Consider the following 57,671-nt stretch of genomic DNA (forward strand, 5'->3'; position numbering starts at 1 on the left):
GAGCCCGGCCCGATGCCGAACTCGCCGGTGAACCAGTCGATGAACTGGGCGAAGGTGCGGTGGGTCTGCGGAATGCCCTTGGGGCTTCCGGTGGTACCGGACGTGTAGGCCACGTAGGCCCACCGGTGGGCCGAGCCCTCTCCGTCCGGTCTCCCCGGCGCCGACGGCAGCGTGCTGCCGCCCGCACCGGGGACCGCCCGGTCGGGGGATGCCGGGTAGGTGGGGACGTCACTCGGGACGTCCAGGTTCAGGACGTGACCGTCGAGAACGCCGAGGTACCAGTCGACGAGGCCGCGGTCGCCGGGATCGCCGGCCAGGATCAGACAGTGCGGGCGCAGGGCGTCCAGGACGTCCTTGCCGCGGTCCCCGGAGTCGCCGGTGCCCAGGACCACGGCGTGGGCGCCCGCGCCGAACGCGCCGAGCAGGCCGGCGGCCTGACGGGATCCGGCGGGGAGCATCAGCGCCACCGCCGAGCCCTCGTCGACGCCGATGCCGCGCAGGGTGTCCGTGATGCGCGAGGCCTCGGCGAGCAGTTCGCCGTAGGTGACGTCGCCGGTGGCCTCGGACAGCGCGATCGCGTCCGGCGCGCTCTGCGCCACCGCGCGGAAGCGCTCGTGGACCGAAGGCCCGCTCCACACTCCGGCCGCCACCGCGTCGGCGTCGGTGACCGCGCGGAGGATCTCCCCGGGCGTCTCCAGGGGCAGTTCGCGCGCCGGAGTCCCGGGATCGGCCAGGGCCGCCTCCAGGAGGGTGCGCAGCTGGCCGAGGAAGCCGGCGGCGGCGTCCGGGTCGTACGGAGTGGTGAGGTGGTTGAGGTGTCCCGTGACGGAGGGAGTGGTCTGGTGCACCGTCAGGGTGACGTCGGCTTCGGGCGAGTCGCCGCGGAACCAGCCCTCGTCCGAGCGGAGCCTGCGCACGCGGGCTCCGGCGAGCCGGAGCACCGGACCGAACGGGTCGGCCGACGCGAACACCGCGTCGTACGGAACCTCCTCGGCGGCGGCCGCGGCGGAACCCGCGGTCCGCTCCAGCGGGAGGCGCTGGTCGGCGGCGGCCGAGCGGCGCAGCGCGGCCGTGCGCAGCAGGAGTTCGCGGAAGGTGGGCTGTCCCGAGAAGTCGGCGCGGATCCGCCCGCCGCCGGTGACGGCGACCGTCAGGTCCTCGCCGCCGTGCCGGCCGAGCAGCCAGTGGTAGGCGGTCAGGAGGACGTCGTAGGGAGTGACCCCCTCCTTGGCGCTCACCTCGCCGAGCGACGCGGAGAACTCGGTTCCCCAGTCGAACTCGGCGCTGCCGAAGTCCCCGGTCCGTCCGGCGGTCTCGGACGCGTAGGCGGCCGAGAGGCCGTCCACCAGACCGGCCAGTGAACGGCCCGCCGCGAACGCCCGGTTGACCGCGATCAGGATCAGGTGGGCACCGTCGGCGAACCGGCCCACGGTCAGCCTGGCGGCGGGGCCGCGGCTCGCGGGGAAGGAGAGCGCCAGCGGGTCGCCCCACAGGCGCTCCGCCGCCTCCCACGGACCGTCGTCCGCCACGGTGCCCAGGTCGGTGAACCAGTGGGCGTCACCGCCCGGCCGCGCGGCGCCGCCCGGGATGTCCTGGCCGGCGGTGGCGTCCCGCCAGGCATTGCGCAGCGCCTGTGTGTCGAGGCCGCCGGTGACGGCGTACGCCCTGACGACATGAGCCGTCTCGGTCATGCCCACTCCCTTCGTTCTGATGTGACCGCTCGGGTCAGTGGCTGACGAGCTCGTCGGCCGACCGGGAGGGGGCCGCGGGCTCGGCGGCGGGAGCCGCCTGAGAGGTGCGGGCGGCGCCGGAGGACGAGCCCGTGAGATTTTCGACCGCCGAGCGCGCGACGTTCCACAGCACCCGGGCGATGAACGCGGGGCGCATCATCGCGTCGGGCTTGTCGACGAGGCCCGCGCCGCGCATGTAGGCGGCGGTGACCTTGCCGTCGCGGGTCGCGGCCGTCTGGACCAGCTTGAGGAAGGTCTGCGCGGCCTTGACCTGCGGGGTGCGCTCGCCCTTGACCCCGGGGAACGTGAGGTCGACGGTGTTGGTCATCTCCCACGGCGGGTCGATGACGTCGCGGGCCAGATCGCGGAAGTAGTCGGCCGGGATCGGGGCCGCGCCGCTGTGCAGGTGGTCGCGGATGGTCAGGGCGCCGAGCGCGGCGGCCGTCATGCCCTGGGCGTAGACCGGGTTGAAGGTCGTGACCGCGTCACCGGTGACCAGCAGGCCCTGCGGGAAGCGGGGCATGTCCTCGTAGCGGCGGCGCAGGGTGGTCGGGAAGCGGAACGCGATCGGCTCGTCGAGCGGTTCGGCGTGCTGCAGGGCGTCGTAGATGTCCGGCACGGCGAGGGACTTCACCCAGGCGTACAGGCCGTCCTGGTCGGTGGGCGGGTGGTCGCCGAGCAGACCGTACGTGGTGAGTTCCACGCGGCCGCCGTCGGTCTTGGTGAAGATGGCACCGCGGGGCAGCTCGGGGGAGGCCACCGGGTTGATGGACAGGTCGCCGTGGTACGGGTCTTCGAGCAGCTTGTAGTGCTGGGTGACGTAACCCAGGCCGATCTTCTTGCGCTCCTCGACGACGCGCGGGTAGCCGAGCTCCTCCAGCCACACGGGGGTGCGCGAGCCGCGGCCCGTCGCGTCGACGACGAGGTCGGCGTCGACGGTCTCCTCCGTGCCGCCGGCCGCCAGGCTCTGGACGCGGACGCCGGTGACCTTGCTGTGGTCCGCGGTGGTGACCAGGCCGAGGATGTCGTGCTCCTCGAAGAAGGCCACGTTCGACAGTGCGGCGGTGCGCTCGCGGATGTGCTTCTCCAGCATGGGGCGGCTCGCGGCGACGCAGGTCAGTCCGGCCACCTGCTGCTTGAGCGGCTTGCCGTTGAAGTACCAGCGCACGTGGCCGGCGAGGTCGCCGGTCGGCACGCCGTCGGCGAAGAGCTCCTCGGTGATGCCCGGGTACAGCTCCTCCATCACCAGCTGGCCGCGGGCCAGGAGTCCGTTGATGTGCCGGCTCTGGGGGCAGTTCTTGCGCGGGCCCTCCACCCCGACCAGCACGTCGCGGTCAACGATGAGTACTTCGTCGTAGGCATCTGCGAGCACTCTGGCCGCGAACAGGCCGGCGATGCTTCCGCCGAGTACCACCGCGCGAGTACCGGTCTTGTCACCCGACACGGGGACCTCCTCGAATTTCCCGTTATGGGATGGGAATCAGGGGTTGGGATGGGAATCAGATGAAACGGATTCGGTGTTGCCGATCGTCGCGCCCGGCCGAGCCGATGCGCATCTCCTGGTGTGCTGCCCCCACGGGCCGGTCGTGCGGCATCCCTGAAGACGGGGTCAGTGCGCACCGGGGCCGACGCCGAAGTGCGTGCGCGAGAGCTCGCGCGCGGCCGCGGTGAAGAGGAACAGGGCGATGCCCGCGTGGCTCTGCTGCATGGACATGTCGCGCCAGACGCGCTCCATGCGCTGGCCCTGGCGCACCGCACTGGAGCCGGCGGTGGGGAACAGGTACCCCTCGACGGCGCGCCAGCTCATCCGCACCGCCTCCCGGCAGATGGTCGCGATGCGGAGTTCGAGCTCCGGGGTGACGTGTTCGGCCCCCCGGGCGGCGGCCTCGTCCCACTGCCGGACCGCGCCGAGCAGACCCGCCTCGGCGGAGTGGACGAGCCCCGCGGCCTGGCCGTACCAGTACTGGAAGTCCGGGTCCTCGGTGCGCGGCACGATGGGCGGGAACATGGTGTGGCGTTCGAGCATCAGCTCCTCGTACGCGTCGAGGGCGTTCTTGGCCATGCCCACGGCGAGCGCCGCGTCCTCGAGGATCATGAAGCTCAGCGGTCCGCCGCCGTACGTCGGGTTGCCGTGCAGGACCCGGCCCGGAGTGCCGCCGCTGACGTCCACCTGGCTCATGTGGGTGTCCAGCGTCAGGTGGGCCGGGACGCGGCCGTTCTCGATCCGGATGCTGTGCGAACCGCTGCCGCGCAGGCCGAGCGTCCCGCTCCAGTCGTCGAGCCGGGTGAACTCGCTGCGAGGGGCCACGAACAGCATCGGGCGCGGCTCCCCGGCACCGTCGTCCACCAGGGTGTGGCCGATGAAGTGCGTGGCGTAGGGCGAACCCGAGCAGTACTTCCAGGTGCCGTTCAGCACCCACTGCCCGTCCGCCCCGAGCTCGGCGGTGCCGCTCGGCGCGACCGTCGCGGGGGCGATGAAGTCGCCGCCGGCGAAGACCTCCGCCTGGGCCCGCTCGTCGAACAGCGTCGCCACCGCGTGGGAGTGCGCCGCGCCCAGGCAGAACATCCACCCCGTGGACGGACACCCGCGGGTCAGGGCGACCACCACGCGCATGAACGTGTCGACGCCGAACTCGTAGCCGCCGTAACGCCGCGGCACCAGGATCCGGTAGAAGCCGGCCCGCCGGAACGCCTCGTGGGTGTCCTCGGCGTAGAAGCCGCGCTGCTCCGTCTCGGCCTGGCGGCCGATCAGGTCCCGGGCCAGCGCCTCGGCCCTGGCCACGACCTCGTCCGCGGTCAGTCCGGGCTCGGGAGGCAGGACGATGGTCCGTTCGGGAGCACTCGCGGTGACTGTCATTGCTGCGCGGATTCCTTTGCTTCGGATGATGCCGCTGCGCGGGGCCACACCACCCGCGCCGCCGGCGCGCTGCGGCCGCGGCCCAACGGCCGACGGTGGCAGAGTCGCACCGCCCCGGGGCCGGCGCATCTCCTGGTTTGCGGCACCGGGCCCGTGCCGCCGGCCCGTCCCGCAGGCCCGCGGCGACGGGGTTCGGCGAACAGCACACGGGAAGATGCCGGCCCGCGGCGGGGGATGCGATCGTCGGACCGCCTGGTCCGGTCCGCCGGCCGTACGGATCCTGCCAACCGACGCTCCTGGAGTTTCGTTGAGAACCGCGCACCGCACTTGCCCCATCTGTGACGCCGTCTGCGGCCTCAAGATCGAACTCGACGACGACGGGAAGGTGCTCGGCGTCCGCGGCGACGCGGACGACCCGCTGTCCAAGGGCTACATCTGCCCCAAGGGCGCGAGCCTGGGCCGCATCGACGAGGACCCCGACCGGCTGCGCGTACCGATGATCCGCACCGGCGACCAGTGGCGCGAGGCGAGCTGGGACGAGGCCTTCGAAGCCGTCGAGCAGGGCCTCATGGGCGTCATCGACCGGCACGGCCGCCAGTCCGTCGCCGCCTACTTCGGCAACCCGACCTTCCACACCATGGGCGGGATCTTCTACCGCGGGCCCCTCTCGCAGTCGCTGGGCACCACCAACCTCTACAGCGCCGGCACCATCGACCAGCTGCCCAAGCACGTGGCCGTCGGCCTCATGTTCGGCAGCGGCACGGCCATCTCGGTGCCGGACCTGGACCGCACCGAATACCTGCTCATCCTCGGCGCCAACCCGGCCGAGTCCCACGGCTCGCTCTGCGCCGCCCCCGACTTCCCCGGCCGCCTCAAGGCCCTGCGCGCCCGCGGCGGGAAGATCGTCGTGGTCGACCCGCGCCGCACCCGTACCGCGGACCTCGCCGACGAGCACCTGTTCGTGCGCCCCGGCACCGACTCCCTCCTGCTCTTCGCGATCGTGCACACCCTGCTCGCCGAGGACCTCGTCACCCTGCGCGTCGAGACCGAGGGCCTGGAGGAACTGCGGGAACACGCACGGCCCTTCACCCCCCAGGCCGTCGCCCCCGTGTGCGGCGTGCCCGCCGGGGACATCGTCCGCCTCGCCCGCGAACTGGCCGCCGCGCCCGCCGCCGCCGTCTACACCCGCATGGGCACCAGCACCGCGGACTTCGGCACCCTGACCCAGTGGCTCGTCGACGTCGTCAACACCCTCACCGGCAACCTCGACCGGCCCGGCGGCGTCATGTTCCCCAAGCCCGCCACCCTCGAAATGCCCTGGGGCCCCCGTCCCTTCACCTCCGGCCGCTGGCACAGCCGCGTGAAGAACTACCCCGAGGCCATGGGCGAGCTGCCCGTCGCCACGCTCGCCGACGAGATCGAGACCCCGGGGGAGGGCCAGGTGCGCGCCCTGATCTCCATCGCGGGGAACCTCGCCCTGTCCGCGCCGAACGGCCCCAGGCTCGCGAACGCCCTCGGCGACCTGGAGTTCATGGTCTGCGTCGACCCCTACCTGAACGAGACCACCAAGTACGCCGACGTCATCCTGCCGCCCCCGCGCATGATGCAGATGCCCCACTACGACCTGCTGCTCCTGACGGTCACGGTCCGCAACTACACCCGCTTCTCGCCGCCCGTGCTGCCCCTGGAACCCGGACAGCTCTCCGAGGCCGAGATCATGGCCCGCCTCAGCCTCATCGCCGCCGGCGCCGGCGCACAGGCGGACCCCGCCCAGCTCGACGAGGCGGTCATCGGCCAGCTGCTCGGCATCGGCGCGCAGATCCCCGGCTCGCCCTTCCACGGCATGGAGCCGGCCGAGGCCCGCGCGCTCCTCGACGGCGACAGCGGCCCCGAGCTGATGCTCGACGCGATGCTGCGGCTCGGCCCCTACGGGCTCTCCCTGCCGGAGCTGCGCCGCAACCCCAACGGCATCGACCTCGGCCCGCTGGAGCCCCGCCTGTCCGAGGTCATCGACACCGAATCCGGCGCGGTACGCCTCGCCCCCGTCGAGCTCCGCCCCGAGATCGAACGCCTCGGCGTCCGGCTGGCCGCACCCACCGCGCCGATGCTGCTCATCGGGCGCCGCCAGCTGCGCTCCAACAACAGCTGGCTGCACAACGTCCCGTCGCTGGTGGGCGGCAGCAACCGCTGCACCCTCCACGTCCACCCCGACGACGTGGCCCGGCTCGGCCTCGACACACACGCCCGCGTCACCTCGGCGACCGGCGAGCTCGTGGTCCCGATCGAGCCCAACGAGGCGATCATGCCGGGCGTCGTCAGCCTTCCCCACGGCTGGGGACACGCCGGCTCCGCACAGCGCACCGCCGCCGCCCACCCGGGCTTCAACGCCAACGCCCTGACCGACGACTCGACGATCGACGCCCTGTCCGGCAACGCCGTCTTCAACGGCGCCCCGGTCGTCGTCGTCCCGGCGCCCGCCCCCGAAGGCGGGGAGCCCCCCGTCCACGAGCCCGTCCTGCTGCCGGTCTTCGCGGCCTGAGCCGTCCCGGCCCTGCGAGAAGCAGCGCCGCCCGCACCACAGCCCGCCCCCCTACTGGAGGACCCATGAACCCCGGCGCCCCGGACGAAGTCGTCGTCATCGAGGCCTGGCTCTCCGAGTTCCCGTTCCCCGACTTCCTGGAGCCGATCCGGGAACGCGCCCGGGAGTTCGAGAAGGCCCACCCCGGGTACCGGATCGACATTCGCGGATATTCCTACGAGAAGCTCCCCGAGGCCGTCGCCGAGGCGGCGGCCAGGGGCGCCGCCCCGGCCATCGCCACCTACTACGCCGGCGCCTCGCAGCTGGCCCGGGACGCCCGCGCCCAGGACGGGTCGCCGCTGTTCGTCTCCGTGGAGAAGGCGGTCGCCGGCCGCACCGAGATCCTGGGCGAGCAGGTGGTCCTCGACGACTTCCTGCCGGGCGTGCGCGAGTACTACAACGTCGACGGCGACTTCGCGACCGTGCCGCTGACCCTCTCGACGATGCTGCTGTACGCCAACACCACCGTCCTGCGGCAGGCCGGCATCGACTCCCTGCCCCGCACCTGGCAGGAGACCACGGCCGCGTGCGAGGCCGTGGCCCGGCTGGAGGACGGACCCGGCCACGGCATCGCCTGGCCGGTCGACGGCAAGTTCATGCAGCACGCCCTCGCCCAGCAGGGCGCCCTCCTCGCCGACGCGGGCAACGGACGCTACGGCCGGGCCACGGAGATCGACCTGGACTCCGCGGCCCTCGCGGCCTACGTGGACTGGTGGCGCAGCCTGCACCAGAGCGGCCACTACCTGCACACCGGCGTACCGGAGGACTGGGCGGGCACCTTCAAGGCCCTGGTGAACCAGGAGGTGGCGCTGCGCTTCAGCTCCTCCTTCGACGCCAACTACATGGTGCGGGCCGCCGCGGAGGCCGGCTTCGACCTGGAGGTGGGCGTACTTCCCCGCAACGGCGACATGCCCTGCGCGGGAAACTGGATCGGCGGCGACTCCCTCTGGCTCACCGACGGCCTCGACGAGGCGGTCCGGGACGGCGCCCTCGCCTTCATGCAGTACCTGAACAGCCCGCGGGCCGCGGCCGCATGGCACAAGGCGAGCGGCTCGGCCCCGGCGACGTACGGCGTGATCGCCCTGCTGGAGGAGGAGGGCTGGTTCGACCAGCACCCCCACCACCGCGTGACCGGTGAGCAGCTCGAACTGCGCAGCGGACCGCCGGAGGCGCACGGGGCGGTCCTGGGCGGCTTCCACGCCATCCAGATCGTGATGATGGAGGCCATGGCGGACGTCCTGGACGGAGCGGACCCGCGCGAGCGATTCGCACGCGCCCAGACGCGGGCCCAGAAGCTGCTGGACGACTACAACGCCTACGCGCAGGGCACCGGCCCGCTGACACCCGACTGCCTGACCGTCCGCATCTGACGCTGCCGGGGGCTCCGCCCGGCGGGGCCCCCGGCAGCGAAGAGCACGGCGGGAGAAGACAGCCCGGCCCGTGCTCGTAGAGGCTGATGGCGGCTCAGCACCGACCAGGGCACGGCCGCCCCGAGGGGCGGTCCGCCCCTCCATGGAGGAACGACGTGACCGAGACGGACACCGCGGGCTTGGGACCCGCCACCATCACCGCCGACGACCCGCGCTATCCGAGCATGGTCCTCGGTACCAACCACAGGTACCCGGGCCGGCCCGACTACGTCCGCGTGGTGACCACGACCGAGCACGTGGTGGACGCGGTGACCGAGGCGGTGGCCGCGGGCAAGCGGATCTCCGTACGCAGCGGCGGACACGGCTTCGAGGACCTCACCGCCGCCGGCGTCGAGGTCCTCCTCGACATGTCCGAGATGACGGACGTCCGCTACGACGCCGGCCGGCGGGCCTTCGCCATCGAGGCGGGCGCCACCCTGGGCCACGTCTACCGGGTGCTGTTCAAGGGCTGGGGCGTGACCATACCGGCCGGTGAATGCCCCGAAGTCGGCGTCGGCGGCCACATCGTCGGCGGCGGCTACGGGCCGCTCTCGCGCAGCCTCGGCGCGGTGGTCGACTATCTGTACGCGGTGGAGGTCGTGGTGGTCGGCGAGGACGGCACCGCCCGCGCGGTGGTGGCCACCCGCGAGTCCGACGACCCGCACCGCGACCTGTGGTGGGCGCACACCGGCGGCGGCGGCGGCACCTTCGGCGTGGTGACGCGCTACTGGATGCGGGCCCCGGGCGCGGACTCGCACGACCCGGCCGAACTGCTGCCCAAGGCCCCCGGCCAGTGGCGCAGCGGCATGGTCGTCTGGTCCTGGGAGACGATGACCGAGGAGGCCTTCACCACCCTCCAGCGCAACTTCGGCTCCTGGTTCGAGCGCAACAGCGGCGCCGACTCGCCGTTCGCGCCCCTGGCGGGCTTCTTCCACGGCACGCACCGCTCCGGTTTCGGTCTGACGGTCGGCGCGCACATCGACGACGCGGTGCCGGACGCCGAGAAGCTGATGGACGCCTTCTTCGACGAGGTCACGGCCGGCGTGGACGCCGCCCCGCTGTTCCGGAACCAGCAGCTCAGGCCCTGGCTGTACGCCTCCGCGTACCCGGGCTGGGGCGACCCCGGCGACCCCTTCACCCGCCGGATCAAGATCAAGGCCGCGTACCTGCGCAAGGGCTACTCGGACCGGCAGGTGGCGGCCCTGTACCACCACCTGACCAAGACCGAGGACAACCCCGCCCAGCTCATCCTCATCGGCTACGGCGGCCGCGTGAACACCGTCGCCCCCGACGCCACGGCCGCCGCGCAGCGCGACTCGGTGCTGAAGGCGGCGTTCATGTCGGTGTGGCCCGGCGAGGACGCGGACGACACCAACATCAGGCTGCTGCGGGAGATGTACCGCGACGTCTACGCCGAGACCGGCGGGGTCCCCGTGCCGAACGAGGCCAACGACGGCTCGTACGTCAACTACGCGGACAAGGACCTGGCCGACCCCGAGTGGAACACCTCGGGCGTGCCCTGGCACGCGCTGTACTACAAGGACAACTACCCGCGCCTCCAGCGCGTCAAGGCCCAGTACGACCCGCGGGACGTCTTCCGTCACGCCCTGTCCGTCCGGCTGCCCTGACCCGAGCTCCGGAACACGCCGGTGCCCGGCCCCCGCATCAGGGGGGCCGGGCACCGGCGTTCGCGTGCGGGCCGTCAGGCGTCGGACACCGCCGCCAGCACCCGCTCGCCGATCAGGTCGACCTGGCGCGGCTGGTCCGAGCCCTCGAGAATGCCGATCACCCGCTGCACACCGAGGCCGCCGAGGCCGCGCAGGACCCCGGCCAGCTCGTCCGCCGACGCCGCGTCGGACACCGAGAACGGCATGATGCAGGTCTTCTCGACGGCGTCGTAGTCCCGGCCCTCCGTCTCGCAGTGCCGGCGCAGCACGTCGAGCTTCCCGGGCAGGTCGGGGCCCGGGTACAGGTTGCAGGCGTCCGCGTGGCGGGCGACCAGGCGCAGGGTCTTCTTCTCGCCGCCGCCACCGATCATGATCTTCGGGCGGGTCAGGTTCTGGGGCACGTTCAGCGGCCGGTCGAGGCGGTAGTGCTCACCGGTGAAGGGCTTCTCGTCGCCGCGCTCGCCGTCCCACATGCTCAGGCAGATGCGCACCGTCTCCTCGAGCCGCTCGAAGCGCTCGGCCAGGGGCGGGAAGTCGATGCCGAGGCCGCGCGCCTCGTCCTCGTACCAGCCGGCGCCGATGCCGAGGTCGGCACGCCCGCCGGAGAGGACGTTGAGGGTGGTCACCGACTTGGCCAGCAGACCGGGGGAGCGGAAGTGGGCCCCGGCCACCAGCGGCATGACGCGGATGGAGCGGGTCTGGGCCGCGATGGTCGCGAGCGTCGTGAAGCACTCCAGCATGGGCTGCTCGGGGCCGCCCATGTGGGGTCCCTGCCACACGTGGTCGGCGACGCCGATGACGTCGAATCCCGCGTCGTCGGCGGAGCGGGATATCGACGCGAGGGTCTCCGCCATGCGCGGCGCTCCGCCTTCCCATGCGAAGTCCGCGACGGCCAGGCCGATCTTCATGGCAGGTCTCCCAACAGGTGCTTGATGACAGGGACGGAGGAGGTGGTGATGGCCGGTCAGGCGGGGACGGAGCTGGTCAGGCCGCCGTCGATGACGAACTCCTGGCCGGTGATGTACGCGGAACGGGGCGACAGCAGGAACAGCACCGCCTCGGCGATGTCCTGCGGGGCGCCCAGCTTGCCGAGGGCGACCTGGCCGCGGAAGAACTCGCGGATCTGCTCGACCGGGGCGACGGCGTCGAACATCTCGGTGCGGATGTGGCCCGGGGTGACGGCGTTGACTCGGATGCCGTGCTCGGCCAGGTCCGGGGCGAGGGTGCGCGGAAGGTTGAGGACGGCGGCCTTGCTCGCCGCGTAGACCGAGCCCGCGCCCATGCCGCGGTGCACGAGCCAGGAGGCGTTCAGCACGATCGAGGAGCCCTCCGCCAGCAGCGGCAGAGCCTTCTGGACGGTGAAGAACGAACCCTTGAAGTTGGTGCCGACCACCTGGTCGAAGTCGGCCTCCGTGACGTCCGCCGTACGGGAGTTGAGGCCGATCCCGGCGTTCGCGAAGACGCCGTCCAGGCTGCCGAAGCGCACCCGGACCTGCTCGATGACCTCGTCGAGGTCGGTGGGACGCGCCACGTCGGCGGTCACGGCCAGCACCCGGTCGCCGCCGTCCAGCTCCTTGGCCGCCGTCTCGAGGCGGTCGGCGCTGCGGCCGACGATCACGACGTTCGCGCCCTCGTCGAGCAGGCGGCGGGCGGTGGCGAAACCGATGCCGCTGCCGCCACCGGTGATGAGGTAGGTCTTGTTCTCGAAGTCAGTCATGCGGTCAGGGTCGTGGCTGCGCTCGGCCCGGCGCATCTCCCGGATTGCGAAGTGGTCCGCCCCTTCCGCAGGGGGCGGACCGTCGGCCCGTCCACCGGCGCCCACTTCTGAGGTGCAGCAATCTGGAAGATGCGGCTCCGGGTCTCCGCGGTGAAGAGTGGTGGGGTGGACTCCACGCCGGCCCCGACCCGGCCGGCGTGGCAGTGCGCCGACGAAGCCTGACAGGACGATGGAAGGAGAGCCACCATGGCTCAGTACGCGGTATTCATTTACGAGGCTGAGATCCCCGGCGGCTGGGAGAACGCCCCCGCGGAGCTGCTCGCGGCCCACGAGGCCTTCCCGGGCAAGGTCGAGGAGCTCGGCGGCAAGATCCTCAACGGTCTCGCCCTCCAGCCGGCCGGTACGGCCAAGGCCCTGCGCGGCGGCGTCGTCACCGACGGCCCGTTCGGTGACAGCAAGGAGTCGCTCGGCGGCACCTTCGTCCTGGAGGCCAAGGACATCGACCACGCGCTGGAGATCGCCAAGGTCGTTCCGGTCAACGACGGTGGCGTCGAGGTCCGTCCGCTGTTCGAGATCCCCGAGGCCTGATCAGGCCCACAGCCTTACCGTCCCCGTGCCAGGGGGGAACGCCGCCGCGTCAGGGGCGCGCCGTTCGCCGGGGACCGTGCAGGGGGAAACGACGGGGGACCCGGGGTCACGGCCCGCCCGACGACGGACGCGTCGCGGGGCGGGGCGGTGCGGGCGCGTGCGGCGCCCGCCGCGGGCCGCGGGGTACGACGGGGAACGAGTACGACGGGGAGCGGGACGGGCCTGGAAAGGTCCCGTCCCGCTCCCGTCGTATGTCCGGACGGGCGCGTCCGGCAACACCGCAATCCGAGAGATGCAGCCGCCGAGCGGCCGCCACGAAGCTGATCACGTCTCTTCGCTGACAGGCCGGCACGTCCCGTTCGCGTCCCGCCCGGTTCGTGAGCCGGGCCGCCCCCGGGAACACCGCGGAGACCTCGCTTGCGGCCTCCGGGCAGCTCACGGGCGCCACGGAGCCGCACCGGCATCCGGTGCCCCTCCCTTCTGAAAGGACGCGCACATGACCCACCCGACGACTTCCCCGGCCGTCACCGACCTCCTGGACGTCTTCGCGAAGGCGCCGGCCGACCGGCTGGAGGCGGAGTTCCTCCGCCTGGCCGCAGCGGTGTGGGGCGGGGACGGACCGGCGGACGCCGCGACGGACGCGCTGCTCGCCCTCCTGGCCCTGCTGGACTCGGTGGACGACCAGCGCAAGGGTTACATCGCCGTCCTGCTCGGCCTGCTCGCCGAGTCCGAGTACCCCGTCACGGACGGCCCGCTGCTCACCGGCGTCCGCGCGGGCCTGGACCGCTACCTGGAGCTGCTGGGCTCCAGCGGCCAGGACACGCCCCTGACCTTCGCGCTGATCTACCTCCTGTCGCACTTCCCGGAGGACCGCGAGCGCGTCCTGGCCGCGGCCGCCGTCGAGGAACTGGCGCTGGGGGAGAACGACCTGACCCGCCTGGAGCGGACGCTGCGCCGCCTGGACCTGGACAACCCCGACCTCGGCCGGTGCTGGCCCTCCCCGGCCGCCTGGCAGCTCAACGAGGACGAGCGCGGCTTCGACGCCGAGTGGATCCGCGGGCTCTCCGTCGAACAGGCCACCACCAACTGGGACAACGACACCCGCACGGTGCTCGCGTACGCCGGCATGAAGGCCTACTTCGCCGTGCGCAACGGCGAGGCGCTGGAGACGGCCTACCCGATGCCCTCCGCCGAGTCGCAGGCCGCGGAGGTTCCCGGTCTCGACGCCGCGGCCTTCGCCCGGCACGCCGACGCGCTGCGCTGCCCCTCCTGCGCCGGACGCCTCGCCTTCGACGGCGGCGTCCGCTGCACCGAATGCTCCACCGCCTTCCCGCTCTCCCAGGGCCTGCTCGACCTGTCCGGCGGAGCGACCGGTTCCCAGGCGACCGACGAGGACGACACCGCCGACCTGCTGCAGAAGCTCGCCGCCATGCCGAGCATGGGCGTCTACTACGAGTCCGTCCTGCGTCCGGCGTTCCTCCGCGTCGCCGGTGTGAACTGGGACGACGCCCTGACCCCGGCCGACGAGGACGCGTACCTGGCCTCCCGCACCAGCCCGGTCGACGGCCCGGTGCTCGACCTCTGCGCGGGGGCCGGCCGCTGGACGGCCGTCCTGGAGCGGACCGTCGGCACCGAGCGGCTGATCGCCCAGGACCTCGGCCTGCCGATGCTCACCGCCCTGCGCCGCGCCCTGCCCGAGGTCCCCGGCGTCATAGCCAGCGCCCTCACCCTCCCCTTCGGCGACGCCACCCTCGGCGCGGTCAACTGCTGGAACGCCCTGCAGGCCTTCCCCGAGCAGGCGGACATCGCCATCGCCGAGATCGGCCGTGTCCTCAAGCCCGGCGGCACCTTCACCCTCATGACCTTCCGCTGGGCCGACGACCCGATCGACCGCCACTTCCAGGGCTCCCACTTCTTCCCGAGCCGCCCCGCGGGGATGCTCCTGTTCGAACTGGACGAGGTGAAGAAGTGGCTCGCCGACGCCGGTCTGACGGTGCGTGAGGAGTCCGGCAGCGGCTCCACCATCTTCATCACCGCCGAACGCGCCGCGTAACGGCCCGCCGGCGACAGGCCCGGACCCGCCCGACGACCGTCGGGCGGGTCCGGGCCCGCGCGTTTTCCGGGCCCGCCGCGCGGTGCCGGTCCCGCACGCCAGGAGATGCCCGCGCGGACGCCCCCGTACGACGCTGGTCGGACGCCCGGGCCTCCGTGAAGGGTCCGGACGCCCGGGCGCCCGCACCGATCAGCGCGTTGGAGGAACACCACCCATGACCACGGTCCACGAACGCCCCGCGGACACCGCACCGAACCAGGACGCGTCCTACGGGGCCGCCACCCAGGTGTTCAACCTGTTCGCGCCCGTGGCTCCCGCGGCCGCCGTGGTGGCGCGCTCCGTCGAGGACGTACGCACCGCCATCGCCCGGGCCGCCGCCCAGGGCCTGGGCGTACGGGTGCTCGCGACCGGGCACGCCGCCGCCACCGCCCGGCCCATGGACGACGCGCTCCTGATCCGTACGGAACTGGACGGGGGCGTCGAGATCGACGCGGAGCGCCGGGTGGCACGGGTGCCCGCCGGCACCAGGTGGGGCGCCGTCGTCGAGGCGGCCGCCCCCCACGGGCTCGCCGCCGCGCACGGATCCTCGCCCACCGTCGGCGTCGTCGGCTATCTGCTCAACGGCGGCCTGAGCATGTACGCGCGGCACACGGGCCTCTCGGCCAACACCGTCCGGGCCGTCGAACTGGTCACCGCCGACGGCGAGCTGCGCCGCGTGGACGCGGCCACGGACCCGGAGCTCTTCTGGGCGCTGCGCGGAGGCGGCGGCGGTCTCGGCGTCGTCACCGCCGTCGAGGTGGAGCTGTTCCCCGCCGCCGGTGTGGTCACCGGCGCCTCGTTCTGGTCCGCCGAGCACGCCGCCCGGCTGCTGCCGCTGTGGCGCCGGTGGGCCGCCGACGCGCCGCGGGAAGCCACGACGTCGATCCGGGTGATGAACCTGCCCCGACTCCCCGAGATCCCGGCCGTCCTGACGGCCGGGCCCGTGCTCTGCCTCGACGGGGTGTTCCTGGCACCGCGGGAGGAGGACCTGGCCGCCGCCCGGCTGCAGGCGGACGAACTCCTGGTCCAGCTGCGCGCGGTGGCCGAGCCGCTGATGGACACCTGGCAGGAGGCGGGGCCGACGGCAGTGCCGGAGACCCACATGGACCCGCCCGACCCCGTTCCCGTCCTCGGCGACCACATGCTCCTGGACGAACTGGGAGACGAGGGGATCGAGGCGTTCCTGCGGGTGACCGTCGACCGGCCCGGCTCGGCCCTGACCGTCGCCGAACTGCGCCAGCTGGGCGGTGCCCTGGGGGAGCCGAACCCGAACGCCGGCGCCCTCGGGCACCTGGACGCCCGCTACGCCTACTCCGGCGCGGGCGTGCCCGGCGGCGGCGCCACCGAGCAGGAGATCCTCGAACACTGCGCCCTGGTGCGCCGCACGCTCGGCCCGTGGGACACCGGCCGTACCGCGCCCACGTTCGTGGCGAGCCTGGAGCAGCCCCAGGGCCACCTCGACCCCGGGTCCGTCCGCTCCCTCGACCTGGTCCGTGCGCGCGTCGACCCGTCCGGACTGTTCCGTGGCGACATCGCCCCGGGCTGCTCCGCCCGGAAGCCGGCCTGACCCCGGCGGCCGCGTACGCGGGGAAGGGCCGGTGGGAGCGTTTCCCACCGGCCCTTCCCGCGTACCGCCGACGCCTTCCGGGGCCGGCGCAGCCTAGCGGGGCGTGACCACGGTGCCCGCTCGCGCCGGAAGATCGCCGGCCATCAGCGAGCGGTACGCGGCCGCGAGCGCGTCGGGGCCCGCCAGCCGGTCGACCGCGAGCCAGGACGGGGCGTCCCCGACGAAGCGGTCCTCGGCCTCCTGGTACCTGGCCCGGTAGGCCTCCTCGCCCTCCTTCTCGATGAGCCGCTGCTCCTCGGAGGGGGTGAAGAAGATCCAGGGCTCGGGGTCGGTCAGCCCCGGGGGCGGCTCGATCTCGGCGCCGGGGTGGGTGTAGCCGACGAGGAGGGCGTCGTCGAGCACGGCACCGAAGCGGTCGTACACGGCCGACAGGCGCTCGGCCTGGCCGGTGAAGTCGACGAGCACCACGGGCCCGTCGACCTCGGCGGAAGCCAGCTCGTCATAGGTGATGACGGTGTCGTAGTGACCGAGCCCGCGGACGAAGCCGAGATTGCGGGAGGCGGTCACGCCGACGGTGGTGACGTCCTGCCGGGGGGCCAGCAGGGCGGCCAGACCCAGTGCGGTCTTGCTGGAGGCGCTCGTGACCAGCACGGTGCGCGGGGCGGCCTCGCGGCCCAGGAACTCGGCGAGGTTGAACGAGGCCGGGTAGAGCGGGCGCAGGAGGAGGCGGTGGTCGTCCAGCCCGTCCAGGCCGTCCGGCCCGTCCGGCTCGCCGACGAGGAGGTACTCGCGGTACCAGGGGTGCAGGTAATCCCGTTCGGGAGCGGTGTCGGCGAATCCCCGGACCGTCGGCTCCGCGGTGAGGGTGACGTGGGTGGAGAGCGGCAGGAAGCCGAAGTAGCGGGTACCCACGGCGATGTCGGGCCGGCGCGACTCCTCCACCCGTGCGTAGCCCCAGGTCGGGACGCGGCCGTGGCCCTCCGGTGCGGCGAAGGCGTCGAAGAAGGGCAGCTCGGACTCGCCGAGGCGGGCATAGGTGGCGGTGATGGCGGTCAGCGCGAACTTCTCGGCCGCCAGGCGCAACTCGCCCTCCCGCAACGGGACCTTCGGAGCCTGCCGGATCCCGGTCGCCGTGAGGTCGTCCCGCCGGACCAGTAGGTCCCAGCTGTCCAGATCAGGCACGTACGTCTCCCCTTCATCGTCCGGTGCGGCGGACCTGGTTCGGCTCGCCGCGGCCATGGTCATCGGGCGGCCGCGGGCCGCGCATCTCCCGGGTTGCGGTCGTGGGCGCGGGCGCGCCCGCCGCCTGGTCAGAGCACCCGCACCTCGGGCACGTACACGATCCACTTGCCGCCGGCCTCGCGGAACCCCTGCTCCTTCGCCATGATCTCCTCGGCGTGGTTCCAGGCGAAGAGCAGCGCGTAGTCCGGGTAGGAGGTGCTGAAGGTCTCCGGAGGCGTGACCGGGATGTGCATCCCGGGGCTCAGCAGGTGCTGCTTGCCCGGCGTCGTGTCGCACACGTAGGGGACCAGCTCGGGTCCGATGCCGCAGAAGTTGGTGACGGTCGCGCTCTTGGCCGTCGCGCCGTAGCCGGCGACCGTCTTGCCGCCGTCCCGCAGGGACCTCAGCAGGCCGGTGAGGTCGTCGCGGATGCGGAGCACCGAGGACGCGAAGCCCTCCAGCACCTCGGACTCCGCCAGGCCCAGGGCGTTCTCCTCGGCCAGCAGCCGGGCCACCGAGGCGGACGGCGTCCGGGCACCGGCACGCGCGATCGTGTAGCGCAGGCCCCCGCCGTACGTGGGGAGCCGCTCGGCGTCCACCAGCTCGAACCCGAAGCGCTCGGCCATCGCCCCCACGGAGCGGACGGAGAACAGGTAGAAGCGCTCGTTGCAGATCTGGTCGAAGGAGGTCTTCTCGATCATGTCCCGCAGGTACGGGTCGTCGAAGACGAAGACGCCGTCGGGGCCCAGGAGCGCGTCCACACCGCGCAGGAGCGAGCCCGTGTACGGGATCTGGCTGATGGTGTCCGACGAGTAGATGACGTCGGCCGGGCCTTCGGCCTCGCGCAGGGCGGCGGCGGTCGACTCCTCGAAGAAGTCGGTGCGCACGCGCGCGCCCTTCTCCCGGGCGACGTCCGCCACCCCTCCGGAGGGCTCGAATCCCAGGTGGCGGACACCGGACTCGGCGATGGTCCGCAGCAGGGTCCCGTCGTTGCAGCCGATCTCGACGAAGAACGGGTCCTCGGCCCTGGCGAGCTCGGTCTCGACGAAGCCCAGCGCGGTGCGGGTGAAGTGCTCCCGCATCGCCGCCGACCCGGCCGAGCGGTAGGGGTAGTCGTGGTGGAACACCCGCTCGCGCGGTATCTCCCCGGTCAGCTGGACCACGGTGCAGCCCGTGCAGCGGCCGACGGCGAGCCGGTGGAAGAACTCCCCGTCGGTGTCACCGGGGCGCAAGAACGCGTCGGGCAGGGGCTGGGGTCCCAGGTCCAGGAACTCCTCGACCGCGCCCTCGCAGATCCGGCACGCGCTCACCGGCCGCTCAGCCCCTCCGCGCGGACCACGGAGATGGACGGCAGCGGGAAGACCAGCTCGCCGCCCTCCGCCAGGAACTCCTGCTCCCGCTCGACGAACCCGTTGCGGTGCGCCCACGGCAGGACCAGCAGCTGGTCGGGGCGCAGGGCCTTGGCGTCCTCCTCGGAGACGATGGGGATGCCGGTTCCGGGCGTGAAGTTGCCGTGCTTCTCCGGGCTGACCTCACCGATGAGCGTCAGGTCCTCGGCGGTGATCCCGCAGTACTGGAGGACCACGTTGCCCTTGGTCGAAGCCCCGTACCCCAGGATGCGCTTGCCGGACGCCTTCGACGCGGCGATGAACGCGCGCAGGTCGTCGCGGTGGCCGGCGACGCGGCGCGCGAACTCCTCGTACGTGGCCATGGAGTCCAGTTCGAGTTCGGCCTCGCGCCGGCGGACCGCCTCGATCGACGCGGTGTCCACCGTGTGGAGGGCCGGGTTCTTGACCAGGGTCACGCAGAGGCTGCCGCCGTTGACGTCGGTGATCTCGGCCGTCGTCAGGGTGAGGCCGACGCGCTCGGCCATCCACTCGATCTGGCGCAGCGAGTAGTACTCGAGGTGCTCCTGGCACACGGCGTCGTAGGCCAGCGCCTTGATCATGGAGGCCAGGTCGCTCATCTCGAGCATCCACACGCCGTCGTCCGTGAGGATGTCGCGCACGTCCGCCATGAAGCCCGTCGGGTCCGGCAGGTCGTAGAACATCGCGATCGAGGTGACGATCCTGGCCTTGCGGTCGCCGTACAGCTCGGTGAAGGCCGCCTTCGAGAAGAAGTCCGGGATCAGCGCGATGTGGTCGGGGTAGTACTCGCGCCACTTCTCGCCCGTGGGGTCGATGCCGACCAGGGTGGGACCGTCGGACGGGTACGCCTGCAGCAGGGTGGAGTCGTTGCTGCCGATGTCGAGCACCAGGTCGCCGGCGCCGAGGTCGACCATGCCCGTGAGCCGCGACACCTTGCCGGTCAGGTGGTTGATCATGAAGGGCCGGATGCCCGAGCGGTACCCGTAGTGGTTGCCGTACATGAGCGAGAGGTCGGCGGTGTGCCGGAGCTGCACCAGTCCGCAGCCGTCCGGGGAGCACTTGACGAGCTCCAGCGGAGCCGTCGGCACCGGCTCGTCACGGGCGGGGAAGATGCCGGTCAGCGCCTGGGTTCCCAGATCGAGCACGGGCAGCAGGGTGCGGTTGCCGCAGATCCGGCACTCGGTGCACTCGGTGATGTTCATGATGCCTTCCACTAAGTTTTCAGCGAGGACGCGACGTGCGGTATTCGGCGGTCAGGTTCTCCAGTCCCCGCACGACGTCGTTGGGGCTCGGCATTGCTCGCACTTCTGCACGCAACTGGGCGGCGTTCGCGGCGTACGACGGGTCGTCCAGGACGAGCTTGAGGCTGTCGCGCAGCGCGTCGGCGGTGAAGGTGCTGGAGTTTCCGGCGTAGACACCGGCGCCGCGGCTCTCCAGCCCGGTCGCGATGGCGACCGGGGCCCACCATTTCTCGACCTTGAAGTCGTTGGGCACGATGACCTGCGGCACGCCGTTCTCGAGCGCGGTCGCGAAACTGCCGACGCCGCCTTCGTGGACGATGGCCGAGCAGGTGGGCAGCAGCGAGGTGAAGGGGACGAAATCGACCGTGCGGACGTTGTCCGGGATCGCCGACACCGATTCGAGCTGCCTGGCGTTGAGGGTCGCGATGACCTCGACGTCGAGGTCGGCCACCGCGTCGAGGAGATCGCGGGTCGAGGAGGACACGCCGTCGATGGTGGCGTCCCGGTGCGAGATCCCCTGCGTGATGCAGACCCGCCTGCGGTCGGGCTGCTCGTACACCCAGCGCGGCGTGGACGCGGGACCGTTGAACGGGACGGCGCGCATGGGGAGGTAGTGCACGCCTTCCGGCTGCCAGATCCACGAGGGCACCGGGGAGATGCTCCACTGCCCCAGCACCGACGACTCGTCGAACTCGCATCCGTAGCGGTTCAGGATGGGCTCGAGCCACTCCCGCATCGGGTCGGTGCCCGCGTCGAGCCGGGGCCGGCAGGCGGCCCGCAGCTGACCCACCCGGTCCACGCTGAGCATCATCCGGGCGTGCGCGGCACCGACGGCCCGTGCCGCCACCGCACCGGGGAACGCGGTCGGGTCCGTGATCACCAGGTCGGGGCGCCACTGGCGGGCGAAGCCAACCAGGTCGTCGAAGGTGGAGTCCGGGAAGAACACCTCGCGCACGCCCGTGGTGAGGTCCTCCAGCTCGGTGTACGGGTCCCCCCAGCCGAAGTCGCTCTGCACCGACCGTCCCGTGCGCTGCCCCCGCGGGTCGCACAGTCCCTCCGGCTCGGCGATGGGCTGGGCCTGCGCCATCTTCTTTTCGAGCTCGAGCGGTTCACCGATCGCTATGCCGGGCAGCCCGGTGCTCGCGATGGCATCGGCCATGTCGGGCGGTCCGGCGATGACCACCTCGTGCCCCGCCGTACGCAGCGCCCACGCCAGCGGCACCTGGACATACAGGTGCGCCCTGAACGGGTTGGTGACGAAGAGAACGCGCATGGGAAACCTTCCGCCTAAATGATGAGACCGCTGTGCCGCGTCGGGCGCCCCAGCGGCGGCGGCCGGCCTGAGGGTCCCTGCGCACACGCCCGGGAACGGGGCGGGGCCGCGGACGGTCGCCGCGTCGGCTCGATGCGGCCGACCGGAATTCGATGCCGTCGGGAGCCCGTTGTGAGCGAGCCGACGGTCGCCACCCAGTATGGCGTCAGGCCTTCGGCCCCGCGTCTTCTGGATTGCGTGCTTGGACGGCGCCGGCGCAAACGCGCGGAGCGGTCCGGTGCGCCGTCATCCCCGGGCGAGGATGTCGCGCAGAACGGTGATGACCTTGTCCTGGAGGTCCTCGGGAAGCGACGGGTACATCGGCAGCGAGAAGATCTCGTCGGCCGCGGACTCCGTGACCGGGAAGTCGCCGGTGGAGTAGCCCAGGTGTGCGAACCCGTTCATGGTGTGCACCGGCCACTGGTAGCTGACGTTGAATTCGAAGTCGAACTCCCTCAGCGCCTTCAGGATCTCGTCCCGGCGGGGGTGACGCACGACGTACACGTAGTAGACGTGGTCGTTGCCCGGTGCCACCTGCGGCAGGATCAGCTCGGTGTCCCCGAGCCCCTCGGCGTACCGCTGGGCGATCGCGCGGCGGGCCGCTATGTAGTCGTCCAGCCGGCGCAGCTTGCGGCGCAGGATCTCGGCGTGCACCGTGTCCAGCCGCGCGTTGTGGCCGGGCGTGCGCTCCACGTAGTAGCGGTCCTCCATGCCGTAGTAGCGCAGCCGGCGCAGGTCCTCGTCGGCCGACGCGTCGGAGGTGATCACCGCACCGGCGTCGCCGTACGCCCCGAGCACCTTGGTCGGGTAGAAGGAGAAGGCGCCCGCGTCACCGACCGTGCCGGCCATCCGGCCGTTCCGGCGCGCGCCGTGTGCCTGGGCGCAGTCCTCGAGGATCTTCAGGCCGTGGCGGTCGGCCAGCTCCTGGAGCGGGTCGAGGTCCACGCACTGGCCGTAGAGGTGCACGGGGACCAGGGCCTTCGTCCGCTCCGTGATGGCGGCGGCCACCTGGTCGGTGTCCATGAGGTAGGTGTCGGGACGCACGTCCACGAAGACGGGCGTGGCGCCCACGCCGTCGATGGCCAGCACGGTCGGCGCCGCCGTGTTGGACACGGTGATGACCTCGTCGCCGGGACGGACGCCCAGGGCCTGCAGGCCGAGCTTCACCGCGTTGGTGCCGTTGTCGACACCCACGCAGTGCGCCGCGCCGTGGTAGCCGGCGAACTCCTCCTCGAAGCGGTGCACGCTCTCGCCGAAGACGAGCTTGCCCGACCGGAACACGGTGTCGACGGCGTCGAGGATGTCCTCGCGCTCGGCCTCGTACTCCTTGAGGTAGTCCCATACGTGAATGGCCATCAGATGCCTCTCATCCGCTGCGTGATCAGCTGTTTCTCAAGTGCTGGGTGTGTTGTCGCCGCCGCGGCGGCATGCCCTGGGGGCCTTGTTCCGCCCTACAGGCCGTTCAGGCAGAAGAGCAGGGTCCGGACCTCGATCGCGAGGTAGTGGCTGTGCCGCTGCAGCGCCAGGAGCTGGTCGACCGTGACCCAGGCGAAGTCCTGCGGCACCTGGAGCGGGAAGTCCTCGCCGGCGTCCACCACGAGGTAGCGGGTCTCGGCGTGGTAGAAGCGCCCGCCCTCCTCGGACTGCACGACGTCGTAGAGGACGCCCTCGTCCGCCGACAGCATGTAGTCGAGGAATTCCGGGCGGCGGTCGGCCGGGGTGCCCGGGTACTGGTCCACGTCGAAGCGCACGGTGGGGCCGAGTTCCAGGGTGTCGCGGTTGCCCGGCAGGACTTCGGCGCGCACCAGCGCGTGCAGCTTTCCGCCGATGCGCCGGACGACGAGCCCGGCCAGGCCGAGGCCGTGCGGCGCGAGCAGCGGCTGCTTCCAGCTGTGCACCTCACGGGTCCGGGCGTGCGTGCGGACACCGACGATGCTGAAGGTCCCGGCGTCCTGCGGGAAGACGCTCTCGGCGTCCCGGCGCCACCCCTTCAGGGAGTTCAGCGGAACCAGCCGGGCGTCCAGCTCGTACGCGCACTTGCGGCCGGTGAACCAGCTGCTGACCTCCGTCATCGTGTGCAGGCCCTCGGGGTCCGCACCGCTCGCGGGGTCGGGGACGGACAGGCAGCCGAGGACCGTCCGGGCGTCCATGTTGATGACGCTGCGCCGCTGGAGCAGCTGGTGGATCTGCCCGAGGGTCAGCCAGCAGTAGTCCTCGTGCAGCGGCACCTCGTCGGTGACGTGCACGACGATGTTGCGGTTGCGCTTGAGGTGGAACCAGGCGCCCTGCTCCGCCTGGAGGACGTCGACGAGGACCCGGCCCCGGCCCGCCTCGGTGAAGTACTCGACGTAGGGCGTGCGCTTCCCGCGGTGCACCCGGGTGTAGTTGCTGGAGGTCGCCTGGACGGTGGGCGACAGCTGCACCAGACCGGCGTTGCCGGGTTCCATCTTGGCCTGGAGCAGGAAGTGCAGGACGCCGTCGAACTCCTTGGCGATGATGCCGAGGATGGCGATGTCCCGCTGCACGAGGATGGGCTGCCACCACTCGCCGGTGTGCCCCTGGTTCGTCCGGACGTGCAGTCCTTCGACCGTGAAGAACCGGCCGCTGTGGTGTTCGAGGTTCCCGGTGTCGGGCGCGAAGTGCCACCCCCCCGGTTCGACCAGCTCGTCCAGCGCGATGACGGCGTTCTCGAACGGCTGCCTTCTCTTGCCCTCGAGCCAGGTTTCGATGTCCGGGCTCACGCGTGACGTGGTCGTCCGCGCCGACGCGGCGAGGCTCGTGGCGAGGCCGGCGGGCGTACTCACGTCGAGCTGATGGAGAAGGGCAGGCACCGGAGACGCTCCTGGGGTCGCATGTCTGCGCCCATCGTCCTGCGGACCCCGGACACGCCGCATCCTCTGGATTGCGGTGTGCGGCGCGGCGGTGAAGGGGGCCGCGGCGGTGCACGGCGCACGGTGTGAAAGGAGTACGGCGCGCGAAGGGGCCACAGCATCACAGGAGATGCGTCGCCCACGCGCCGGTTGGCACGCTGGATCCGGAATGGTTTCGTGCGGGATCGACCGCGGTGGCGGTCCTCGCTGGTACACGGAGGTAGCGGTCATGGCACGGGTAGTGGTCACCGGGGGATGCGGGTTCCTGGGCAGTCATCTCGTCGACGAGCTGGTCCGGCAGGGCAACGAGGTCACCGTGTTCGACGGCGGCACTCCGCCGCCCGGCCAGACGCCGCATCCGTCGGTCCGTTACGTGACCGGTGACATCCGGGACGCGAAGCAGCTGGCCGAAGTGGTGGCGCACGGTGTGGACACCGTCTACCACATGGCGGCCGTGGTCGGAGTCGACCGCTATCTCGACCGTCCTCTCGACGTCATCGACATCAACCTGATCGGCACCCGCAACGTGCTGGACCTCGCCTCCGGGGCGGGCGCGAAGGTCGTCCTCGCGAGCACCAGCGAGGTCTACGGGAAGAACCCCGCCGTCCCGTGGCGGGAGGACGACGACCGGGTGGTCGGCAGCACCTCCGTGGACCGGTGGTGCTACTCCTCCAGCAAGGCGCTGGGCGAGCACCTCGCCTTCGCGTTCGCCCGCGAGCGCGGCCTCAAGACGGCCATCGTCCGCTACTTCAACGTGTACGGCCCGCGGCAGCGGCCCGCGTTCGTCGTCAGCCGGAGCATCCACCGCGCCCTGAACGGCGAGCCGCTCGTGGTGTACGACGGAGGCGGCCAGACGCGCTGCTTCACCTACATCGAGGACGCGGTCAGCGCGACGATCACCGTCGGCACGAACGAGGCCGCCGTCGGCGAGTGCTTCAACGTCGGCAGTTCGGTCGAGACCACGGTGGCCGAACTGAGCGACCTGGTGGCGGAGCTGGCCGGAGGCGGGGCCATCGTGCCGGTCGAAACGCGGGACCGGCTCGGCGACCGGTACCAGGACCTGCGCCGGCGGGTGCCGGACACGAGCAAGATCAAGAGAGTGCTCGGGTGGCAGACCTCGACGGACCTGCGCGAGGGGCTGTCCAGGACGATCGAGTGGGCGCGGCGGAACCCGTCGTGGCTCGCCCTGCCCGACAGCGGTGTGGCGCCCGTGGGCGACCCGGCCGAGCGGCTCCAGCCGGCCGCCGCGCACTGATCCCGCGGGCCGCGCGGGGAGGGCGCCCGCGCCGCCCGGAACGCCGCCACCGCCTCACCCCTGGGCCCAGGGGTGAGGCGGTGGCGGCGTTTTCACGAGCGCGCCCGTTCAGCTGGCCTCCAGGTAGCGCGTGCTCTCGGACCCGACGGGGGCGAGCTGCCGGGGCGCCCGCGCGGCCACCGGAGTGTCGCCGCGGCCGATGCCGCGGTAGGCGTAGCCGGCCGCGCGCAGCTCGGCGATCTTCTCCTTCGGGTAATAGGCGCGGCCGTCGAACAGCAGGCAGGACTCGGCGACCGGGAGGGCGGCGAAGTCGATGTCGAGGAAGTCGCCGTGCAGGGCGAGAACCGCGACGCAGTCGGCACCGCGCACCGTGTCGTCGATGGAGGTCTCCAGCTCCGTGCCGAACAGCGCGGCCGCGGCCTCCTGGTCGACCAGCGGGTCGTAGAGGCGCACGCGGGCGCCGCGGGCGGCCAGGTTCTCGACCACGCCCTGGGTCGGAGTGGCCCGCAGGTCACCGGTGTTGTTCTTGAACGCCAGGCCCAGCACGGCCACCGTGGACGTCGCCGGGTCCTTGCCGAGCCCGGCCAGCTCCTCGAGGATCAGCTCCGCGGCGTACTCCGGCATCCCGGCGTTGACCTGCCGGCCGGCCGCGGCGGTCTGGACGCGCACCCCGTGCTCGTCGGCGGTGCGCCACACCATCCACGGGTCCTTCGTCAGGCACGACCCCCCGACGCCGACGCTGGGCAGCAGGATGTTGACGTTGCCGGTGCCCTTGGGGATGGTGTTCGCCGCCGAGATCACGTCGAGCACGTCCGCGCCGTAGAGCGCGCACAGCTTGGCCAGCTCGTTGGCCATCGCGATGTTGAGGTCGATCCACCAGTTGTCGGCCAGCTTGACGATCTCGGCGGCCTCCAGGGTGGCCATCGGCAGGATGTCCACCCCCAGGGTGCGGCGCCACAGCTCGCCGACCGACGCCGCGCAGTCCGGCGTCAGACCGCTGGTCACGATCGGGAAGGTGCGCAGCTCCGCGAGCGCGGTGCCCTCCGCGAGCCGCTCGGGGGTGAAGGCGAGGCCGAAGTCCTCGCCCGCCACCAGCCCGTGCGCCTCCAGCAGGGGACCGAGCACGTTGCGCGTGGTGCCGGGCGGCACGGTGGACTTCAGGACGACCAACTGGCCGGGACGCAGGTGCTTGCTCAACTCCAGAGCGGCTGCGCGCAGGTGCTCGTCGGCCAGCGAGCCGTCGTCGCGCACCGGCGTGCCGACGGTGATCAGCACGACGTCGGCATCGGCGACCGCCGCCGTGTCCGTGGTCACCCGCAGACGCCCGGAGTCCAGGCCGGAGAAGAGCATCCCGGCCAGGCCGCGCTCGTTGAACCGGCACTCCCGCCTGCTCAGCTCCTCGACCAGCCGGGGGTCGGTGTCCACTCCGATGACGTCGAATCCGCGCTCGGCGAGGGTCGCCGCGATGCAGGAACCCACGTACCCGAAACCGATGACGGCCACCGTGGGGGCCTCGTGGTCGGCGAGAAAGCGCATCTTGCGTCTCCATTCGAAGAGATTTGGTCCCACGCTGATGGTCCGCACCGTCCCGCGTACCGGGCATCTCCTGGTATGCCGTCGCCGGAAAGTCAGCAAGGCAGGAGTGGGTGCCCGTAGTCGGTGTCCCTACCGTGGGCGGCGACGATCGGCGAACGAGGAACGGTGGAACGGCGATGGCCCAGCCCGCAGAGCCGGTGCCCGGCACGATCCGGACGGTCTCGTCCCGCGAGGTCTACCGCAACCGGTGGCTCTCGCTGCGCGAGGACGTCGTGGAGCGCCCGGACGGCACCCGCGGCATCTACTCGGTGGTCGACCGGACCGACTACGCCGTGGTGATCGCCGCCGAGCGCGGCGGGTTCCACCTGGTCGACCAGTACCGGTACCCGACCGGCGGGAGGAACTGGGAGTTCCCGCAGGGCTGTTTCCCGCAGGGACGCACCGGTACCGCGGAGGAGCTCGGCCGCGCCGAACTGGCCGAGGAGACCGGCCTGAGCGCGGAGTCGTGGACCGCGCTGGGCAAACCATACGGCTGGCACGGCGCCAGTGGACAGGCGTTCACCGTTTTCCTGGCCACCGGTCTGCGCGCGGACGCACCCCGGCGGGAGCACGAGGAGCAGGACATGCGCCACCGCTGGGTGTCACGCGCGGAGTTCGAGCAGATGATCCGGGAGGGCGTCATCCGGGACGATTCGACGATGGCCGCCTACCTGCTGCTGCTGTTGCACGAGCGGACGGCCGCGTAGCCGTTCCCGGTAGCGGATGACAGCACTCCAGAAGATGCGGGACGGCGCCCGGTCGCACGAGAATGATCGCAGCCATGCGACCCGATGAGAGCCTTCCGATGCCTGCACCCCTGAACCCGCCCGACGTGAGAACCCCCGTCGACCGGCGGGCGAGCATCACCGCCTCATCCGCATCGGCCCGGGCGGCCGGATCGACCCCGCCGCGCCCTTCCCTTCATCGCCGCCCCCGGCGACCCACACCCACGGGGCCGGCCGCGCCCTGCCGAAACCGCTGCCGCACGACATGAGGAGACCTTTCATGGTGGAGAAGACCGACGTGGTGGCCCAGCTGCGCGCCACGCTCAAGGGCCAGGTGCTCGTGCCCGGTGACGCCGGCTACGACAAGGCGCGCACCGTGTACCTGGGTGGGATGGACCAGCAGCCGACCGCGATCGTGCAGCCGGCCGACGCCGATGACGTGGCCAAGGTCATCGGGCTGGTCCGCGACGGCGACGTTCCCTTCGCGGTCAAGAGCGGCGGGCACAGCGTGTTCTGCCTCGTCGACGGCGGCATCGTGCTCGACCTGTCGTCCCTGCGCGACCTGCAGATCGACGTCGAGGCGCGCACCGCCTGGGCCGAGTCGGGCCTGACCGCCGGCGAGTACACGAACGCCGCCGCCGAGCACGGTCTCGTGACCGGCTTCGGGGACACCGGCAGCGTCGGCCTCGGCGGCATCACCACCGGCGGCGGCATCGGCTACCTGGTCCGCAAGCACGGCATGACCATCGACGACCTGCTGGCGGCCGAGGTGGTCACCGCCGACGGCGAGCTGCACCGCGTCGACGCCGAGAACGAGCCCGACCTGTTCTGGGCGATCCGCGGCGGCGGCGGCAACTTCGGCGTCGTGACCCGGATGAAGTTCCGGCTGCACGAGCTGACCACCGTCCTCGGCGGCCTCCTCGTCCTCCCGGGCACCCCCGAGGTCATCACCGGCTTCGTCGAACTCGCCGAGCAGGCCCCGGACGAGCTGACCAGCATCGTCAACATCATGCCGGCGCACATCCTGCCGTTCGTGCCCGAGGAGCTCCACGGCACGCAGGTCGTCATGGCCATGATGGTCTACGCGGGCGAGGGCGAGCAGGCCGAGCAGGCCATCGCGCCCTTCCGCGCCCTGGCCACCCCCATCGCGGACTTCATCGCGGAGACGCCGTACCCGGCGATCTACCCGCCGGAGGACGACTTCCACCCGGTCGCCGCCGCCCGCAACCTCTTCGTGGACACCGTCACCGCCGACGACGCCGCCCTGATCCTGGACCGGATCGCGACGTCGACGGCCATGGTCCCGGCGGTCCAGATACGCGTCCTCGGCGGCGCCACGGCGCGCGTGGCGCAGGACGAGACGGCCTTCGCCCACCGCGATCGCAGGGTGATGGTCAACCTGGCCGCGATGTACGGGGACCCGGGCGAGGCCGAGATCCACACCCGCTGGGTCGACGAGCTCACCACCGCGCTGCAGAAGGGCGTCGGGGGCGCGTACGTCAACTTCCTGGCCGACGACAGCAAGGCCCGCATCCACGAGGCGTACCCGGAGCACACCTGGGCGCGCCTGCGCGAGATCAAGCGCGCCTACGACCCCGCCAACCTCTTCCGCTCCAACAGCAACATCCCGCCCGCCGACGCGTAACGGCGACCGGCGGTACCGGCAGGACGCGACCACCGCCCAGGGGGGCGGTGGTCGCGTCCTGCTGCCGTTTCCCGGGCACCGCGGCCGGGCCTGCGGACGCCCGCAAGACCTGCCCCAACACCGCACGTTGGGAGGTGCGCACCCCTCGGGGGGGATGTCACATTCGGCATCGCCGACGACGAGTTCCAGCCGGTCGTCCCGCTCTGCCTCCCGAGAAGGTGTGCCTTGACGTCATCGACCACGGGGGACGGCATCGCCGTCAACCAGCCGACTCTGCTTCCCTCGCTGACGAGCCTCCGGTTCTTCACCGCGGTGATGATCTTCCTGTTCCACGCCACGAGCTACGTGGTGTTCGCCTCGCCCGGAGTGGGCGAGCGCTACCTCGGTCTGGTCACCATGGGTGGCTGGGCCGGAATGAGCTTCTTCTTCATGCTCAGCGGCTTCGTGCTGACGTGGACGGCCCGCCCGAAGCTCGCGGCCGGCACCTTCCTGCGGCGCCGCCTGGTCCGCGTCTTCCCCAACCACCTGCTGATGTTCGCCGTCACCGCGGTCCTCTCGGTGCTCGTGCTGGACCAGGTCTTCGACGAGCGGGTGGCGCTCCTCAACGTCCTGCTGCTGCAGGCCTGGTCCCCGGACCTGATGGACCGGATCGGCTTCAACTCGGTCTCCTGGTCGCTCTCCGCCGAGCTGCTGTTCTACCTGTCCTTCCCGGTGCTGCTGCGCCTGGTGCGCAAGATCCGTCCGGAGCGGCTGTGGGCGTGGGCCGCCGGTCTGCTGGCGACGATCACGCTCGCCGTGCCGTTCGCCGTGAAGCTGCTGCCGGCCCAGCAGGCCATGCCCTTCCTCGAACTGACGCCGAACGAGTTCTGGGTCCTCTTCCACTTCCCGCCGGTGCGCATGCTGGAGTTCGTCCTCGGCATGCTGCTGGCCCGGATCGTGCTGAGCGGGCGCCGCGTTCCGGTCAGCTTCGGCGGGGCCGCGGCCCTCACCGTCGCCGCGTACTTCCTCGGCCCGCTGTTCCCCTCCAACTTCCGGATGGTCGCCGTGATGGCGGTCCCGCTGGCCCTGCTGATCGCCTCCGGCGCCGTCTCCGACCTCAACCGCAAGCGCCCGACGGTGCTCTCCAGCCGCCCGCTGGTCTACCTGGGCAACCTGTCGTACGCGTTCTACCTCGTCCACATGCAGGTGCTCGTCTTCGGCGCCTACTGGCTCGGCACCGCCAAGCCCGGCAGCACGGCCTCCGGGATCGGCGCGATCGCGCTGCTGTTCGCCGTGGCGCTCGTGCTGTCCTGGCTGATGTTCACGCTCGTGGAGCAGCCGCTGATGCGCCGCTTCGGTGCGCAGCCGCGCTCCGGCCGGACGACCGCACCGCCGGCCGCCCGGGCGAAGTCCGCGAACACCGCCGCCGCCCCGGCCGCGGAGAAGGCCTCCGCCGGCGTTCGATGACCGACCGGCAGTCAGTGGCGGGGGCCGGTACGGGCCGCCGCCGCTGACGCGCGCGGTGCTCGCAGCACCGCGCGCGCACTACCGCGGAGGCCACCGGCACGAGCTCGGCAATCTGGGAGTTGTCCGTCCGGTTCCGCCGGTGTGACGCTGGCCAGGGTCACCGGTGCCGTCTGCGCGGCTCCCGAATACCTCTTGAGACTGCTTGCGGGATCGTGCCGGCGAGAATCGGCGGGCCCGCCAGAGATGAAGGATCGACAGTGGTCCAGAACCTGCAAACGCCCCACGCGCCGGTGAGCACAGGTCCGGCGAAGCCCGCCGCGACGGTTCCGCCGGCGGCCTCCGGGCAGGCCTCCGGGCAGATACCCGCGCAGACACCGCCGAAGGCACCCGAGCAGGCGCGCGGGTGGTGGCGCCGGCCGTGGATCGGGCCGTTGTTCGTGCTGTCCGCGGCCTACATCGCCTTCACGGCGATGCCGTACCTCAACGAGGACACGGCGCCGCTGATGCCGCACGAGGGCTTCTCCGCGTACTACCCGGTGCTGATCACGCACATCGCCTTCGCCACCGTCGCCCTGCTGACCTCGATACTCCAGGTGTGGCCGTGGCTGCGCCGTCAGCACCCCGCCGTGCACCGGTGGGGCGGCCGCCTGTACGTGGTGACCGCGGTGGTCGCGGGGGTCCTCGGCCTGGTGATCGTGCCGTTCGCGATGCCGGTCGGCAAGGTCGGCGTCACGGTCGCGACGCTGCTGTGGCTGGCCTTCACGGTCATGGGCTACGTCAGGATCCGCCAGCGCCGCTACGCGGAGCACCGGCGGTTCATGCTCTACGCCTTCGCCATGGTCATGAACAACATCTGGGGTCTGCTCGTCGTCCTCGCCGCCGGCATGCTGCCGCCGACGATCGACTTCAACTACTACCTCGAGACGATCCGCTGGATCGGCTGGGTCATCAACCTGGGCATCGTGCAGTGGTGGCTCAACCGTACGGCCGGTCGCCCGGTGCGCTGACTGGGGGGCGTGGTGACGGAGGGCCCGCACGCCGCCCGGCGTGAGAGGCCCGCCGTCCCGCGAACGCACCGTCACATCCCTCTCGCAGTCCCGTGCGGATGCGTGCTCCAACACCCTCAAGGAAGGACGCTCGATGCAAACGAGCACCGAGAACGAACCGGCCGTCAAGGCGGGACGCAGGGAATGGCTGGGCCTGATGGTCCTCGTCCTGCCGGCGTTCCTGCTGTCCGTGGACATGTCCGTGCTGTACCTGGCGCTGCCGCACCTGGCCGAGGACCTCCAGCCGGGCAGTACCCAGCAGCTGTGGATCCTGGACATCTACGGATTCATGCTCGCCGGGTTCCTCGTCACGATGGGCACCCTCGGCGACCGGATCGGCCGCCGCAAGCTGCTCCTGATCGGCGGGGCGCTCTTCGGTATCGCCTCGGTGGTCGCCGCCTACTCCACCAGCCCGGAGATGCTGATCGCGGCGAGGGCGCTGCTGGGCATCGCCGGAGCCACCCTCGCGCCGTCGACGCTCGCCCTGATCACGAACATGTTCAAGGACCCGAAGCAGCTCGGCGCCGCCATCGCGGTGTGGACGACTGCCTTCGTGGGCGGCGGCGTGTTCGGCCCCGTCATCGGCGGCCTCATGCTGTCGGCGTTCTGGTGGGGCTCGGTCCTGCTGCTGGCCGTTCCCGTGATGGCGCTGCTGCTGATCGCGGGACCGCTGCTGCTGCCGGAGTACCGCAACGGTGAAGCGGGCCGCCTGGACCTCGCCAGCGTCGGGCTGTCCCTGCTGACCATTCTGCCGTTCATCTACGGCGTCAAGGAGATCGCCCACGGCTGGGACCCGGTGCCCGCCGCGGCGCTGGTCGCCGGCGTGGTCTTCGGCACGCTCTTCGTCCGCCGCCAGAGCCGCTTGGACAACCCGCTGCTGGACCTCGGCCTGTTCAAGATCCGCGACTACCGCGGGGCCCTGCTGCTCGGCCTGTTCGTCGGAACCGTGACTGGCGGCGCCCTGCTGCTGGTCAACCTCCAGCTGCAGATGGTCGAGGGCCTCTCGCCGTGGCAGACGGGCCTCTGCCTCGCGCCCAGCGCCCTCGGCGTGCTCCTCGCCATCTCGGTGAGCACCGGTCTGGCCCAGAAGGTCCGGCCCGCGGCCCTCATGGCGGTCGGCCTGCTCGCGGCGGCCGCGGGCTACGTCGTGCTCGCCCTGGCCCCCAGCACCGACAGCACCCTCATGGTCGTGATCGGAGCGATCCTGATCAACGCCGGGCTCGGCCCGACGGTGTCGCTCGGGTACGGCATGGTCCTCGGCGCCGCCCCGCCGGAGAAGACCGGTTCGGCGTCGGCGCTCTCGGAGACCAGCGGCGAGTTCGGAGTCGCCTCCGGCATCGCGATCCTGGGCAGCATCGGCACCGCCGTCTACACCAGCGAGCTCACGGTTCCGGCGGGCGTCCCGGCCGAAGCGGCCGCCGCCGCCCGGGACGGCATCGCCAACGCCGTGGCAGTGGCCCCGCAGCTCTCCGAGCCGCTGGCCGCCGAACTGCTCACCTCGGCCCGCGAGGCGTTCACCTCCGGGCTCAACCTGGTCGGCGCCCTGGCCGCCGTACTGTTCGTCGCACTCGCCGGGCTCGCCTGGCAGTGGTTCCGGCACATGCCGCCCCACCCCAAGCCGGAAGCCGCCGCGGCGCCGGCGGAGGAGGCCGAGGGCGTCACGTCCGAGCCGGTCGTCCCCGACCCGGTCGTGCCCGAGCCGGTCCGCTCCTGACCGTGCGCGCGACGACGCCGGCCGCCCGGTTCCCCGGGCGGCCGGCGTCGTGCTGACCTCTCCGCCGCGCTCGCCCCGGCGTCGGGGTGGGGTCAGCGCGGCTTGCGCGCGCAGACCATGACGTACCCGATCTGGTCCTTGCGGGGCGCGAAGAACCCCCGGTGCACGCGGGAGAACTCGGCGAGCTGCTCCTCGCCGAACTTCTCCGCCACCTGCTCCCGCTGACCCATCGCGGCCTTCAGGTACTTCCCCTTCATGCCGAAGACCCGGGGGCCGCACTGGGTGAACTCCTCGACCGCGAAGCCGGCGGCGCGGGTCTGGCGCAGCCACTCCTCCAGCGTGGGGAGCACCGGCAGCTTCAGCGTCGTCATGAACTGCTCGACGCGCTTGGGCTCTCCCGGCTCGCCGAGGCTGAAGTCGGAGAACGCGATGCGGCCACCGGGACGCAGCACCCGGTACAGCTCGCGCAGCACCTGCCCGAGGTCCGGGGCGTTCTGCAGGGACTCCAGCGCGAGGACGGCGTCGAAGGAGCCGTCCGGGAAGGGGAGGTCCATGTAGTCGCCGTAGCGGAAGTCCACCAGCGCCGACAGGCCCGCGGCCTCGGCCCGGCCGCTCGCGCGCTCCAGCTCGAAGTCGCTCACCGTCACCCCGGTGACCTCGACCCCGTGCTGCCGGGCCAGGAAGAGCGCCGCCTCGCCGGGCCCGCAGCCCGCGTCCAGGACGCGCTCGCCCGGACGCAGCCCGAGGGTGTCCGTGAGCTTCCGGGTGACGCGGTGGACGGCCTCGGGCAGCGTGGCGTCGTCCTCGGCGTCGTACCAGTACCACATGTGCAACTGGCCGTCCCGGAACTCCTCGCCGATGGGCGTGCGTTCGTCGTAGTGCCTTCCCATCTCCGCGAGCGCGTTCTCCGCACGTCCGTCCGCAAGGCCCGTCAGTACCTCTGTCATGAACCCGTATCTCCCCTCGCACGGCCGCACCGCGGTCGAGCGGCTCAGCCGCTGATCCTGCGGGCAGCACGCCGTGGGCGCATCTCCGCGGTTGCTGCACTGCCCCGAAGGGCGCGGCCGCCAAGTCAGCAAGATCGAATACGGAGTGCGGGGGCTCTCGGTGCCAGGATCGATGCGGCGTCGCACCGGTCCAGGACCGGCGGGGCCGGGGTGTCGAGCGGACGCACCGCGAAGCGATGAGGGGATCACATGCTCAACAGACGTGGCGTCATGCTGGCAGCCGGCGGTGTGGCGGCGACCGGAGCGGCGCTTGCCTGGCCGATCACCGTGCTGGGCCGGACGGGCAGGGCGACGGCCGAAGCGTCGGCGCAGGCCGGACGGTCAGGGGCGGAGCAGCACATCATGCGCATCGGGATGGTCGCGAAGGCCTCCCCGGTGCAGGCCGCCGAGCCGTTCTCCGTACGGATGCCCGTGCCCGAGGTGGCCAGGCCCGTCAGCACCCGCGGCGGCACCGACGTCTACGAACTCGCCCTCCAGCCCGCGCAGGCCGAGATCCTCCCGGGCAAGAAGACGCCGGTCCTGACGTACGGCGGCACCTTCGTCGGACCCACCATCAAGGCCCGGTCCGGGCGCAAGGTGCGGGTCAAGTACGTCAACAAGCTCGAGGCCCCCGTCAACGTGCACCTCCACGGCGGGCACGTGCCCCCGGAGAGCGACGGCTACCCGATGGACCTCTTCGGTCCGGGGCAGGCGCGCACGTTCGATTACCCCAACCAGCAGGACGGCTCGACCCTCTGGTACCACGACCACACCCACCACATGGAAGCCGAGCACGTCTACCGGGGCATGCACGGCTTCTACCTCATAGAGGGCCGGGACGAGCACCGGCTGCGGCTGCCCAGCGGCCAGTACGACGTGCCGATCATGATGCGCGACGCCCACTTCGACGAGGCCGGCGGGCTGATCCTCGACGTGGAGCACCCCGAGGCACGCTCCACCCTGCTGGTCAACGGCCGTCCGCTGCCGTACTTCCCGGTGGCCGCGCGCAAGTACCGCTTCCGGCTCCTGAACTCCTCCATCCACAAGATCTTCGAGCTGGACCTCGGCGGCGTGGAGATGGTCCAGATAGCCTCCGACGGCGGTCTGCTGCCCGAGCCGGTGACCCGGACCAAGCTGACGCTCGCGCCGGCCGAGCGGATCGAGATCGTCGTCGACTTCTCCCGCCACGACGTCGGCACCAAGCTGGTGCTCACCGATTCCACGGGTCCCGTGATGCGGTTCGACGTCGAACGCCGGGCTCACGACAACAGCCGCGTGCCGGCCCGGCTGCGCGCGCTTCCCGCGCTGCCGGCCCCGGCCCGCACCCGCCGGATGAAGCTCGCCGTCGCCCCCTCGAAGATGGCCTACGCCATCAACGACCTGAGCTGGGACCCGGACCGGGTCGACACCGTCATCAAGAACGGCACCACCGAGGTCTGGGAGATCTACAACGCGGACACGGTGGACTCCGAGTTCGGCGGCATCGACCACACCTTCCACCTGCACCTGGTGCAGTTCAGGGTCCTCGACCGCGACGGCAAGCCGCCGCTGCCCGGTGAGGCCGGGTTCAAGGACACCGTGCTGGTCCGGCCCGGCGAGACGATGCGCGTTCAGGCCACGTTCAAGGGATGGCCGGGCAAGTACGTCTACCACTGCCACATGCAGGAGCACAACGTGGCCGGCATGATGGCCCAGCTCGAGATCGTGGAGTGACGGTGCGCACCGTCGTTCGTGCGGTGCTGCGCGGCGCGCTGCGCGACATCCGGCACGTCAAGGCCGTCCCCCCGGGCCGTGCGCGGGGGGACGTCGCCCGCGTCTACGAGCAGGCCCGGCGCGACTTCGGCGTGCTGGCGCCGCCCTTGGCCCTGCACTCGGCCGCCCCGCTGCCGCTGGCGGCGAACTGGCTGCTGCTGCGCGAGACGCTCCTGGTCGAGGGGCGGGTGGACCGGGCCGTGAAGGAGGCCGTCGCCACCGAGGTGTCCCGGGCCAACTCCTGCCCGTACTGCGTCGAGGTCCACCAGGCCACCCTGGAGGCACTGCCGCAGGAGGCGGAGGCCGCGGCCACCGGCGCCGTGGCGCGGTGGATCCGGGCGGCGGCCGACGGGCTGGAGCCCGGCCCGGCCCCGTTCACCGCGGAGGCGGCGCCCGAGATCCTGGGCGTCGCGCTCACCTTCCACTACCTCAACCGCATGGTCGGGATCTTCCTGGAGGACTCGCCGCTGCCCCCGCAGACTCCGGGCGCCGCCCGCGCCACGATCCTGCGCACCGTGGCCCGCGCCATGCGCCCGGTCGCCGGACCCCCGGTCGCCGGCGCCTCCCTGGACCTGCTGCCCGACGCCCCGCTGCCGGCCGGCCTGGAATGGGCCCTGCCCGCACCGGCCGTGGCAGGAGCGCTCGCCCGGTCGTCCGCCGCCGTCACCGAAGCCGCGCGCTGGGTGCCGCAGCCCGTACGGGACCTCCTGGCGGCGCGCCTCGCCGCCTGGGACGGCGTTCCCGTCGGCATCGGCTCCGTCTGGCTGGACGAGGCCCTCGCCACGGTCACCCCGCCGCACCGCGCCGCCGCCCGGCTCGCGCTCCTGACCGCGTTCGCCGCGTACCGCGTCACGGACCGGGACATCGCGGCGGTGCGCGAACACCACCCCTCCGACCGGGAGATCGTCGAACTCACCTCCTGGGCGTCGCTGACCACCGCGCTGCACCTCACGGCCCGCATGGGCGCCGGCCTCACGGCGGCCCCGCGCACCTGACCCGCGGCGCCCGCGACACGCGAACGGCCCCGGTGCCTCCCCTCGACGGGGCGGCACCGGGGCCGTCGTCCGTGCGGCCCGCTCAGGCGGCCGCCGGCTCGATGTCGATGCGGATCTCCTCGCGGGACAGGCGCTCGCACAGCTCGACCGCGCTGTCCGTGTCACCGGCGCGCACCACGACGCAGCCGAGGCGGTCCCAGTTGTCGCGCAGCGGGCGAACCGTGTCGCCCGCAGCCACGGAGACCTGGGCGATCAGCACGTCGTCCCGTGCCGCGACCTCCTCGACGCCGGACACCGCGGTGACGGTGCCCGGAGCGCGCAGCACGAAGCGCGTGCACGCCGCGCCCGTGGCGTCGGGGGCCGTGGCCAGTGCCTCGGTGAGGCCGACCGACCAGGCGGCGCCGTAGGCGACCATGTCGATGCCGTACGCGGCCTGGACAAGCTCGACGATGTGGTCCCCGCCCAGGCGGTTGTGGGACTCGATCACGACGGGGCCGCGGCTGCTGAGCCGGATCTCGGTGTGGCTGGGGCCGTCGGTGACGCCCATGCCGGTGAGGAACTCCTCGACGGCGCCGGTGATCCGGTCGCGGTCGCCGTCCGCGAGCCGGGCCGGCATCGCGTGGCCGAGCTCGGCGAAGTGGGTCTCGTCCACGAGCTTCTCCGTGACCGCGACGACCACGTGCCGGCCCGCGAAGCTGAGCGCCTCGACGCTGAACTCGGGCCCGTCGATGTACGACTCCATGAGGAAGCCTTCCACCACGAACATGGTCGACCCGCGGTCGGTGCGGCCGCCGTCCAGCTCCTTCACGCGCGCCCAGACGCGGTCCAGGTCCTCGGGGCCCTCGGCCCGGATCAGACCGAACCCGGCCGTCGTGGAGACCGGCTTGACGATGTACGGGTAGCCGGCCAGCTCCCCGAACGCCTCCAAGGACGCCCGGCCCTCGACGCGGGCGACGTGCGGGGCGGGCAGCCCCTGCGCGATGAGGTGGCGCCGCATCAGCCACTTGTCGCGCATCCTGCGGCTCACCTCGTAGCGCCGGCCGTCGCTCAGGCCGAAGAGGTCGGCCAGCCGGGCCGCCGGGTTCAGGCCCGGCTCCGTGAGCGAGACCACGGCGTCGACGCCGTACACCGTGCGCGCCGCCTCGGCGAAGGGCAGGACGGTGTCCCAGTCGGTGTAGTCGACGATCAGGGTCACATCGGCGGTCCGCGTCTGGAACGCGGTGACCTTGTCCGGGTGCTGGACGAGGACGACGCGGACGCCGAGAGCCTTGAAGCGCTCCAGGTGGACGTCGACGCCGCCGATCAGCAGGACGGTGGGGGTACTCAACGGACGGTTCCCTTCGAAAGGACGGAGACGGGTTCCCGGACGACCACCCGCAGCTGCTCCCGTACGGAGGCGATCCGGTCGGCCGCCTCCTGCGGTGAGGCACCGTCGACGACGACGTACCCGTGCCGGGTGAAGGAGTCGGTGGTGTGGGGCAGCAGGTCGCCGGGCTGGTACGGGAAGTGCAGGGCGTGCACGTACGGCAGGGCGCGGACCGGCTCGAGGCCGGTGACGGACTCCAGCGGTCCGGTGGGGAAGCGGAAGAAGCCGATGGCGGCGAAGCGGTGGGCCACCGGCACGGGGACCGGCAGGCCCGCCAGCGCGCGGAAGACCGACGCCTCGATGTCGTAACCGCGTGCCACCTCCACCAGCAGCGGGATGCGGTCGCCGCCCAGCCGGGCCTGCGACTCCACGATCCGCGGACCGGCGGCGGTGAGGATCACCTCGGTGTGCGCGGGCCCGAACCGGTGCCCCGCCAGGTCCAGCAGTCCGGTCACCACGGCACGCAGGGCGCTCTCCTGGGGCACGGGCAGCGGCGCGGGGTGGACGTGGCCGGTCTCGATGAAGCCCGGCGGACCGCTGGTCTGCTTGGCGGTGACACCGACGACGTGGTGGACGCCGTCCACGGTGAGGGTCTCGACGCTGTACTCGGGCCCCTTCAAGTACTCCTCGACGATGTACGGGCCGCCGAGGCCGGCGGCGGCCACCCGCTCGGCCCACTCGTCGACATCGGACGGCTCCCGGATCAGCGCGACGCCGCGGCTGCCCGAGGCGGCGGCCGGCTTCACGATCACCGGCCCTGCGAAGGAGCCGACGGCGGCCCGGGCGGCCTCCACGGACGCGGCGCGCTCGGCCCGCACCACGGACGTCCCGGCGGCGTTGAGCAGCCGGCGCATGGCGCCCTTGTCGTTGAGCAGGTGCACGGCCTCGGCGCCGTTGGGCGACAGGCCGAGCTCCTCCGCCGCGGCGACGGCCACACCCATGGTGTCCTCGGAGCCCAGGTGCAGGACGTGGTCGACGGCGTGGGTGCGGGCGGTCTCGACGATCAGGTCGCGCAGGCCCTGTGCGTCGCCGAAATCGGTGAGCAGCAGTTCCCGGGAGTGGAGCGCCACCTCGTCCAGGTACGACTGCTCGCGCAGGGACGGGTCCCATATCGACCAGACCTCGAAGCCGGCCTCCACCGCCTTGCGGACGAACTGGCTGTAGGGCATGACCATCAAGAGTCGCCGGGGCACGGCGGTGTGCGTCATCTGGCTCGGCTCCGTTCGTTGGTTCGGGGGTGTCACGCGGCCAGGGAGGAGGCCGCTGCCTCACCCCGGGCGTCCCGCGCCCGCTGGGCGGTGCGTGCCCGCAGCAGGGAGCGGTACAGCAGGATCGCGGCCAGGCCGGCGGTGCCGTAGAGCAGGCTCATGCCGAGCGCGGGGACGAAGGCGCCGACGCTCACGCACAGGGCGGCCACGAGCAGTCCGGCCCGGGCGTTGAGCGCGTAGGCCGCCATGTACTTCGTACGGGAGTGCGCGGGCACCAGGTCGGCCAGCAGGGTCTGGCGGACCGGGATGCTGGCGATCTCGCCGAGGGTGAGCAGCACGGCTGCGGCGATCAGCAGCCAGGCGGAGTTGCTGACGGCCCAGACCATGTAGCCGGCGGTGAACACGGCGATGCCCGCGTAGAGCCGGGTGCGCTCGGAGGTCCGTGCGAGGAGGCCCTTGGCGGCCAGCACCAGTGCGACCACGAGCGCGGCGTTCACGGCTCTCAGGATGCCGAGGATCAGGACGCCGTCGACGGCCGGCGCCCAGGAGCCGATGGTGGCCAGGGTCTGGGTCGGGAACTCGTCGGCGAGGCGGACCGCGATGTAGTACCCGATCTGCATCTCGACGGCGGCGATCAGGGCGGCCGCGGACAGCTGCTTGAGGAACAGGCGGTCGCGGGCGACGGCGAGGTAGCCGCGCAGCATGGCGCCGGGGCCGGTCGCCGCGTCCCTGGCGCCGGCGGGCGCGGTCTCGCTGATCCAGCGCCAGATCACGGCGGTGGTCAGGGCGCACGCCACGGCCGCGGCGGTCAGCAGCTGCGTGAAGTGGCCGTCGTAGAAGAAGCCGCCGATCAGGGCGCCGACGGTGAAGGCGACGTTGATCGACCAGTAGTTGATCGTGTAGACGAGCGGGCGGTTCTCGGGAGTCGAGACGTCGACCATCATCGCGTCGGCGGCGGGCGTGGCCAGCTGCGCGGCGCACGTGTTGGCCAGGAAGAGGAGGAAGGTGGCCACACCGGAGGACCACCAGGGCGAATTGGCGAGCGCGAGCAGCGCGAAGCAGACCGTCGCACCCAACTCGCCGGCCACGAGCAGGGGCCGCCGGCCGTACACGTCGGCGAGATGGCCGCCGATGAAGTTGCTGGCGATGCCCGCCGCGGCCACCGCGAGGGTCAGCGCGCCGGCCGTCGCCGCCCCGTAGAGGGCGGCGAGATGGATGACCAGGAGCGGCATCAGCATCACGGACAGCAGGCGCTGGACGAATCCGACGCAGATCCTCAGCCGGATGTTGGGGTGCAGGTCGCGGAAGTTCATCGCGGAGTCCGGGGTGCCTGTGCCGGGTGTTCGTCGGCCAGGCGGCCGCCCTTGCCCCAGTGGCCGGGGTCGACGTCCCGGACGATCACGGTGACGGATTCCTTCGGACAGCCGGACACGCGCGTGACGACGTCGGTGATCCCTGCCACCAGTTCGCTGCGCGCGGCGCGGTCGTTGCCCTCCCACCAGTTGACGGTGATCACCGGCATGTAGGTGTTCCTCTTCTCTCCACGGGCTATTCGAGGGAATTGCCAGGACGGCGGCAGAGTGATTCCAGGCTTACCGAGGGGAGCACGAAGGGAGCGGGGGGACAAGAATTCGCGACGGCGCGCTGCGACTTCGGCGACTTGGTGAAGTCGTCGTACTCCCCGTGGGTCTGTTGCCCCGTCAACGACCTCGTGGTTGGCTCGGCCCCGTCCTGTCCGGCAGGTCCCGTCCGACCTGCTGACCATCCCTCCCGTGACCGGTGAGCGCCTGCGCTCAGTGGCGGGGCACGGCGCGCCGGCACGGGGGGCGCAGGACCTCTGCCGCGCTCGGAAGGAATCTGGTGTCCACGTTCGACATACGAAAGATCGGCGGCCGTATCGGCGCGGAGGTGATGGGCGTCGACCTTTCCGCTGGTATTTCCGATTCTGTTTTCGGGCAGATCAACGAGGCGTTCCTGGAGCACAAGGTGCTCTTCTTCCGGAACCAGGACATCACCGACGACCAGCAGCTGGAATTCGCGGGCCGATTCGGTCCGCTCACCCAGAAGCACCCGCTGATGCGCACCGTCGACGGAGCCCCGCAGGTGCTCGCCGTCGACGGCGACGACCAGCGCGCCGACCACTGGCACACCGACATCAGCTTCACCACCACCCCCTCCCTCGGGACGACGCTGCGCAGCGTCGTCCTGCCGCCGTACGGCGGGGACACCCTCGTCGCCAACGCGGCCGCGGGTTACAAGGACCTGCCGGCCGAGCTGCGCGAGATCGCCGACCGCCTGTGGGCCGTGCACACCAACCACGCCGAGCAGCCGCGGCTGGGCACAGAACGCGGGGACAAGGTCCGCGAGGCGTTCCTGGCCCGCCGGTTCGAGGCCGCCCACCCGGTCGTGCGCGTCCACCCGGAGTCCGGCGAGCCGAGCCTCTTCCTGGGCGGCTTCGCCCAGTGGCTGGTGGGCATGGAGGTCCGCGACTCCCGGCCGATCATCGACGTCCTGCAGAGCTACGTGCGACGGCCGGAGAACACCGCCCGCTGGAGCTGGCGCCCGGGCGACGTCCTGATCTTCGACAACCGCAGCACCCAGCACTACGCGGTCAACGACTACGACGCCCACAAGCGCGTGCTGCACCGCGTCTCCATCAACGGCGAGGTGGCCACGGGCCTCGACGGCAAGCAGAGCTACGCCATCAAGGAGGGCGAGTGAGCACCCGGGGACCGGCCGGCTTCGCCCGGCGGCTGCGCGACCGCGAGCGGCTCGTCGGCTACTGGATCGCCTGCGACAACCCGGTGGGCACCGAGCGCATCGCGAGCCTCGGCTACGACTACATCGGCGTGGACGGCCAGCACGGCGTCATGCACCAGCCGGGCTGGCAGGCCGCGATGCTCGCGGTCGACTCCTGGCAGATCTCCGCCGGCCTGATCCGCGTTCCGTCCGCGGACCCGATCGCCATCGGTGTCGCACTCGACACCGGGGCGCGCGGCGTCATCGTCCCCATGGTCGACACCGCCGAGCAGACCCTGACGGCCGTGCGCGCCTGCCGCCACCACCCGGCGGGCACGCGAAGCCTCGCGGGGCCGGTCCGCGCCGAGCTGCGGGTGGGCTCCGTACCGTCCGACATCGACGGCGAGACCGCCTGCATCGTGATGATCGAGACGGCCTCCGCCCTGGAGAACCTCGAGGCCATCTGCGCCGTGCCCGGTCTCGACGCGGTCTACGTGGGCCCCGCGGACCTGTCCGCCGCGCTCGGCGCCCGCTGGTTCGGCGACCCCTCGGCCTCCGCCGCACTGGAGGCGGCCCTGGAACGCGTCACCGAGACCGCCCGCCGGGCGGGCATCGCCTGCGGCATCCACTGCCTCGACGGGGAGAGCGCGGCCAAGAGGCTGACCGAGGGGTTCACCTTCGCCACGGTCTCCAGCGACATCACCCATCTGCAGCAGGCCGCGGCCGCACATCTCGCCGCCGCGGGCGCATGACACTCCTTGGGGGAGCAGTGACGACGCAGACCGAACCGTGGTCCGCAGGCCCGGCCGCGGCCGGCCGGCTGCCCGTACGCTCGCTGGACGAGCTGGTCGGCGGCACGCCGCTGCTGGAAGTGGACCTGGCGGGTCTGGCGCCGTCCGTGCGTCTGCTGGCCAAGCTGGAGATGTTCAACCCCCTGTTCAGCGTCAAGGACCGGGCGGCGCTCGCGATGCTGCGCGAGGCCGAGGAGTCGGGGCTGCTGCCCGCTTCCGGCGGCACCGTCATCGAGTGCTCCTCCGGCAGCACCGGCATCTCGTTCGCGGCGCTGTGCGCCCGGCGCGGTCACCGCTGCGTCATCGTGATGCCCGACAACGCCAACGAGGAGCGCCGCCGCCTCCTGGACGTGCTGGGCGCCGAGGTGGTCCTCGTACCGCACCGGGACGGGCTGATGGCCGCCTGGGCGCACGCCGAGGCGCTCCAGCGGGCCACACCCGGATCGTGGGTGCCGCACCAGGACCGCAACCCGGCCAACGCCCGGTCCCACTACGAGAGCACCGGACCCGAGATCTGGGAGGCCACCGGGGGCGCGGTCGACGTGCTCGTGTGCGGGGTCGGCACCGGCGGCACCATCACCGGTACCGCCCGCTACCTCAAGGAACGCCGGGACGTCCACGTCGTCGCCGTCGAACCGGCCCGCTCCGCCGTACTGTCCGGCGGCGCGGCCGGCCCGCACGGCATCCCCGGAATCGGCGCCGGCTACGTCTCGGACATCACAGATCTCACCCTCATCGACGAGGTCGTCGCCGTGCCGGACGAGGCCGCAGCCGCCACTGCCCGCGAGATCGTACGTGCCACCGGCCTGCCGGTCGGCACCTCTTCGGGAGCCGCCGCCTGGGCGAGCTGCAGCGTCACCGCGCATCCGCGCTGGGCGGGTGCGACGGTGGTCACCGTCTTCCCCGACAGCGGGGAGCGCTACTTGTCCACGGCACGCGGCTGACCCGTCGTCTCCTCACGGAAAGACAGGCAGACATGTGCCGGATCTACGGCTACTTCAACGCGGCGGCGACGCCGCACGAGATGCGCACCGTCGCGGCGCTCCAGCGCCACGGCGGCCCCGACGCCACGGGCATCCGCCAGGAGGTCCTCTGGGGGCTGGGCAACAACCGGCTCGCCGTCGTGGACCTGGACGGCGGAGCGCAGCCCTACGGGCTGGGCGGCCGCATCCAGGTCGTCTTCAACGGGGAGATCTACAACCACGGAGCACTGCGCCACCGCCTCGAAGGCCTCGGCCACCACTTCGAGGACCGCTGTGACGGCGCCGTCATACCCGCCCTCTACCTGGAGTACGGGGACGACTTCACCGACCACCTCGACGGCATGTACTCCATCGCGCTGGTCGACCTGCGCGGCGAGGTGCCCCGGCTGCTGCTGGCCACCGACGAGATGGGCATGAAGCCCCTCTACTACCGGTGGGACGCGGCGGCCCGCTCGCTGCACTTCTCCTCCGAGATCCCGGCGCTGCTCGGCTTCGGCGGGGCCGCACCCCGGATGCGCGAGGAGTCCCTGGACGCGTACCTGGCCACCCGCACCCCCTTCGGCGCGCAGACGATGTTCGAGGGCGTCGAGGTCATGGCCCCGGCGACCACCATGGTGTGCGCCCTGGGCAGCGCGCCGAGCACCCGGCGGCGCCCGGCCGCCGCACTGCCGCAGCCCGGTCCCGGGGACGCGGCGGCCACGGCCGTACGGGTCCGGCGCACCCTGCGCGAGGAGGTCGGCCGGCTGCTCGTCGCCGACGTGCCCGTCGCGCTGATCACCTCCGGCGGACTCGACTCCAGCCTGGTGACCGCGCTGGCCGCCGAGCACGGCCCGGTGCACTCCTTCAACATCGCCTACAAGGGCTCCTGGCCCTTCGACGAACGGCACTTCGCCCGGCAGGCCGCCGAACGCGCGCGGGCCGTGTACCACCAGGTGGAGATCGACCCGGCGGACTTCCCGGCGCTGCTGGAGGAGACCGTCTGGCACCTGGGGCAGCCCAACGCCGACCCCATCGCCCTCAGCACGTACGCCCTGTTCAAGGCCGTGCGCGCGGCCGGCTTCACCGTCGCGCTGACCGGCGACGCCGCCGACGAGGTCTTCGGCGGGTACGGGCGGATGCAGCACGCCGCCGAGTCCGCGGCGGCCGGCGCCGCCTGGGCGCCGGGCTACCTGGACGCGCTGTCGGCCGTGCCGGCCGCGCTGCGCCGCTCCCTGTACACCGACGCCTTCCGCGAGCGCCTGCGCGAGGTACCGGCCCTGCCGTCCGACGCGGAGGCCGACCTGCTGCACGGCCCCGGCACCGTCCTGGAACGCATCACCCGCTTCGAACTGGGCCACCGGCTGCCCGCCTACCACCTGCGCCGCGTCGACCACCTCAGCATGGCCGGCTCCATCGAGGTGCGCCTGCCGTTCTGCCAGAGCTCCGTCGTCGCCCTCGGCCGCTCGCTGCCCGACCGGCTGAGGCTGCACGACGGCCAGGTCAAGCGGACCCTGTACGCGGCGGCCGCCGGCCTGCTGCCCGACAGCGTGCTCGACCGACCGAAGCAGCCGTTCACCCTCCCGATCACCGCGATGCTGCGCCCCGGGCAGCCCATGTGGACCCAGGCCCGGGACCTGCTCACGCCCGCCCGGCTCGAAGCCGACGGCCGGCTCGACGCCGCCGCCGTGCGGGCGCTGTTCACCGCGCAGGCCGAACGGCCCGGCGACACCACGGCCCTGGCCCTGTGGTCGCTGCTCGTGCACGAGGTGTGGCGCGAACAGTTCCACCCCGCCCGCACGGCAGCGCACCCCGCCGCCGCCCCGCACGCGTCCGTGGCGGTGGCCGCGTGATCGGCCACCTCGCCTACGCCGCGGGCAGCCCCTGCCCCACCTTCGTCCTCGACGCGGCCCGTCTGCCGCGCGAGGAGACGGCCCTGCTGGTGCACCTGGCCGAGGCCCGCCGCTACCTCGCCTCCGCGGGCGGCGCGCACGTCCTGAAGATCGCGCTGGTCGAACCGTCCGCGCACCCGATGTTCGACCTGGACTACCGGTTCGTCCAGGCCCTGCCGGGTGCGCCCGACCAGTTCGACCTGCGCGGCTCCTGCGGCCACTCGATCCTGTCGGCGGTCGTCGCGGCGGCCCGGTCGGGGATGCTGGAGCGCCTCGTGCCGGGCGTACGGATCCGCGTGAACGTCCTCAACAACGGGGACAGCGTGGTGTGCGAGGTCGACCGGGCCGAACGCGACGAGGTCCGCTTCACGGTCACCTTCGTCCAGCCCCGGCCGGTCCCCTTCGCCGAACTGCTTCCCACCGGCCTGCCCCGCACCGTGCTCGACACCGGCGGAGAGCGCCACGAGGTGTCGATGGTGGCCAGCGCCAACACGTACGCCTTCGTCGACGCCCGCACCCTGGGGATCGCGGACACCGCCGCCCTGTTCGGCGCCGGGGACGACCTGCTGCGCCGCCTGGAACGCATCCGGGGTGCCGCCGCCGACCTGCTGGGATGGCGCCGCGACGGGGCCTTCCCCAAGATCGCCGCGATCCTTCCCGGGGAGGACGGCGGCCTCTCCGCCCGCGCGGTCACCGTGCCCGGCTGGCACCCGACGATCGCGCTGACCGGAGCCGTGTGCCTGGGCACCGCCGTCCGCATCCCGCACACCGTGCCCTGGCGGATCGCCCGCGAACAGGGCGCGGCGGACGGCCTGGTGGACATCACCACGCCCGGCGGCCGCACGGCCGTCGCCGCCGTGACCGCGCTGCACGGAGACGGCGCCGCGGACGGAGCCGGGGACGGCGCCCTGTTGTGGTCGAGCGTCGCGCGCAAACACGTCACCTTCCAGGGCTCGTTCGTCCTGGAACCCCTGAGTCATCTGCAATTCGAGGAGGTCGCCCAATGCCTGGCGCTGTCGGGAGCCGCATGAAAACGAGGCTCGGACCCGAGCTGCACCAGCTGCTCCACGCGTCCGCCGAGAAGTCGGCGGCGACGGGTGAGCCGGACGGCGAGGCCGTGGCGGCGCTGCGCTCCAGCGGGCTGCTGGCCACCGCGGTCCCGCACGCCCACGGAGGGGCGGGCGGGGACGCCGGCGAGATCAACCGGGTCACCGCCGCGATCGCGGCCGCCAATCCGTCGGTGGCGATCATCGCGTTCCAGCACTTCGCGGTGAGCGCCCGGATCGCAGAGTGGGGCACCGAGGAGCAGAAGCGCACCCTGCTGCCGCGCCTGGCGGACGGCAGCGTGCTGGCCGCTTCGTCGTGGAGCGAACTCGGCGCGGGCGCGGCGAAGCAGAACCTGTCCAGTACGGGCGAACGCCGCTCCGACGGCGGCTGGGTGCTCCGCGGGGCCAAGACGTTCACCACGGGCGCCGCCGTGGCCGACCTCTACCTGGTCCTGGTGAGCACCGGCGGGTCCGAGACCGACGAGCGGGTCGTGTACGGGGCCGCCGGGCAGACCTTCTTCCTCGTCGGGGCGGACAACCCCGGCCTCGTCCCGGACCTGGGACTGGACCTGGCCGGCATGCGCGGCTCCGCCACCGGACTGGTCACCCTCGACGACTGCGCCGTGTCCGACGCGGACCGCCTGGGCCCCGAGGGGCGGGCCGCCTCGATCATCGCGGGCGTCCGGGAGTCCGGGGCGACCCTGGGTGCGGTCTCGGCCGGCATCGCCCAGGCCGCCTTCGACCTGGCACTGACCCACGCCCGCTCGCGCGGGCTGCTGGAGCTGGCCACCGTGCGCCACCGCCTCGTGGCCCTGGCCACCCGGCTGGAGTCCGTACGCGCGACGGTGGAGCGGGCCGGTGCCCGCACCGCCCCCGACCCGGGCCTGGCCACCCTGCACAGCAAGCTGTACGCCACCTCCGCCGCCGAGGAGATCTGCCTCGACGTCGCGCGGATGCTCGGCTCGGCCGGTTACCGCGCCGGCGGCAGCGCGGACCGGCTGCTCGCGGACGCCCGCGGGGTGGGACTGATGGGTCCGACCAACGACCTCTGCCGGGAAGTGGTGGCGCTGTCATGGACCGCCTGAACCCCGCCGCCGGGGCCACCGAACTCGTCGTCAGCGGACGCCGCCTGGTCACCCCCCAGGGGGTGCGCCCCGGTCACCTGCTGATCAGCGGCGGCCGGATCACGGACGTCTCGGACACCGACACGGCGCCCGCCTCCGTCCCCCGCGTCGACGCGGGCGACCGCTACGTCCTGCCCGGCCTCATCGACACCCACGTGCACTTCAGGACCCCCGGTCTGACCCACAAGGAGGACTGGGAGCACGGCAGCCGGGCCGCCGTCCGCGGTGGCGTCACCACGGTGATGGACATGCCGAACACCCGCCCGCCCACCCTCGACCCCGAGGCCGTGCTGGCCAAGGCGGCCCTCGTGCAGGGCCATTCGCTCGTGGACTACCGGCTCCACATCGGCCTGGACCCCGACCACCCCGAAATCCTGGCCCACCTGGACCCGGACATCGCCACCAGCGCCAAGATCTTCATGGCGGGCCACCACACGGCGCCCACCGTGGTGCGCGACGCCGCGCAACTGGAGAAGGCCTTCGCCGCCGCCGCGGAGGGCGGCGTCCAGCTCGTCCTGCACGCCGAGGACGACGACCTGTTCGCACTGCTCGACGCGTGGTGGGGCGAGCCCGACAGCTATCTGGAGTACGAGACGCGCCGCCCGCGCACAGGCGGCATCGTCGCCGTCGCGAAGATCATCGATCTGGTGCGACGGTACGGCACCCGGGCCCACATCCTGCACCTGTCCAGCGTCGAGGAGGCGGACCTGGTCTGCGCGGCGCAGGCCGCCGGCCACCCCGTCACCTTCGAAGTCACCGGCCACCACCTGTCGTTCACCGACCAGGACACCCGGCGCCTCGGCGCCCGCACCCGGCTGTCGCCCTCGATCCGCGGTCAGAGCGACCAGGACCGGCTGTGGCAGGCCCTGTGGCGGGCCCAGGCCTCCACGCTGGGCAGCGACCACGCCCCGCACACCGTCGCGGAGAAGACGAGCACTCCCGCGCAGTCGCCACCCGGCCTGCCCGGAGTGCAGGAGCTCGCCGTCGCCGTGTGGACCGGCATGCGCCGGCGCCGGCCCGACGAGGATCCCGACATCGCGATCGCCCGTCTCGCGCACCACATGGCCGCCGTTCCCGCCGAGCTGTTCCGGCTGCCCGGCAAGGGACGCCTGGAGCCGGGTGCCGACGCCGACCTCGTCGTCTTCGCGCCCGACACGCCCTGGATGTTCTCCGCCCACGACGTGGAGAGCAAGTGCGGCTGGTCGGCGTACGAGGGCTGGACCTTCACCGGACAGGTCGACAAGACCCTGCGCGCGGGCCGCACCGTGTGGGACGCGGCCACAGGATCCTTCGGCGCGTACGACGGCCGGCTTCTGCGGGCGGCTCCCGCACCCACCAGACAGGAGAGCTGAAGCATGGTCAAGAGGAAGTCAGTCGTCATCGCGGGCGGCGGCATCGGCGGCCTGGCGGCGGCGGTCGCGCTGGCCGGCGCCGGCAACGGCGTCATCGTCGTCGAACGGTCCGGGCGGATGGGCACCCAGGGCTCCGGCCTGATGCTGTACCCCAACGGGGTGAGGGCCGTGGACGCCCTCGGAGCCCGGCTGGGAGCACGCATCCGCTCGCTCGGCCACGTCACCCGGCCCGACGAGGTCCGGGTGCTGATGGACTCGGCGGGCACGGTCCTCGCACAGGAGCCGATCGGAGCGATGGGGGAGGAGCAGGGCGCCCCCCAGATACCGATGCTGCGCAGCGCCCTGCAAAGGGCCCTGCTCGACGAGGCCCTCGCCGCGGGCGCGGCAGTGATGCCCGGAGTCGCCGTCGAGGACTACACCTCGGCCGACGACGCCGTCTCCGTGCTGCTGTCCGACGGCAAGACGCTCGACTGCGGCGTCCTGGTGGGAGCGGACGGCATCCATTCGGCCGTACGGCGCCGCATGCTCGTGGACGGGCCCGCGCAGTACCGCGGCTACTCCTCGGTGCGCGGCCGCACCAAGGGATCCGTACTCGGCCAGCGTTCCTACGTGGTCAACGGCCGCGGCATCCAGCTCTTCATCGCCCCCGTCGGCGGGGACACCCTGTACTGGACCGCCAAGATCACCTCGCGCGCCGGGGCGTGGCCCGCCAAGAGCCCGGCCCGCGCACAGGAGGACCTGGCCGCCGCCATGGCCGGATGGCACGCCCCCGTACGCGACCTGATCCGCCACGCGGACCCGCTCGACATCGTGGTGACCGACATCCACGACCGCGACCCGGCACCGCGCTGGGTCGACGGCAGGGTCGCCCTCCTCGGCGACGCGGCGCACCCGATGGTCCCCGCCCTCGGCCAGGGCGCCAACATGGCGCTGGAGGACGCGGTCGTGCTCGCCGACGCCATGGCCGCGCACGAGGACGCGGCGTCCGCGCTGCTCGCCTATGAGCACGAGCGCCGGGACCGGACGGCCGCCGTGGTCCTCAAGTCCCGCCGGCAGGGCGCCCTGGACCAGGGCGCCGGCCAGGCCGCGGAGGAACAGCGCAACGCCCGTGTGAAGGCCGAGGGCCGCAAGGACGCCGACACCGACGACGTACTCGGCTGGCGCCCGCTGGCCCGGACCCGCGACCGGTCCAACGCGCCGGCCGTGGCCGACCTGCCGGAACGGGCCCGTACGGAGGCCGCCGACGCGCCGCACATCGTCCTCATCAGCGGATCCCTGCGCCGGGGATCCACCTCGGACCGCGTCGCCGACTGGTGTGCGCAGGGCTGCGGCGGACAGGGAGCCACCACCCGCGTCTTCTACGGCGGCGACGTCGACTTCCCCGCCTACCGGCCCGGACTGGGCGCGTCCCGGCCCGACGTCCAGGAGTTCCTGGACGAACTGCGCCGCGCCGACGGCGTCGTCCTGGTCTCGCCGACCTACCACGGCACCGTCTCCGGCCTCCTGAAGAACGCCGTCGACTACATCAACGACCTGGACGGGCCCACGCCCTACCTCGAAGGCCGTGCCGTCGGCTGCGTTGCCGTCGGCGCCGGAGCCCAGGGCGCGGTCTCCACGCTGGCCACGCTGCGCACCATCGGCCACGCGGTGCGCGGCTGGCCCACCCCGATCGGCGTGGCCGTCTCCCAGGCGCCCACGCCCCTGCCGGCGGGGGCGCAGCCGTCCACCCCGGACGGGGAGCGCCTCCTCCAGATGGTCTCCCAGGTCATGTGGATGGGCCGGGTACGCGTGGCCCAGAGGCCCGCGCTGCTCGGCGCCGCGGCCTGACCTCCACCCACCCGACACAAGGAGCAGCATCCATGTCCGCAGCATCCATGTCCGCAGTATTTGCGACCGAGTCCGCAGTACCCGCGACGGGGGCGGCCTACCACGCGGTCCCGAGCCTGCTCGGGCCCGTCTGGCGCGACGCGAACGTCCGGACCGGCCCGTCCCTGGAGAGCCCGGTCGTCCAGCTCCTGCTGCCCGACGCCGCGGTCAGCCACCGGGCGGAGGGCTGGCAGCTCGGCGACGAGGTGGTCGAGGGCGAGCACCGGGACGGCGTGATCGTCAGCTCCGTCTGGTTCAAGATCGACGGCGGCTGGTCGAGCGCCGTCAACTTCGAGCCGGAAACGGTCTCGACGGTTCTGGAAGAGCAAGATCCCACTCGATAGAAGGGGGTACGGACCGTGTCCGCACTCAGCAGGGAGCTCAGCGAACGCATCGTCACCGAGACCGGCACCGAGGCCCCGTCCACCGACGAGGCCGCCGAGTTCGAGGAGTGGCTCGAGGTCGTCAGGGTGTCTCACGAGGAGCTCTACGCCTGCGTAGCCGGCGAGATCGAGTCGCACATCATGACGAAGGGCTTCTGACCGCCGGTGCGCCCGGGACCCGTCCCGGGCGCCCCCACACGGGCACCGGCACCCGCACCGGCACCCGCACCCGGACAACGGCCGAAGGGGCCGCCGCCATGACCACCGCGTTCCCCTACCTGGGCACGGGCCCCGACGCCATCGAGTCCCTCGCGCACACCCGCATCTCGTGCTGGGTGCACTGCCTGCGCGACGCCCTGTACGCCACCGGACTGCGCGAGACCGCGTCCGCCCTGGCCCAGCCGCTGGACTTCGTCGTCGAACGCACCGCGGAGGGCGACCTGCTCACCCTGTACGGGGGCCAGGACGCCGACTACCACCACCCGCGCTTCCAGCGCGGCCTCAGCGCCCGCTGGGAGACCTCCCCGCAGGACGAGGAACGGGCGCTCGACACGGTCCGGCGGGAACTCGCCCGCGGCCACGCCGTGCCGGTCTCCCCCGACCTGCGCGGCATGCGGCACTCGGAGTTCTACCGCGTCCCCTACGTCGGCTACCCGCACACCTTCCTGGTGCACGGGGTCGGCCCGAGCACCTCCCTGGCCGCGGACCGCAACACCCGTGCGAGCAGCGGCTTCACCGACAACCGGGGCACCGTCCCCACCGGAGAACTGCGCCGGGCCATGGCCGGAGCACCCGTCCTGGTCTGGGACACCGGGCCGCCCACCGCCGACTGGCCCGACGAGCTGAACGGGCTTCTGGAGCGCTCCGTACGCCGGATGACCGAGCCTGGCCGGGCCGAGGCAGGTCTCGCCGGGCTGCTGGCCCTGCCCGGCGTACTGGAGGAACTGGAGCCGCACGCCGGCCGCGCGCGACTGCTCCAGATGCGCGTCGCCGGGCCGCTGCAGCGCCAGGTCGCCGGTGACCGCCTGCTCCTCGCCCGGGTCCTCGCCACGGACCCGTGGCTGGCGGAACGCGACCCGCGTACGGCGGCGCTGGCCGCCGAGTGCGCCGAGCTGACCCGGGCCTCCTCCGACGCGCTCGTGGACCTGGCCCGCGCCGTCTTCCTGCTCAGCCGGTCCTGGTCCGCCGACACCCTGCGGCTGTGCGCGCGGCGCGCCAACCGGGTCCACGAACTCGACGCCCGGGCCGCGGACCGGATGGGCGCGCTCGGTGCGGCCCTCAGCGGCCGACGGCGGAGACCACCAGAACCGCGTTGTTCCCGCTGAACCCGAAGCTGTTGACGAGCGCGTGTTCCGCCCGCGCCGCGGGCACGGCGGCGGTGACCGGTCTGACCCCGTCCGGGACCTCCATCGGGCTGCGCAGACCCGGGGTTCCGGGCACCCACGCATCGCGCAGGAACCCCGACGCGGCGACCACCCCGGGGAACGCCGAGGCGTGCAGCAGATGCCCGACGGCCCCCTTGTGGGAACTCACCGGCACCGGGCCCCAGCCCAGTGCCCGGGACACCTCGCCCACGGCGGCCACCTCCGCGGCGTCCCCCTGGACGGTCCCCGTGGCGTGCGCGTGGACGTAGTCGACACGGCCCACGCCCGCGTCCTCCAGGGCGGCGAGCATGCAGTCCCGGATCGCCGCGGGCTCCGAGGCCACCGCGCGGGTCGAGTCGACCAGGCAGGCGGCGCCGCTCAGCAGGGCCTGCGGCCGGTGGCCCCGGTCGAGCGCGGCGGCCCGGGTCTCCAGGACGAACGCCCCGCCGCCCTCGCCGACGGTCAGTCCGTCCCGCTCGGAGTCGAACGGCCGCGCACCCGCCGGGCTCAGCGTCCTGACCACGTCCATGCTCTCGTACTCGTACGGGTTGAGCGCGCTGGCACCCACGACCAGCGCCGTCGTACCCAGACCGGACAGCAGCCACTCCCGCGCGAAGGCGGCGCCGAAGGCCGCGGACGCGCACGCGTGCGACAGGTGGACCACCGCGGTGGCGCCCGGCGCGGCCCCGCACGCCGCGAGCAGCACGTCCGGGTCGGGACCGGTGAAGTCCCCGCCCCGGCCGGGGCCCGGCGTGTCCGCGGAGAGCTCCATGGCCTGGGACACGATCACCACCAGGGAGCCGTCCGGGAGCCGTCGCAGACCCGCCGCGCGCAGCGCCTGCCGGGCCGCGGTCAGCGCGAGGCGCTCCTTGCGGCGCCCGGGAGCCGCCGGGCAGTCGGCGGGCCGCACCGCGGCCACCGTCCGGCTGCGGAAGTCGCCCTCGAAGGCCGTCAGCGGCCCGAACGGCCGCGCGCCGCGCCGCAGTCCGTCCCAGAACGCCCGCGGCCCGCAGCCCAGCGCCGTCACCAGACCCGTCCCGGCCAGTGCCAGCGCGGTCACGCCGCGGCCTCCCCCGCCGCCCACGCCCGCAGCCGCACCCGGTCGTGCTTGCCGCTTCCGGTGCGGGGCAGCGCGGTCATGACGCGTACGGCACGCGGCCGGATCTGCGGGGGCAGACTGCGCCGGCAGACCTCGGTGACCCGCCCCGCAACCGCCCCGCGGTCCCCGTCCGCGCTCTCGACGAACGCCCACACCACGTCGCCCCGGTCCCCGCAGCGGACCCCGACCACCGCGGCGTCGAGGACCCCGGCCGCACTGCGCACCGCGTCCTCGACCACGGTGGGCGCCACCGTCTCGCCGTGGACGACCAGCACCTCCTTGATCCGCCCGCTGACGGTCAGCCATCCGCCGTCCGCCAGGCACCCCGTGTCCCCGGTGCGCAGCCAGCCGTCCCCGGTGAAGGCGTCCCGTGAGAGCTCGCCCGACTCCACGCGGAGATAGCCGAGCATCAGGCTCGGACTGCTCACCTGGATCTCCCCCGCGGGTCCCGCGATGCGGACCCGGACACCGTCGACGAGCCGTCCCACCGATCCCCGGCGCACGTCCCCCGGGGCGTTCAGGGCGACGTTGGGGCCGGCCTCGCTCAGCCCGTACCCGTCGTGCAGCGCGCCCCCGGTGACGCGCAGGAAATCGTCGTAGAGCGCCGGAGTCAGCACGTCCCCGCCGCACCCGCGGATCCGCAGGGCCCCCAGCCGCCGCGCCACGTCCCGGTCCTTGACGGCCTCGGCGGTCAGCATCCGGTACATCGAGGGGACCCCGTCCAGCGAGGTGACCGCCTCCTCGCCGAGCAGCGACAGGACCCGCCGCAGATGGAAGCCGCTCTCGGCGAACAGGTGGGCCCCGGTGGCACGCCAGACCTGGAGCACGCTGAACCCGTAGGCGTGCCGCAGCGGGAGCGGCAGCACCAGTCCGTCGCGCGAAGTGATCCCCATCCGCCGCCCCGTCGCACCGCCCTGGTGGACGAGAGCGGAGCGGGAGACGGCCACGGCCTTGGGATCCCCGGAGCTGCCGGAGGTCCAGAACACCGCGGCGGTCCGCTCGGGCAGGGCCGTCGCCGCCCCCAGCGGGGCCGGGGCCACGAGGGGCTCCCCGCCGGCCCCGCAGGTGATCAGGGCGGCGGGCGCGATCCGGCGCACGGGCGCCGCGCCGTCCAGCAGCAGCGGCGCCCCCACGCGCTCGGCGGCCACCGCGGCGGCCACGGCCGTCAGCGGGTGGTCGCAGGCCAGCGAGACCCCCCGGCCCGGCCCGGCACCGGCCGCCACCAGGGCCGCCGCCGTACGGGAGACCAGGCGGGCCAGATGGGCGGGCGCGACGGCCTCGCCGTCCACGGTCAGCGGCGGCAGGGCGCCCCGCGCCGGCCACGCGGCCCCGCTCACGCGGCATCCCCGGGCTCGTCGGCGAACAGGCCCCGTACGCCCACGGGGACGTCCGCGTCGCGGACCGGGACGGTGATCACGGCCAGGCGCCCGGCCCGGGTCACGTCCCGGGCCTCCTTCAGCGCCGCGGCGAGCTCCGACCCCGTGGTGCACCGGGCGGTCCAGCCGCCGGCGGCCGCCACCGCCGCCGGTACGTGTCCGGGGGCCGTGAACCGGGTCAGGCCGTCGGGCGCGTCCTCCGCGGCCCGCATGAAGCGGGGCCAGCCGTAGCCGCCGTTGTCCAGGACGAGCACGGTGATCCCGAGACCCTGTTCCACGGCCGTGGGCACCGCGGCCAGGCTCATCTCCAGCGCCCCGTCCCCGCACACGAGAACGGTGTCCCGGTCCGGGGCGGCCAGCGCCGCACCCACCGCGGCGGGCAGCCCGAACCCCACCATCGTCTGCTCGCCGGGGGTGACGACATGGGCCCGGTCGCTGACGGACAGCACCGGGAAGTGGTAGCCCCACATGTCGTGCAGACCGTTCTCCTGCACCAGGGTCGCGTCCCGGGAGAACGCGTGCTGCACGGCGCGCAGCGCCGCCGGCACGGTCAGCCCGTCCGTGTCCCCGTACGCGTCCGCCCCTGCGGAGTACCGGGCGTGCAGCTCCTCCCGCACCGCCCGCACCCGGGCCGCGCCGGCCCGGGCCCGCCCGGCGCGTGCCGCGCGCCCTTCCTCCAGTACGGCGGACAGCTGCTCCAGGACGACACGGGCGTCGCCGAGCAGCGCCGCCTCCGGCTCCACGGCGGTGAGGAAGACCGCCGGATCGATGTCGATGTGGACGAGCTTCGCGGAGTCCAGGGAGTCCCAGCCCATCCGGGCCGTCTCCTCCAGCCGCGAGCCGACCGCGAGGACCACATCGGCGCCGGCGAGCAGGCCGTCGGCCGGGGGAGTGGTGTACAGCCCCACCAGACCGCAGGCCAGCGGGTGTTCCTCGTCGACGGTCCCGCGGCCCGCCGCCGTGGTGAAGACGGGCGCGCCCAGCAGTTCCGCGAGCCTGCGCACGGCCGGACCGGCGCCCGACGGCTTGCACCCGCCGCCCGCCACGACGACGGGCAGCTCGGCGGCGGCCAGCAGTTCGGCCGCGCGGCGCACCTCGTCGGGGTCGGCGCCCGCACGGATCCGGCGCACGGCCCGGCCCCGGTCCGCCCCCGCGGCCGCCGGCGCCGCGCGCACCACTTCGTCGGCTATCTCCACGAGCACCACGCCGGGGCCGCCGTTGACGGCCAGGTGCACCGCCCGCCGCAGCGCCCAGACCAGCTGCCCCTCCCGCTCCACCAGGAAGCTCCACTTGACCAGCGGACCGGCCATGGCCGCCTGGTCGGTGTACTGGAAGCCGCCGCGCCCGATCCCGCTCACCGGCACCCGGGTGGTGACGACGAGCACCGGCGCCCCCAGAGAGGAGGCCTCCAGCAGCCCGGTGAGGGAATTGGCGAAACTGGGGCCCGAGTTGACGGCCAGGACGGCGGGCCGTCCCGAGACGGCCGCGTGCCCGATCGCCGCGCAGGCCGCGACCCGCTGGTCGCGTACGGGGACGACCCGGAGGCCCGGCTCGGACCCGGCCGCGTCCATCAGGCCGGGCTCGTCCGAAGGAAGTCCGAAGACGGCGTCGCAACCGGCGTCCACGAGGGTTCGGGCGACGACGTGCCAGGTGTGGTGGTCAGTGGTCACAATGCTCCTCGGCGGGTCGGGACGGATCAGGTGGTGCGGGCGATCTGGCGCAGGTAGGCGCGGGCGACCGCGCTGCGCTCC

General features: G+C 72.7%; 46 protein-coding genes (2 of these 46 running past the window's edge). 25 read left to right on the forward strand and 21 right to left on the reverse strand.

The annotated features are described in order from the left end of the window. From AC6CKD_RS30445 to AC6CKD_RS30455, 3 genes are all read right to left on the reverse strand, one after another. Positions 1-1,691 carry the 5' portion of an AMP-binding protein gene (locus AC6CKD_RS30445; protein WP_498331763.1) on the reverse strand. The gene continues 979 nt to the left of window position 1, outside the view, so 1,691 of the gene's 2,670 nt are visible here — the first part of the coding sequence; its start codon is at positions 1,689-1,691; its stop codon lies beyond the left edge, outside the window. Between the two features lie 34 nt (positions 1,692-1,725). Further along, on the reverse strand, positions 1,726-3,174 hold the full coding sequence (locus tag AC6CKD_RS30450; protein WP_498331765.1) for an FAD-dependent oxidoreductase: 1,449 nt from the start codon (positions 3,172-3,174) through the stop codon (positions 1,726-1,728). A 165-nt stretch (positions 3,175-3,339) separates the two neighbouring features. Further along, positions 3,340-4,587: an acyl-CoA dehydrogenase family protein gene (locus AC6CKD_RS30455; protein WP_498331767.1), complete on the reverse strand. Its 1,248-nt coding sequence runs from the start codon at positions 4,585-4,587 to the stop codon at positions 3,340-3,342. Positions 4,588-4,894: 307 nt separating this feature from the next. On the opposite strand from AC6CKD_RS30455, the gene AC6CKD_RS30460 reads away from it, so the two are divergent. The 3 genes from AC6CKD_RS30460 (at position 4,895) to AC6CKD_RS30470 (ending at position 10,202) form a co-directional block, all read left to right on the forward strand. Next, positions 4,895-7,126 (forward strand): molybdopterin-dependent oxidoreductase, encoded by a 2,232-nt coding sequence (locus AC6CKD_RS30460; protein ID WP_498331769.1) that lies wholly within the window; start codon positions 4,895-4,897, stop codon positions 7,124-7,126. Between the two features lie 65 nt (positions 7,127-7,191). Then, entirely contained in the window at positions 7,192-8,535 is a 1,344-nt protein-coding gene (locus AC6CKD_RS30465) for an extracellular solute-binding protein (RefSeq protein WP_498331771.1), read from the forward strand. A 155-nt stretch (positions 8,536-8,690) separates the two neighbouring features. Then, positions 8,691-10,202 (forward strand): FAD-binding oxidoreductase, encoded by a 1,512-nt coding sequence (locus AC6CKD_RS30470; RefSeq protein WP_498331773.1) that lies wholly within the window; start codon positions 8,691-8,693, stop codon positions 10,200-10,202. Positions 10,203-10,276: 74 nt separating this feature from the next. Here the strand turns inward: AC6CKD_RS30470 and AC6CKD_RS30475 are convergent, their stop codons facing one another. Together AC6CKD_RS30475 and AC6CKD_RS30480 are read right to left on the reverse strand one after the other, a co-directional pair. Further along, a complete protein-coding gene (locus AC6CKD_RS30475) occupies positions 10,277-11,149 on the reverse strand; it encodes an LLM class F420-dependent oxidoreductase (protein ID WP_498331775.1) in 873 nt (290 codons plus the stop codon). Positions 11,150-11,205: 56 nt separating this feature from the next. Beyond that, positions 11,206-11,958, reverse strand: a complete 753-nt coding sequence (locus AC6CKD_RS30480) for an SDR family NAD(P)-dependent oxidoreductase (protein WP_498331777.1) — start codon at positions 11,956-11,958, stop codon at positions 11,206-11,208. A gap of 246 nt (positions 11,959-12,204) precedes the next feature. Here AC6CKD_RS30480 and AC6CKD_RS30485 point away from each other — a divergent pair, with 246 nt between their 5' ends. From AC6CKD_RS30485 to AC6CKD_RS30495, 3 genes are all read left to right on the forward strand, one after another. After that, complete coding sequence (locus AC6CKD_RS30485) at positions 12,205-12,546, forward strand: YciI family protein (protein ID WP_478685933.1); 342 nt, start codon at positions 12,205-12,207, stop codon at positions 12,544-12,546. Between the two features lie 496 nt (positions 12,547-13,042). Further along, the gene (locus AC6CKD_RS30490; protein ID WP_498331779.1) at positions 13,043-14,599 is read left to right on the forward strand and encodes a methyltransferase domain-containing protein; all 1,557 of its coding nucleotides are present in this window, start codon (positions 13,043-13,045) and stop codon (positions 14,597-14,599) included. A 214-nt stretch (positions 14,600-14,813) separates the two neighbouring features. Beyond that, on the forward strand, positions 14,814-16,205 hold the full coding sequence (locus tag AC6CKD_RS30495; protein ID WP_498331781.1) for an FAD-binding oxidoreductase: 1,392 nt from the start codon (positions 14,814-14,816) through the stop codon (positions 16,203-16,205). Between the two features lie 93 nt (positions 16,206-16,298). On the opposite strand, the gene AC6CKD_RS30500 is transcribed toward AC6CKD_RS30495, so the two are convergent. From AC6CKD_RS30500 to AC6CKD_RS30525, 6 genes are all read right to left on the reverse strand, one after another. Next, on the reverse strand, positions 16,299-17,387 hold the full coding sequence (locus AC6CKD_RS30500) for a DUF2855 family protein (RefSeq protein ID WP_498331782.1): 1,089 nt from the start codon (positions 17,385-17,387) through the stop codon (positions 16,299-16,301). Positions 17,388-17,515: 128 nt separating this feature from the next. Next, positions 17,516-18,736, reverse strand: a complete 1,221-nt coding sequence (locus tag AC6CKD_RS30505; protein WP_498331784.1) for a methyltransferase domain-containing protein — start codon at positions 18,734-18,736, stop codon at positions 17,516-17,518. Next, a complete protein-coding gene (locus AC6CKD_RS30510) occupies positions 18,733-19,995 on the reverse strand; it encodes a class I SAM-dependent methyltransferase (protein ID WP_498331786.1) in 1,263 nt (420 codons plus the stop codon). Before AC6CKD_RS30510 ends, AC6CKD_RS30505 begins: the two co-directional genes overlap by 4 nt. A gap of 19 nt (positions 19,996-20,014) precedes the next feature. Further along, positions 20,015-21,307 carry an activator-dependent family glycosyltransferase gene (locus tag AC6CKD_RS30515; RefSeq protein ID WP_498331788.1) on the reverse strand — a complete coding sequence of 431 codons (1,293 nt, stop codon included), beginning with the start codon at positions 21,305-21,307 and terminating at the stop codon, positions 20,015-20,017. A gap of 285 nt (positions 21,308-21,592) precedes the next feature. Next, positions 21,593-22,702 (reverse strand): DegT/DnrJ/EryC1/StrS family aminotransferase, encoded by a 1,110-nt coding sequence (locus AC6CKD_RS30520; RefSeq protein ID WP_498331790.1) that lies wholly within the window; start codon positions 22,700-22,702, stop codon positions 21,593-21,595. 95 nt (positions 22,703-22,797) lie between these two features. Beyond that, complete coding sequence (locus AC6CKD_RS30525) at positions 22,798-24,177, reverse strand: NDP-hexose 2,3-dehydratase family protein (RefSeq protein ID WP_498331791.1); 1,380 nt, start codon at positions 24,175-24,177, stop codon at positions 22,798-22,800. Between the two features lie 268 nt (positions 24,178-24,445). On the opposite strand from AC6CKD_RS30525, the gene AC6CKD_RS30530 reads away from it, so the two are divergent. Then, on the forward strand, positions 24,446-25,471 hold the full coding sequence (locus tag AC6CKD_RS30530) for an NAD-dependent epimerase/dehydratase family protein (protein ID WP_498331792.1): 1,026 nt from the start codon (positions 24,446-24,448) through the stop codon (positions 25,469-25,471). A gap of 108 nt (positions 25,472-25,579) precedes the next feature. Here AC6CKD_RS30530 and AC6CKD_RS30535 read toward each other — a convergent pair whose 3' ends face one another. Then, entirely contained in the window at positions 25,580-27,007 is a 1,428-nt protein-coding gene (locus AC6CKD_RS30535) for a nucleotide sugar dehydrogenase (protein ID WP_498331793.1), read from the reverse strand. A gap of 176 nt (positions 27,008-27,183) precedes the next feature. On the opposite strand from AC6CKD_RS30535, the gene AC6CKD_RS30540 reads away from it, so the two are divergent. From AC6CKD_RS30540 to AC6CKD_RS30560, 5 genes are all read left to right on the forward strand, one after another. After that, positions 27,184-27,753: an NUDIX domain-containing protein gene (locus tag AC6CKD_RS30540; protein ID WP_498331794.1), complete on the forward strand. Its 570-nt coding sequence runs from the start codon at positions 27,184-27,186 to the stop codon at positions 27,751-27,753. A 298-nt stretch (positions 27,754-28,051) separates the two neighbouring features. Further along, positions 28,052-29,416: an FAD-binding oxidoreductase gene (locus tag AC6CKD_RS30545; protein ID WP_498331795.1), complete on the forward strand. Its 1,365-nt coding sequence runs from the start codon at positions 28,052-28,054 to the stop codon at positions 29,414-29,416. 225 nt (positions 29,417-29,641) lie between these two features. Continuing rightward, on the forward strand, positions 29,642-30,862 hold the full coding sequence (locus AC6CKD_RS30550) for an acyltransferase family protein (RefSeq protein WP_498331797.1): 1,221 nt from the start codon (positions 29,642-29,644) through the stop codon (positions 30,860-30,862). A gap of 257 nt (positions 30,863-31,119) precedes the next feature. After that, positions 31,120-31,869, forward strand: coding sequence for a DUF2306 domain-containing protein (locus AC6CKD_RS30555; protein WP_498331798.1), 750 nt, complete (start codon positions 31,120-31,122; stop codon positions 31,867-31,869). Between the two features lie 133 nt (positions 31,870-32,002). Then, positions 32,003-33,622, forward strand: a complete 1,620-nt coding sequence (locus AC6CKD_RS30560) for an MFS transporter (protein ID WP_498331800.1) — start codon at positions 32,003-32,005, stop codon at positions 33,620-33,622. Between the two features lie 92 nt (positions 33,623-33,714). Here the strand turns inward: AC6CKD_RS30560 and AC6CKD_RS30565 are convergent, their stop codons facing one another. Continuing rightward, entirely contained in the window at positions 33,715-34,569 is an 855-nt protein-coding gene (locus tag AC6CKD_RS30565) for an SAM-dependent methyltransferase (protein WP_498331802.1), read from the reverse strand. 249 nt (positions 34,570-34,818) lie between these two features. Here AC6CKD_RS30565 and AC6CKD_RS30570 point away from each other — a divergent pair, with 249 nt between their 5' ends. Beyond that, on the forward strand, positions 34,819-36,321 hold the full coding sequence (locus tag AC6CKD_RS30570; protein ID WP_498331804.1) for a multicopper oxidase family protein: 1,503 nt from the start codon (positions 34,819-34,821) through the stop codon (positions 36,319-36,321). Positions 36,322-36,323: 2 nt separating this feature from the next. Then, the gene (locus tag AC6CKD_RS30575; RefSeq protein ID WP_498331806.1) at positions 36,324-37,355 is read left to right on the forward strand and encodes a carboxymuconolactone decarboxylase family protein; all 1,032 of its coding nucleotides are present in this window, start codon (positions 36,324-36,326) and stop codon (positions 37,353-37,355) included. An 82-nt stretch (positions 37,356-37,437) separates the two neighbouring features. Here AC6CKD_RS30575 and AC6CKD_RS30580 read toward each other — a convergent pair whose 3' ends face one another. Genes AC6CKD_RS30580 through AC6CKD_RS30595 form a run of 4 tightly spaced genes read right to left on the reverse strand, consistent with a single transcriptional unit; the run spans position 37,438 to position 41,451 of the window. Then, the gene (locus AC6CKD_RS30580) at positions 37,438-38,682 is read right to left on the reverse strand and encodes an ATP-grasp domain-containing protein (RefSeq protein WP_498331808.1); all 1,245 of its coding nucleotides are present in this window, start codon (positions 38,680-38,682) and stop codon (positions 37,438-37,440) included. Further along, positions 38,679-39,929 carry an ATP-grasp domain-containing protein gene (locus AC6CKD_RS30585; protein WP_498331810.1) on the reverse strand — a complete coding sequence of 417 codons (1,251 nt, stop codon included), beginning with the start codon at positions 39,927-39,929 and terminating at the stop codon, positions 38,679-38,681. Before AC6CKD_RS30585 ends, AC6CKD_RS30580 begins: the two co-directional genes overlap by 4 nt. A gap of 32 nt (positions 39,930-39,961) precedes the next feature. Continuing rightward, positions 39,962-41,242 (reverse strand): MFS transporter, encoded by a 1,281-nt coding sequence (locus tag AC6CKD_RS30590; RefSeq protein WP_498331811.1) that lies wholly within the window; start codon positions 41,240-41,242, stop codon positions 39,962-39,964. Next, on the reverse strand, positions 41,239-41,451 hold the full coding sequence (locus AC6CKD_RS30595) for a tautomerase family protein (RefSeq protein WP_498331813.1): 213 nt from the start codon (positions 41,449-41,451) through the stop codon (positions 41,239-41,241). The genes AC6CKD_RS30590 and AC6CKD_RS30595 overlap by 4 nt, the downstream gene beginning before the upstream one ends. 338 nt (positions 41,452-41,789) lie before the next feature. Between AC6CKD_RS30595 and AC6CKD_RS30600 the strand changes: the two genes are divergently transcribed. The 11 genes from AC6CKD_RS30600 to AC6CKD_RS30650 all read left to right on the forward strand — a co-directional run bounded on the left by AC6CKD_RS30600 (position 41,790) and on the right by AC6CKD_RS30650 (position 53,406). After that, positions 41,790-42,650 carry a TauD/TfdA dioxygenase family protein gene (locus AC6CKD_RS30600; RefSeq protein ID WP_498331815.1) on the forward strand — a complete coding sequence of 287 codons (861 nt, stop codon included), beginning with the start codon at positions 41,790-41,792 and terminating at the stop codon, positions 42,648-42,650. Continuing rightward, positions 42,647-43,420, forward strand: coding sequence for an HpcH/HpaI aldolase family protein (locus tag AC6CKD_RS30605; protein WP_498331817.1), 774 nt, complete (start codon positions 42,647-42,649; stop codon positions 43,418-43,420). The genes AC6CKD_RS30600 and AC6CKD_RS30605 overlap by 4 nt, the downstream gene beginning before the upstream one ends. Before the next feature lie 68 nt (positions 43,421-43,488). Beyond that, positions 43,489-44,403: a PLP-dependent cysteine synthase family protein gene (locus AC6CKD_RS30610; protein WP_498331854.1), complete on the forward strand. Its 915-nt coding sequence runs from the start codon at positions 43,489-43,491 to the stop codon at positions 44,401-44,403. A gap of 32 nt (positions 44,404-44,435) precedes the next feature. Further along, complete coding sequence (gene asnB / locus AC6CKD_RS30615) at positions 44,436-46,271, forward strand: asparagine synthase (glutamine-hydrolyzing) (RefSeq protein WP_498331819.1); 1,836 nt, start codon at positions 44,436-44,438, stop codon at positions 46,269-46,271. Beyond that, complete coding sequence (locus tag AC6CKD_RS30620; RefSeq protein ID WP_498331821.1) at positions 46,268-47,341, forward strand: PrpF domain-containing protein; 1,074 nt, start codon at positions 46,268-46,270, stop codon at positions 47,339-47,341. Before asnB ends, AC6CKD_RS30620 begins: the two co-directional genes overlap by 4 nt. Beyond that, positions 47,338-48,441 (forward strand): acyl-CoA dehydrogenase family protein, encoded by a 1,104-nt coding sequence (locus tag AC6CKD_RS30625; protein WP_498331823.1) that lies wholly within the window; start codon positions 47,338-47,340, stop codon positions 48,439-48,441. Before AC6CKD_RS30620 ends, AC6CKD_RS30625 begins: the two co-directional genes overlap by 4 nt. Beyond that, positions 48,429-49,832: a dihydroorotase gene (locus tag AC6CKD_RS30630; protein WP_498331825.1), complete on the forward strand. Its 1,404-nt coding sequence runs from the start codon at positions 48,429-48,431 to the stop codon at positions 49,830-49,832. The genes AC6CKD_RS30625 and AC6CKD_RS30630 overlap by 13 nt, the downstream gene beginning before the upstream one ends. A gap of 3 nt (positions 49,833-49,835) precedes the next feature. Beyond that, a complete protein-coding gene (locus AC6CKD_RS30635) occupies positions 49,836-51,659 on the forward strand; it encodes an NAD(P)H-dependent oxidoreductase (RefSeq protein WP_498331827.1) in 1,824 nt (607 codons plus the stop codon). Positions 51,660-51,691: 32 nt separating this feature from the next. Then, positions 51,692-52,042, forward strand: a complete 351-nt coding sequence (locus AC6CKD_RS30640) for a hypothetical protein (RefSeq protein ID WP_498331828.1) — start codon at positions 51,692-51,694, stop codon at positions 52,040-52,042. Between the two features lie 15 nt (positions 52,043-52,057). Beyond that, positions 52,058-52,240, forward strand: a complete 183-nt coding sequence (locus tag AC6CKD_RS30645; protein ID WP_498331830.1) for a hypothetical protein — start codon at positions 52,058-52,060, stop codon at positions 52,238-52,240. A gap of 98 nt (positions 52,241-52,338) precedes the next feature. Then, the gene (locus AC6CKD_RS30650; protein ID WP_498331831.1) at positions 52,339-53,406 is read left to right on the forward strand and encodes a hypothetical protein; all 1,068 of its coding nucleotides are present in this window, start codon (positions 52,339-52,341) and stop codon (positions 53,404-53,406) included. Here AC6CKD_RS30650 and AC6CKD_RS30655 read toward each other — a convergent pair. The 4 genes in view from AC6CKD_RS30655 to AC6CKD_RS30670 are tightly spaced (at most 26 nt apart) and all read right to left on the reverse strand, a layout consistent with a single transcriptional unit that may run on beyond the window. Continuing rightward, positions 53,360-54,505 (reverse strand): beta-ketoacyl synthase N-terminal-like domain-containing protein, encoded by a 1,146-nt coding sequence (locus AC6CKD_RS30655; protein ID WP_498331833.1) that lies wholly within the window; start codon positions 54,503-54,505, stop codon positions 53,360-53,362. The genes AC6CKD_RS30650 and AC6CKD_RS30655 overlap by 47 nt on opposite strands. Continuing rightward, on the reverse strand, positions 54,502-55,881 hold the full coding sequence (locus AC6CKD_RS30660) for a class I adenylate-forming enzyme family protein (protein ID WP_498331835.1): 1,380 nt from the start codon (positions 55,879-55,881) through the stop codon (positions 54,502-54,504). The genes AC6CKD_RS30655 and AC6CKD_RS30660 overlap by 4 nt, the downstream gene beginning before the upstream one ends. Next, positions 55,878-57,590 carry a thiamine pyrophosphate-binding protein gene (locus AC6CKD_RS30665; RefSeq protein WP_498331837.1) on the reverse strand — a complete coding sequence of 571 codons (1,713 nt, stop codon included), beginning with the start codon at positions 57,588-57,590 and terminating at the stop codon, positions 55,878-55,880. The genes AC6CKD_RS30660 and AC6CKD_RS30665 overlap by 4 nt, the downstream gene beginning before the upstream one ends. Positions 57,591-57,616: 26 nt before the next feature. After that, a protein-coding gene (locus AC6CKD_RS30670; RefSeq protein WP_498331839.1) for a hypothetical protein crosses the window boundary here: on the reverse strand, positions 57,617-57,671 show its 3' end. It continues 584 nt past the right edge of the window; 55 of the gene's 639 nt are visible here — the last part of the coding sequence; its start codon lies off the right edge, out of view; the stop codon is at positions 57,617-57,619.

Source organism: Streptomyces sp. GQ60 (assembly GCF_059758875.1).

Bases quoted from the DNA above. Each gene is read 5' to 3' on its own strand.
- AC6CKD_RS30455 (WP_498331767.1), bottom strand. From the start codon at position 4,587: ATGACAGTCACCGCGAGTGCTCCCGAACGGACCATCGTCCTGCCTCCC.
- AC6CKD_RS30465 (WP_498331771.1), top strand. From the start codon at position 7,192: ATGAACCCCGGCGCCCCGGACGAAGTCGTCGTCATCGAGGCCTGGCTC.
- AC6CKD_RS30475 (WP_498331775.1), bottom strand. From the start codon at position 11,149: ATGAAGATCGGCCTGGCCGTCGCGGACTTCGCATGGGAAGGCGGAGCG.
- AC6CKD_RS30480 (WP_498331777.1), bottom strand. From the start codon at position 11,958: ATGACTGACTTCGAGAACAAGACCTACCTCATCACCGGTGGCGGCAGC.
- AC6CKD_RS30485 (WP_478685933.1), top strand. From the start codon at position 12,205: ATGGCTCAGTACGCGGTATTCATTTACGAGGCTGAGATCCCCGGCGGC.
- AC6CKD_RS30490 (WP_498331779.1), top strand. From the start codon at position 13,043: ATGACCCACCCGACGACTTCCCCGGCCGTCACCGACCTCCTGGACGTC.
- AC6CKD_RS30495 (WP_498331781.1), top strand. From the start codon at position 14,814: ATGACCACGGTCCACGAACGCCCCGCGGACACCGCACCGAACCAGGAC.
- AC6CKD_RS30510 (WP_498331786.1), bottom strand. From the start codon at position 19,995: ATGAACATCACCGAGTGCACCGAGTGCCGGATCTGCGGCAACCGCACC.
- AC6CKD_RS30515 (WP_498331788.1), bottom strand. From the start codon at position 21,307: ATGCGCGTTCTCTTCGTCACCAACCCGTTCAGGGCGCACCTGTATGTC.
- AC6CKD_RS30520 (WP_498331790.1), bottom strand. From the start codon at position 22,702: ATGGCCATTCACGTATGGGACTACCTCAAGGAGTACGAGGCCGAGCGC.
- AC6CKD_RS30530 (WP_498331792.1), top strand. From the start codon at position 24,446: ATGGCACGGGTAGTGGTCACCGGGGGATGCGGGTTCCTGGGCAGTCAT.
- AC6CKD_RS30535 (WP_498331793.1), bottom strand. From the start codon at position 27,007: ATGCGCTTTCTCGCCGACCACGAGGCCCCCACGGTGGCCGTCATCGGT.
- AC6CKD_RS30540 (WP_498331794.1), top strand. From the start codon at position 27,184: ATGGCCCAGCCCGCAGAGCCGGTGCCCGGCACGATCCGGACGGTCTCG.
- AC6CKD_RS30545 (WP_498331795.1), top strand. From the start codon at position 28,052: ATGGTGGAGAAGACCGACGTGGTGGCCCAGCTGCGCGCCACGCTCAAG.
- AC6CKD_RS30560 (WP_498331800.1), top strand. From the start codon at position 32,003: ATGCAAACGAGCACCGAGAACGAACCGGCCGTCAAGGCGGGACGCAGG.
- AC6CKD_RS30565 (WP_498331802.1), bottom strand. From the start codon at position 34,569: ATGACAGAGGTACTGACGGGCCTTGCGGACGGACGTGCGGAGAACGCG.
- AC6CKD_RS30570 (WP_498331804.1), top strand. From the start codon at position 34,819: ATGCTCAACAGACGTGGCGTCATGCTGGCAGCCGGCGGTGTGGCGGCG.
- AC6CKD_RS30585 (WP_498331810.1), bottom strand. From the start codon at position 39,929: ATGACGCACACCGCCGTGCCCCGGCGACTCTTGATGGTCATGCCCTAC.
- AC6CKD_RS30590 (WP_498331811.1), bottom strand. From the start codon at position 41,242: ATGAACTTCCGCGACCTGCACCCCAACATCCGGCTGAGGATCTGCGTC.
- AC6CKD_RS30595 (WP_498331813.1), bottom strand. From the start codon at position 41,451: ATGCCGGTGATCACCGTCAACTGGTGGGAGGGCAACGACCGCGCCGCG.
- asnB (WP_498331819.1), top strand. From the start codon at position 44,436: ATGTGCCGGATCTACGGCTACTTCAACGCGGCGGCGACGCCGCACGAG.
- AC6CKD_RS30625 (WP_498331823.1), top strand. From the start codon at position 47,338: ATGAAAACGAGGCTCGGACCCGAGCTGCACCAGCTGCTCCACGCGTCC.
- AC6CKD_RS30630 (WP_498331825.1), top strand. From the start codon at position 48,429: ATGGACCGCCTGAACCCCGCCGCCGGGGCCACCGAACTCGTCGTCAGC.
- AC6CKD_RS30635 (WP_498331827.1), top strand. From the start codon at position 49,836: ATGGTCAAGAGGAAGTCAGTCGTCATCGCGGGCGGCGGCATCGGCGGC.
- AC6CKD_RS30640 (WP_498331828.1), top strand. From the start codon at position 51,692: ATGTCCGCAGCATCCATGTCCGCAGTATTTGCGACCGAGTCCGCAGTA.
- AC6CKD_RS30650 (WP_498331831.1), top strand. From the start codon at position 52,339: ATGACCACCGCGTTCCCCTACCTGGGCACGGGCCCCGACGCCATCGAG.